Origin of the sequence: Microbispora sitophila, assembly GCF_014892245.1 — a bacterium.
Lineage (GTDB): Bacteria > Actinomycetota > Actinomycetes > Streptosporangiales > Streptosporangiaceae > Microbispora > Microbispora siamensis.
On the sequence record NZ_JADBGC010000012.1, the window covers coordinates 173,015 to 230,685 of the forward strand.

At 73.3% G+C, this 57,671-nt stretch carries 41 protein-coding genes and 1 pseudogene (2 of these 42 running past the window's edge); 7 read left to right on the top strand and 35 right to left on the bottom strand.

The window, feature by feature from the left end:
• The 3 genes in view from IL992_RS23050 to IL992_RS23060 are tightly spaced (at most 2 nt apart) and all read right to left on the bottom strand, a layout consistent with a single transcriptional unit that may run on beyond the window.
• Positions 1–58 carry the 5' portion of an FAD-dependent oxidoreductase gene (locus IL992_RS23050; RefSeq protein WP_193205440.1) on the bottom strand. 1,448 nt of this gene lie to the left of the window's left edge, so only the first 58 of its 1,506 coding nucleotides appear in the window; the start codon lies at positions 56–58; its stop codon lies off the left edge, out of view.
• Positions 55–1,251 (bottom strand): FAD-dependent oxidoreductase, encoded by a 1,197-nt coding sequence (locus IL992_RS23055; RefSeq protein ID WP_193205441.1) that lies wholly within the window; start codon positions 1,249–1,251, stop codon positions 55–57. The genes IL992_RS23050 and IL992_RS23055 overlap by 4 nt, the downstream gene beginning before the upstream one ends.
• 2 nt (positions 1,252–1,253) lie before the next feature.
• Positions 1,254–1,556, bottom strand: a complete 303-nt coding sequence (locus IL992_RS23060; protein WP_193205442.1) for a (2Fe-2S)-binding protein — start codon at positions 1,554–1,556, stop codon at positions 1,254–1,256.
• Positions 1,557–1,750: 194 nt separating this feature from the next.
• On the opposite strand from IL992_RS23060, the gene IL992_RS23065 reads away from it, so the two are divergent.
• Positions 1,751–2,386: a TetR/AcrR family transcriptional regulator gene (locus tag IL992_RS23065; protein WP_193205443.1), complete on the top strand. Its 636-nt coding sequence runs from the start codon at positions 1,751–1,753 to the stop codon at positions 2,384–2,386.
• Between the two features lie 126 nt (positions 2,387–2,512).
• Here IL992_RS23065 and IL992_RS47740 read toward each other — a convergent pair whose 3' ends face one another.
• The 4 genes and pseudogenes from IL992_RS47740 to IL992_RS48470 form a co-directional block, all read right to left on the bottom strand.
• Positions 2,513–2,977 (bottom strand): pyridoxal-phosphate dependent enzyme, encoded by a 465-nt coding sequence (locus tag IL992_RS47740; protein WP_319018755.1) that lies wholly within the window; start codon positions 2,975–2,977, stop codon positions 2,513–2,515.
• A 76-nt stretch (positions 2,978–3,053) separates the two neighbouring features.
• Positions 3,054–3,470: pseudogene (locus tag IL992_RS47745) on the bottom strand (pyridoxal-phosphate dependent enzyme); the annotation flags it as partial.
• Positions 3,471–3,620: 150 nt separating this feature from the next.
• Positions 3,621–11,897 carry a non-ribosomal peptide synthetase/MFS transporter gene (locus IL992_RS23075; protein ID WP_193205444.1) on the bottom strand — a complete coding sequence of 2,759 codons (8,277 nt, stop codon included), beginning with the start codon at positions 11,895–11,897 and terminating at the stop codon, positions 3,621–3,623.
• Positions 11,894–16,663 (bottom strand): non-ribosomal peptide synthetase, encoded by a 4,770-nt coding sequence (locus IL992_RS48470; RefSeq protein WP_319018756.1) that lies wholly within the window; start codon positions 16,661–16,663, stop codon positions 11,894–11,896. The genes IL992_RS23075 and IL992_RS48470 overlap by 4 nt, the downstream gene beginning before the upstream one ends.
• Before the next feature lie 188 nt (positions 16,664–16,851).
• Between IL992_RS48470 and IL992_RS23085 the strand changes: the two genes are divergently transcribed.
• Entirely contained in the window at positions 16,852–17,748 is an 897-nt protein-coding gene (locus IL992_RS23085; protein WP_193205543.1) for an aminoglycoside phosphotransferase family protein, read from the top strand.
• Between the two features lie 54 nt (positions 17,749–17,802).
• Here IL992_RS23085 and IL992_RS23090 read toward each other — a convergent pair whose 3' ends face one another.
• From IL992_RS23090 to IL992_RS23210, 25 genes are all read right to left on the bottom strand, one after another.
• The gene (locus IL992_RS23090) at positions 17,803–18,153 is read right to left on the bottom strand and encodes a hypothetical protein (RefSeq protein ID WP_193205446.1); all 351 of its coding nucleotides are present in this window, start codon (positions 18,151–18,153) and stop codon (positions 17,803–17,805) included.
• Positions 18,154–18,243: 90 nt separating this feature from the next.
• Positions 18,244–19,497 (bottom strand): GNAT family N-acetyltransferase, encoded by a 1,254-nt coding sequence (locus tag IL992_RS23095; RefSeq protein ID WP_193205447.1) that lies wholly within the window; start codon positions 19,495–19,497, stop codon positions 18,244–18,246.
• Between the two features lie 18 nt (positions 19,498–19,515).
• Positions 19,516–20,505 carry an ABC transporter permease gene (locus IL992_RS23100; RefSeq protein ID WP_193205448.1) on the bottom strand — a complete coding sequence of 330 codons (990 nt, stop codon included), beginning with the start codon at positions 20,503–20,505 and terminating at the stop codon, positions 19,516–19,518.
• A 6-nt stretch (positions 20,506–20,511) separates the two neighbouring features.
• Positions 20,512–21,435 carry an ABC transporter permease gene (locus tag IL992_RS23105; protein ID WP_193205449.1) on the bottom strand — a complete coding sequence of 308 codons (924 nt, stop codon included), beginning with the start codon at positions 21,433–21,435 and terminating at the stop codon, positions 20,512–20,514.
• 16 nt (positions 21,436–21,451) lie between these two features.
• Positions 21,452–23,074, bottom strand: coding sequence for a dipeptide ABC transporter ATP-binding protein (locus IL992_RS23110; protein WP_193205450.1), 1,623 nt, complete (start codon positions 23,072–23,074; stop codon positions 21,452–21,454).
• 13 nt (positions 23,075–23,087) lie between these two features.
• On the bottom strand, positions 23,088–24,935 hold the full coding sequence (locus IL992_RS23115; protein WP_319018757.1) for an ABC transporter substrate-binding protein: 1,848 nt from the start codon (positions 24,933–24,935) through the stop codon (positions 23,088–23,090).
• Positions 24,936–24,959: 24 nt separating this feature from the next.
• The gene (locus IL992_RS23120) at positions 24,960–26,123 is read right to left on the bottom strand and encodes an LLM class flavin-dependent oxidoreductase (RefSeq protein WP_193205451.1); all 1,164 of its coding nucleotides are present in this window, start codon (positions 26,121–26,123) and stop codon (positions 24,960–24,962) included.
• 26 nt (positions 26,124–26,149) lie between these two features.
• Positions 26,150–27,388 (bottom strand): acyl-CoA dehydrogenase family protein, encoded by a 1,239-nt coding sequence (locus IL992_RS23125; RefSeq protein WP_193205452.1) that lies wholly within the window; start codon positions 27,386–27,388, stop codon positions 26,150–26,152.
• A 393-nt stretch (positions 27,389–27,781) separates the two neighbouring features.
• Positions 27,782–28,288, bottom strand: coding sequence for a flavin reductase family protein (locus IL992_RS23130; RefSeq protein ID WP_193205453.1), 507 nt, complete (start codon positions 28,286–28,288; stop codon positions 27,782–27,784).
• Positions 28,285–30,057 carry a dipeptide ABC transporter ATP-binding protein gene (locus IL992_RS23135; RefSeq protein WP_193205454.1) on the bottom strand — a complete coding sequence of 591 codons (1,773 nt, stop codon included), beginning with the start codon at positions 30,055–30,057 and terminating at the stop codon, positions 28,285–28,287. Before IL992_RS23135 ends, IL992_RS23130 begins: the two co-directional genes overlap by 4 nt.
• Positions 30,054–30,956: an ABC transporter permease gene (locus IL992_RS23140; RefSeq protein ID WP_193205455.1), complete on the bottom strand. Its 903-nt coding sequence runs from the start codon at positions 30,954–30,956 to the stop codon at positions 30,054–30,056. Before IL992_RS23140 ends, IL992_RS23135 begins: the two co-directional genes overlap by 4 nt.
• 7 nt (positions 30,957–30,963) lie before the next feature.
• Positions 30,964–31,914 carry an ABC transporter permease gene (locus tag IL992_RS23145; RefSeq protein ID WP_193205456.1) on the bottom strand — a complete coding sequence of 317 codons (951 nt, stop codon included), beginning with the start codon at positions 31,912–31,914 and terminating at the stop codon, positions 30,964–30,966.
• A gap of 15 nt (positions 31,915–31,929) precedes the next feature.
• Positions 31,930–33,546: an ABC transporter substrate-binding protein gene (locus tag IL992_RS23150; protein ID WP_193205457.1), complete on the bottom strand. Its 1,617-nt coding sequence runs from the start codon at positions 33,544–33,546 to the stop codon at positions 31,930–31,932.
• A gap of 21 nt (positions 33,547–33,567) precedes the next feature.
• Complete coding sequence (locus tag IL992_RS23155) at positions 33,568–34,632, bottom strand: LLM class flavin-dependent oxidoreductase (RefSeq protein ID WP_193205458.1); 1,065 nt, start codon at positions 34,630–34,632, stop codon at positions 33,568–33,570.
• Between the two features lie 49 nt (positions 34,633–34,681).
• On the bottom strand, positions 34,682–35,959 hold the full coding sequence (locus tag IL992_RS23160; RefSeq protein ID WP_193205459.1) for an NtaA/DmoA family FMN-dependent monooxygenase: 1,278 nt from the start codon (positions 35,957–35,959) through the stop codon (positions 34,682–34,684).
• 15 nt (positions 35,960–35,974) lie between these two features.
• Positions 35,975–37,204 carry an acyl-CoA dehydrogenase family protein gene (locus IL992_RS23165; protein WP_193205460.1) on the bottom strand — a complete coding sequence of 410 codons (1,230 nt, stop codon included), beginning with the start codon at positions 37,202–37,204 and terminating at the stop codon, positions 35,975–35,977.
• Between the two features lie 507 nt (positions 37,205–37,711).
• On the bottom strand, positions 37,712–38,659 hold the full coding sequence (locus IL992_RS23170) for an LLM class flavin-dependent oxidoreductase (RefSeq protein WP_193205461.1): 948 nt from the start codon (positions 38,657–38,659) through the stop codon (positions 37,712–37,714).
• Positions 38,656–39,528, bottom strand: coding sequence for a sulfurtransferase (locus tag IL992_RS23175; RefSeq protein WP_193205462.1), 873 nt, complete (start codon positions 39,526–39,528; stop codon positions 38,656–38,658). Before IL992_RS23175 ends, IL992_RS23170 begins: the two co-directional genes overlap by 4 nt.
• 3 nt (positions 39,529–39,531) lie before the next feature.
• The gene (locus tag IL992_RS23180; RefSeq protein WP_193205463.1) at positions 39,532–39,918 is read right to left on the bottom strand and encodes a TIGR03618 family F420-dependent PPOX class oxidoreductase; all 387 of its coding nucleotides are present in this window, start codon (positions 39,916–39,918) and stop codon (positions 39,532–39,534) included.
• Positions 39,911–40,939, bottom strand: coding sequence for an LLM class flavin-dependent oxidoreductase (locus IL992_RS23185; RefSeq protein ID WP_193205464.1), 1,029 nt, complete (start codon positions 40,937–40,939; stop codon positions 39,911–39,913). Before IL992_RS23185 ends, IL992_RS23180 begins: the two co-directional genes overlap by 8 nt.
• Complete coding sequence (locus IL992_RS23190; protein WP_193205465.1) at positions 40,930–42,576, bottom strand: dipeptide ABC transporter ATP-binding protein; 1,647 nt, start codon at positions 42,574–42,576, stop codon at positions 40,930–40,932. Before IL992_RS23190 ends, IL992_RS23185 begins: the two co-directional genes overlap by 10 nt.
• The gene (locus IL992_RS23195) at positions 42,573–43,394 is read right to left on the bottom strand and encodes an ABC transporter permease (RefSeq protein ID WP_193205466.1); all 822 of its coding nucleotides are present in this window, start codon (positions 43,392–43,394) and stop codon (positions 42,573–42,575) included. The genes IL992_RS23190 and IL992_RS23195 overlap by 4 nt, the downstream gene beginning before the upstream one ends.
• Positions 43,391–44,344, bottom strand: a complete 954-nt coding sequence (locus tag IL992_RS23200) for an ABC transporter permease (protein ID WP_193205467.1) — start codon at positions 44,342–44,344, stop codon at positions 43,391–43,393. The genes IL992_RS23195 and IL992_RS23200 overlap by 4 nt, the downstream gene beginning before the upstream one ends.
• A 34-nt stretch (positions 44,345–44,378) precedes the next feature.
• Positions 44,379–45,950 carry an ABC transporter substrate-binding protein gene (locus IL992_RS23205; RefSeq protein WP_193205468.1) on the bottom strand — a complete coding sequence of 524 codons (1,572 nt, stop codon included), beginning with the start codon at positions 45,948–45,950 and terminating at the stop codon, positions 44,379–44,381.
• A 117-nt stretch (positions 45,951–46,067) separates the two neighbouring features.
• A complete protein-coding gene (locus IL992_RS23210; protein WP_193205469.1) occupies positions 46,068–47,486 on the bottom strand; it encodes an MFS transporter in 1,419 nt (472 codons plus the stop codon).
• 97 nt (positions 47,487–47,583) lie between these two features.
• Here IL992_RS23210 and IL992_RS23215 point away from each other — a divergent pair, with 97 nt between their 5' ends.
• Entirely contained in the window at positions 47,584–48,027 is a 444-nt protein-coding gene (locus IL992_RS23215) for a MarR family winged helix-turn-helix transcriptional regulator (protein ID WP_319018758.1), read from the top strand.
• Here the strand turns inward: IL992_RS23215 and IL992_RS23220 are convergent.
• Entirely contained in the window at positions 47,996–48,187 is a 192-nt protein-coding gene (locus IL992_RS23220) for a hypothetical protein (protein WP_193205470.1), read from the bottom strand. The genes IL992_RS23215 and IL992_RS23220 overlap by 32 nt on opposite strands.
• A gap of 295 nt (positions 48,188–48,482) precedes the next feature.
• Between IL992_RS23220 and IL992_RS23225 the strand changes: the two genes are divergently transcribed.
• The 4 genes from IL992_RS23225 (at position 48,483) to IL992_RS23240 (ending at position 54,122) form a co-directional block, all read left to right on the top strand.
• Complete coding sequence (locus IL992_RS23225; RefSeq protein ID WP_193205471.1) at positions 48,483–49,055, top strand: OsmC family protein; 573 nt, start codon at positions 48,483–48,485, stop codon at positions 49,053–49,055.
• Between the two features lie 56 nt (positions 49,056–49,111).
• Positions 49,112–50,323 (top strand): NAD(P)/FAD-dependent oxidoreductase, encoded by a 1,212-nt coding sequence (locus IL992_RS23230; protein ID WP_193205472.1) that lies wholly within the window; start codon positions 49,112–49,114, stop codon positions 50,321–50,323.
• A 31-nt stretch (positions 50,324–50,354) separates the two neighbouring features.
• Positions 50,355–53,501: an ATP-binding protein gene (locus tag IL992_RS23235; protein ID WP_193205473.1), complete on the top strand. Its 3,147-nt coding sequence runs from the start codon at positions 50,355–50,357 to the stop codon at positions 53,499–53,501.
• A 132-nt stretch (positions 53,502–53,633) separates the two neighbouring features.
• Positions 53,634–54,122 (top strand): hypothetical protein, encoded by a 489-nt coding sequence (locus IL992_RS23240; RefSeq protein ID WP_193205474.1) that lies wholly within the window; start codon positions 53,634–53,636, stop codon positions 54,120–54,122.
• Positions 54,123–54,294: 172 nt separating this feature from the next.
• Here IL992_RS23240 and IL992_RS23245 read toward each other — a convergent pair whose 3' ends face one another.
• Positions 54,295–55,332 carry a hypothetical protein gene (locus IL992_RS23245; RefSeq protein ID WP_193205475.1) on the bottom strand — a complete coding sequence of 346 codons (1,038 nt, stop codon included), beginning with the start codon at positions 55,330–55,332 and terminating at the stop codon, positions 54,295–54,297.
• A gap of 5 nt (positions 55,333–55,337) precedes the next feature.
• Positions 55,338–57,671 carry the 3' portion of a WD40 repeat domain-containing serine/threonine-protein kinase gene (locus tag IL992_RS23250; RefSeq protein ID WP_193205476.1) on the bottom strand. Its footprint extends 1,224 nt past the window's final position, so the window shows 2,334 of its 3,558 coding nt (coding positions 1,225–3,558); its start codon lies off the right edge, out of view; its stop codon occupies positions 55,338–55,340.

The following is a 57,671-nucleotide window of genomic DNA, read 5'->3' on the forward strand; positions in this document are numbered from 1 at the left end:
CGACCCGCCTGGACCTGCCCGGCGACGCCGACGGATGGGTGGTGATGCGCAGGTTCACGCCGCGTTCCCCTCCTCCGCGGCGACCACGAGGGCGCCCTCCTGGATGGGCCGTCCCTCGTGCAGGCGGGTGACCGAGAAGGGACGGAGCAGCTCCGGCATGACGCCTTCGTGGATCCCCCGGGCGAGCAGCGCGCCGGTCGCGGGGGCGCCCATGAAGCCGTAGACCCAGCCGCAGGTCAGGTAGAACCCGCTGACCTCGGGCGCCGGACCGATCACCGGGGACAGGTCGTCCGCCTGGTCGACCAGCCCCGCCCAGTGGCGGAGCAGCCGCACCCCGGCCAGCCGGGGCAGCAGCCGGACGAACTTCGCGGCCATGTCGGCGAGCAGCGTGTAGGTGCCGTTGAGGCTGTCGCTGACGTCGGGGTAGGGCAACTCGGTCCCGCCCACGAACTCGCCTCTGGCCGTCTGGTGGCAGTAACCGAGCAGTTCCAGGCTGGCGAGCGCGGGACGCAGGAACGGCGCCACCGACTCGGTGACGATCATCTCCAGGCGGCAGGTGCGGGTCGGCAGCCGCACCCCGGCCATCTCGGCGATCGTCCCGGCCGCGCCGCCTGCCGCGTTCACCACGACCGGCGTGGAGACGTCCCCGCGGTCGGTGCGGACGCCGCGTACGGCCCCGCCGGCGACCTCGACGCCGGTCACGGTGACACCGGTGTGGATCTCCACGCCGAGACGCGCGGCGGCCCGGGCGTACCCCCATACGACGGCGTCGTGGTGGGCGAACCCGGCGTGGTCCTGATAGACGCCGCCGAGTGCGAGGCCGGGGTTGACCTCGGGCACGATCCGGCGCACCTCCTCGGCCGTGACGAACTGGGAGCGCACGCCCAGCGCGGCCTGCCGTACGGCGTCGGCCCGGCACCGCTCGACCTGCTCGGGCGTGGAGGCCAGCACCAGGTAGCCGCTGCCGGAGAACAGCACGTTGAAGTCCAGTTCGGCGGAGAGCGTGCGCCAGCGGCGCAGCGACTCGTCGAACAGGCCCGTCCACTCGCGGGAGCCGAACGCGGAGCGGATCATCTCGCCGTTGCGTCCGCTGCCGCCGCCTCCGGGATAGCTCCGGTCCAGCACCGCCACGTCCCGGACGCCGAGCTTGGCCAGCTCGTACGCGAGCGCGAGGCCCTGCACGCCCGCGCCGACGATCACGACGTCGTACGCGCGGCGGAGCGGGGAGCGGCAGGCTCCGGGAACCGCCATGGTCAGGCACCCCCCGTCGTTCCGGTTACGGAGCTCGTCTCGGCGGCGCCGGCGAGCACGCCGAGGGGGACGGGACGCAGCGGTGGCCGGGCCGTGGGGCGCCGGGAGACCCGTCCCTCGTCACCGCCCGCCAGCTCCCGCAGCAGTTCCATGACCGGACCCGCGCAGTGCTTGCCCTGGCAGGGGCCCATGAAGACGGCCGTCGCCCGCTTCAGCGTCTCGGGGTGGGTGTAGCCCGCGGCGTACATCGCCCGGATGTCCTCGACGGTCACGTCATGGCACGGACAGATGATCGTCTTGCCCACCGCGGCCTCCAGTCCATGGCTCTGCGGAGCGCCCCGACCTGCGTCAGCGCCCCGGCTCCGTTAGTACCGCATTATTAGAGGAGTGGGTTCATGCCCTTGTCAATAGGGCTTTTCGGGTTCCTTTTGCGCGTCGGCGATCGCTATAGTGCGGTCCGGAGGCGACAGGCAGAGGACCAGCCGAGAAAGGGCAACGGGTGGACGCCGCACTGGAGGTACGGACCGACGGTCAGCGAGGGCGCATCCTCGCCTCGGTCATCGAAGTGGTCGCCGAGATGGGCTACGAGCGGGTCCGGCTGCGGGACGTCGCCAAGCACGCCGGGGTGTCGATCGGCACCCTGCAGCACTACTACGAGACCCGCGACGGGCTGATGCTGGCCGCCTTCGCGCACCACACCGGAAAGATCATCCAAGGACTGGAGGAGATAGCGGCCCGTCATCGCGACCCCTGGGACCGCATCCGCAGCCTGGTGGAATACATCACCCACCCGCGCGGCTTCCGGAACCGCTGCCTCGCGTTCATGGAATACGCCGCCGCGTCCGCACGGGACAAGGAGCTCAGACGCCTCTTCGGGCTCCAGTACGACGGCTGGCGGGCCCCCATGCACGCCGCGATCGAGGAGGGCCTGGCCAACGGGGCCTTCCGGGTCCACTCGACGGTGGAGGAGACCGTCGACCTGATCCTCACCCAGATCGACGGCTTCGAGATCGCCGTGGCCACACAGGTTTCCGGCATGACCAGAGCCCGGATGCACGACTCGCTGCTCCGCGGCATCTCGCTGCAGCTCGGCCTGCCTCCGTGGACGCCCGGCCAGGTGGCCGCGGGCGCCTGACGTGGGCGTTCGCGTCACACCGGTCCGCCGGCCGTTTCCACCCGAGGCCTGCCCACGCGCCTCCGACGATCGTCCGCCGGCGGACGGTGTCCCTCTCGGGTTCACAGGCCGCCGGCGGACGCCCCGTCACCGGCCTCCGACGAGCACGCGCTCCTCCACTTCGCCCGCGTCGGGGTGGACGGCCACGTTGCCGCCGGAGAGGACGGCCACCACGGGCCCGGGCGGCAGCGCCGCCCGGTGGGTGAGGTAGGCGGCGGTGGCCGCGGCGCCGCTGGGCTCGACGTGCTCCCCCGGTTCCCGCCGCAGGAGGCGGGCGGCCGCCACGATGGCGTCCTCGCTCACCGTCACCATGTCGTCCACGTAACGGTGGATGTGCTCCCACGCCAGGGCTCCCAGGACCGGAGCGCGCAGGCCGTCCGCGCAGGTGCGGTAGGTCTGCCGTACCGGCCACGCCGTACGCCGGCCCGAGCGGAAGCTGGCCGCGCCGTCGGCGGCCAGCTCGGGCTCGACGCCGATCACCCGGATCGCCGGATCGGCGGCCTTGGCCGCGACGGCGACCCCGGCCAGCAGGCCGCCGTTGCAGACCGGCACCAGGATCGCCGGCGCTGGGCACGTCGGCGGCGATCTCGGCGCCGACGCTGCCGTGCCCGGCGATGACGTCGAAGTCGTCGGAGCGGACCACGGTGGCCCCGAGCCGGTCGGCCAGGGCCAGACAGGTGACCTCCCGCAGGGCGGGCGGTGCGATCACCACCTCCGCGCCCAGCCCGCGGGCCGCGTTCACCTTCAGCTCCGGCGCGGTGTCCGGCAGCACCACCGTCGCCCGCAGGCCGTGCTCGGCCGCGGCGTACGCGATGGCCTGGGCGTGGTTGCCGGAGGACTGGGCGATGACGTGCCGCACGCCACGCTCGGCCAGCCGCCCGACGGCGTTGGCCGCGCCGCGCACCTTGAACGAGCGGGTGGGCTGCCGGTTCTCCGGCTTGACCCAGAGTCGTTCGCCGGGCAGGCGCAGCAGCGGGGTGCGCCGGACGAACGGCGCGATCCGGGCCGCGGCCGCGGTCACGTCGGCTGCCGTCACCAGGCTCATGCCACCCCCTCGCCTTCGGCTCGGAGCGGCATGCGCCAGGCACTGTGCTGACTGATTCGCTCGCCACGCTCGCTCATGCCACCCCCTCGCCTTCGGCTCGGAGCGGCATGCGCCAGGCACTGTGCTGACTGATTCGCTCGCCACGCTCGCTCATGCCACCCCCTCGCCTTCGGCTCGGAGCGGCATGCGCCCCTCGGCACGCTCGCTTACCGCGTTCAGCAGCTCCGCCTGGACGGCGTCCAGGTCGGCCGCGGCCTCGGGCGGCGGCGCGGCGTCGGGGACACGGTCCTCCAGGTGACGCAGCGGCCGGTAACGCAGCCCCAGCAGGCCCCAGACGGCCAGGAACACGCCGCTGGCCAGCAGCACCAGCGCGGCGCCCCGGCCCGGGCCGGACGCGTACGGCTGGGCCCAGTCGGCCAGCGGGCCCGCGGACAGGAAGCCCAGCGGCTGCATGGCCGTGGCCAGCATGACGTTGACGGCCAGGACGCGGCCCTGCAGCTCCGGGCCCACCTTCACCTGGATGATGGACAGCCAGTGCGCGTTGCCGATGCTCATGCAGGCCAGCCGCAGGAACAGCCCGGCCGCGATCAGCCATACCGCCGGCCACACGCCCATCAGCACCACGCCGATGCCGGACCCGACCACGAAGGCGATCATTCCGGTGGCCCGGCGCCGGGTCCCTCCCCATACCAGCACCACACCGGTGCCCACGGCCGCGCCGAGGCCGCCGAGCGCGGTCACCGTCCCCAGCTCGGCCGGGGAGCCGATGGCCAGCACGACCGGAGTGACCAGCACCCACATCAGCGCGGTGCAGAAGTTGACCACGGCGAAGTAGACCGCCATCACGAGCAGCGGCCGGCGTCGCAGGAGGAACCGCCAGCCGCCGGTCAGCGCCGCGTGGAACGTCTCCTCCTGACGGTGGAACAGCCTGTCGGGGAACCGGACCACCAGCAGGGTGACCACCCCCACGGCGAACGTGGCGACGTCGAGTGCCACCACCGCGGACAGCCCGAACACGCCGATCAGCGCGCCGCCGGCGAGCGGCGCGACCACGTTGCCCACCCCGAAGCCCAGGTTGGCCAGGGCGTTGGCCTGGGTGAGGTACGGCTTGGGCACCAGTTGCGCGACCGCGGCGAGGTAGGCGGGTTGCTGGAAGGCCATGACCACCGAGGTGACGCCGACGATGAGGCACACGTTCCACATCGCCAGGTTGCCGGTGATCAGCAGCAGGACCAGCGCCGCCATGGCGATCCCGGAGACGGCGTCGCAGGCCAGCATGATGCGGCGCCGGTCCACCCTGTCGGCCAGCGCGCCGCCCAGCGGGGTGAGCAGCACGGTCGGGATCTGGGACAGCATCACGATCAGCGCCAGGTCGATGATCCGGCCGCTGTTCTGGTAGGCCCAGACGCCGAGGGCGAAGGAGCTCAGCGCCGTGCCCACGGCCGACACCAGCTGTCCGCTCGCGACGGTGTAGAACGGGCGCAGGCCGGTCCGTACGGGCGGACTCACAGGGTCGGGCAACCGCCCGGACGCCCAGCGCCCGACGCGCTCGGTGATCAGGGCGGCCAGCGGCTCGGCCTGGTGCCGCAGGAAGTAGTGGCCGGCGCGGGGCAGCACGGCGAACTCTGCCCTGGGGGCGAAGGCCGCCCACTCGGCGTACCGCTCCTCGTACAGCTCGGTGGCCCGGTCCCGCTCTCCGACGACGCACAGGACGGGGGCGCGCAGCAGCGGTCCCCCGCCGGCGAGTTCGCGGCCGAACCATTCCCGCGCCTGGTCGGCGTCGTGGCGCATCGCCCGCACCGCCGCCTGTTTGGCGGCCTCGTCCATGTCGTCGAGCAGCCCGCCGGTGGCCCGCAGCGCGTCGCGGAACAGCCGGTCGGAGACCAGGCGGTCGCCGCCGAACAGCCGCCGGGCCAGGCCGGGCAGCCGCGCGCTGGGGAAGCTCGCGGCCGCGATCACGCCGAGGACGGGGACCTCGTCCGCCTCCAGCCTGCGGGCCAGGGCCACCGCGGGCGCGGAGCCCACGCAGTGACCGTAGATCGCCACCGGTCCCGACGCGGTCGCCTTAACCTCCGCGGCCAGGGCCTCTACCAGCTCGGCCAGCGGCACCGGCGGCTCCTCCGGCCGCGCCGGGTCATGGCCGGGCAGTTCCACGGCGAGCACCTCCACGCGCTCGCCGAGGGCCCGGGCGAGCGGCTGGTACACCGCCGCCGACCCGCCGCCGTACGGCACGCAGACCAGGGTGAACTCGCTGGTGCGGCTGCCGCCCAGGCGGTGCAGCAGCCCGCCGTCCCCTTGGCCCGGGGACGGGCGGTCCAGGAACGCGGCCAGCTCGGCGACCGTGGGCCGGGTGAACAGGTCGATGACCCGCAGGCCGCGGCCGATCTCCTTGACCGCGCGCACCGCCGCGAAGGAGTCCCCGCCGAGGGCGAAGAAGTCGTCGTCCGCCCCGACGCGCTCCACGTCGAGCACCTTCGCCCATGCCCGGGCGACGAGCTCCTCGCCGGGCGTGGCGGGCGGCACGAACCCGGCGGCCTCCGCCTGCGGCGCAGGCAGGGCCGCCCGGTCGATCTTGCCGTTCGGGTTCAGCGGAAGCCGGTCGAGCGTCACGAACTGCGCCGGGACCATGTAGTCGGGCAGCCGCTCGCGCAGCGCGGACCTGACCGCCGCGACCTCCGCGGTGGACGGCGTCACCCAGGCGGCGAGCTGCCTCGCCTTCCCCTCCCCGACCGGCAGCACCACGGCGTCGGCGACCTGGGGCAGGGCGCGGAGCGCGGTGGTCACCTCTCCCAGCTCGACCCGGTAGCCGCGCACCTTTACCTGGTCGTCCACCCGGCCGCGGAACTCCACCAGCCCGTCGGCGGTGACCCGCAGCAGGTCGCCGCTGCGGTAGCAGCGTCCCTCCCCGGTCAGCGGGTCCGGCACGAACCGTTCGGCGGTGAGCTCGGGCCTGCCGATGTAGCCGCGGGTGACCCCAGGGCCGCCGACCACCAGTTCGCCGGGCACCCCGACCGGCACCGGTCGCATGCCGCCGTCGACCAGGTGCCCGTAGACCCCCGGCAGGGGCCGGCCCAGCGGCACGATGCCGGTTCTGCGCTCGGTCGGGACCTCGTCGGTCTCGCAGACCATGCAGATCATCGTGGACTCGGTGTGCCCGTAGTGGCTCTGGATGCGCAGCCCCGGGCGGGCGGCCCTGGCCCGTTCTACCAGGTCCCAGGGACACGCCTCGCCCGCGAGGATGAGCAGCCTGCGCGGCAGCACGGCGGCCAGGTCGCCGCCGGAGGCCAGCAGTTCCAGGTGGCTGGGCACGCACTTGACCACGTCGATCCGGTGCCTGCCGAGGTAGTGGGCGAACGCGCCGGGGTCCATCGCGGTCTCCCTCGGCACCAGGTGCACCGCCCCACCCGTGGTCAGGGCGCCGAACACGCAGGTGAGGCCGAAGTCCGCGGCGGGCGTGGAGACCACCGCGTACGACGCGCCGGGCGCGCCGATGCGGGGCAGCATGCCGCTCAGATACCCGGCCACGCTGCGGTGCTCGGCGGCCACCGCCTTCGGCGTGCCGGTGGAGCCCGAGGTGAAGATGACGTGGTGCAGATGCTCGGGCCGCACGTCGACCTCCGGCCGGTCCGACGGCAGGTCGGGCAGCCGGTCGAGCAGGAGAACCCGACGGCCGTCACCGGCCAGCGGGGCGAACTCCTCGGTGGTGACGACCGCCCGCGCGCCCGCGGCGTCGAGCATGGTCGCGACCCTGGCGGCCGGATAGGCCGGGTCCAGGGGGAGGTAGCCGCCGCCCGACTTCTGGATGCCGAACAGGGCGCAGGCCAGGTCGCTTCCCGGCTCGAGCAGGACGCCGACCGGCTCGTCGGCGCGCACTCCCGCGGCGAGCAGCCAGTGGGCGATCCGGTTGGCGGCTGTCTCCAGTTCGGCGTAGGTCAGGCCGCGGTCCGCGCCGACCACGGCGAGCGCGTCGGGAGTGGCGTCCACCCAGCGCTCGATCAGCCGGTGCACGGGTTGGTCACGCACCGGTTGATCAACCACCGGGACGTCCTGCGCCGGCGGCAGCGGCTCCCCGGCCAGGATCGGGCCCGTCACCGGTTCGAGCGGCACCGCGCCCACGGGGGCGTCCGGGTCGGCGAGCATGCCGTCCAGCAGGGCGAGGTACCACCGGGTGAACCGCGCCGCGGTGGCCGCGTCGAACAGGTCGGTGCGGTAGCCGAGCCCGCCGCGCAGCGGCACGCCCGGCCCGTGGTCGACCACATGCCAGTTCAGGTCGAACTTCGTCGTCCGTTCCTCCAGGTCGATCTCCGTCGCGTCCAGGCCGGGCAGCCGCGCGCCGCCGACCCCGGGGATGTAGTTGAGCATCACCTGGAACAGCGGGGTGGCGGCCAGGTTCCGCTCCGGCCGCAGCAGCTCCACCACCCGGTCGAACGGCGCGCCGGCGTGGGCCAGGGCGCCGAGCGTCGCCTCCCTGACCCGGGCCAGCAGTTCGTGGCCCGTCGGGTCGCCGCCGGTGTCGGTCCGCACCACGACCGTGTTGAGGAAGCAGCCCACCACTCCCTCGGTGTCGGGGTGGTCGCGGCCGGAGACCGGCACGCCCACCGCGATGTCGGTGGCGGCCGAGAGCCGGGACAGCAGGGCCTGCAGACCGGCGAGCAGGACGACGAACGGCGTGGCCCGATAGGCGGTGGCCACCGCCCTGACCCGCTCGCTCAGCTTCGCCGAGAGCTCCAGCTCCACCGAGGCGCCGCCGGGATCGGCGACCGCCGGGCGCGGCCTGTCCGTGGGCAGGTCGAGCACCGGCGGCAGGCCGTGCAGCCGCTCGGCCCACCAGTCCAGGTCGGCCGGCTCGGGCAGCGGGGCCACCTCGGCGTACTGCGCCGGCGGCGGCTCCGGCCGCGGGCCCGCGCCGAGCCTGGCGGCGTACAGCGCGGACAGCTCGGACAACAGCAGTCCGCGGGTCCAGGCATCGGTGGCGATGTGATGGAAGGTGAGGGAGAGCACGTGCTCCCGCTCCCCCGCCCTGAGCAGGACCGCCCGCATCGGCGGCTCACGGTCCAGCCTGAACGGGGTGGCCAGGTGCGCGGCCACCGCGGCCTCGACCTCGGACGCCTCGACGTCGGCCGTGGAGACCGGCACCTCCGCGACCGGCCGCATCACCAGGACCGGCTCGGCGCCGGAGTCGTCGATGACGCTGCGCAGCACCTGATGCCGCTCGGCCAGGTCGCGTACCGCGCCCAGCAGCGCCTCCGCGTCGAGCTCTCCGCGCAGCCGCAGTGCCAGCGGCACGTTGTACGCGGTCGAGCCGGGCTCCAGTTGCGCCAGGAACCACAGCCGGGCCTGCACCCCCGACAGCGGCGCCGGGCCGGTCACCCTGTGCCGCCGCGTCCCGGTCTCCCCCGTCGTAGGGGGGAGGTGGGCGGCCAGGTCGGCGAGCACCGGATGCTCGAACAGCAGCCGCACCGGGACCGGCACGCCGAGCCGTTCGCGCAGCCGGCCGGCGGCGCGGGTGGCGGCGAAGGAATGCCCGCCGAGGGCGAAGAAGTCGTCGTCCGCCCACACCTGCGGCAGGTCCAGGATCTCCGCCCAGATCTCCGCGAGCAGGCGCTCCTGCGGCGTGCCCGGCGGCACGCGCACCGCGGGCGCGGCCTCGGGCACCGGCAGGGCCGCGCGGTCGACCTTGCCGTTCGGGGTGAGCGGCAGCGCGTCGAGCACGCCGATCGCCGCCGGCACCATGTAGTCGGGCAGCCGTTCCCGCAGCGCGGCACGCACCTGCGCCGCGTCGACGGTGGCGGGCGTCACCCAGGCGGCCAGGCGCCGCTGCGCCCCCGTGCCGACGGGCTGCACGAAGGCCTCGGCCACCTGCGGAAGCGCCCGGATCGCGGCGGTGACCTCGCCGAGCTCCACCCGGAACCCGCGCACCTTCACCTGGTCGTCGACCCGGCCCAGGAACTCCACCAGCCCGGCCGGGTTCACCCGCACCCGGTCTCCGGTGCGATACCAGCCGTCCGCGAACCGCTGCGCGGTCAGGTCGGGCCGGCCCAGGTAGCCGCGGGCCACGCTCGGCCCGCCGATCCACAGCTCTCCCGGCACGCCGTACGGCAGGGGCCGCCCGGCGGCGTCCACCACCCGGCACTCCACGTTCGGCAGCGGCCGGCCGAGCGCCGCGACGCCGCGGGACGCCTCGGCGGCGTCGCAGGCCAGCACCGAGACCGTCGTCTCGGTGGGCCCGTAGTGGATCTGGACCTCCAGGTCGGGGCGCGCCTGCCGCACCCGTTCGAGCAGGTCGTGCGGCACGGCCTCGCCGGCCAGGACGAGAAGCCGGCGCGGCAGGGCGTCCATGCCCAGCAGCTCCAGCTGGCTGGGCACCATCTTGACCGCGTCGACCGGGTGCGCGGCCATATAGGCGGCGTACGCCGCCGGGTCGGTGGCCGCCTCGTGGTCGATCAGGTGCAGGGTGGCGCCCGAGGTCAGCGCGCACAGCACGTTCGTCAGGCCCAGGTCGGCCGCGGCGGTGGACACGAGCGCGAAGGACGTCAGCCCCTCGGGCAGGCGCTCGGCCACGGCGCCCAGGTAGTGGACGATCTGCCGGTGCTCGACCGCGACTCCCTTGGGCGCGCCCGTCGAGCCGGAGGTGTAGATGACGTACGCGAGGTGTTCCGGCGGAACGCTCACGCCCGGACGCTCGGAGGACTCGCCCGCGGCGGCGGCGATCTCGGCCTCGGTGAGCACGAACCGCGCACCCGCGTCGGCCAGCACCGCCTCCGTCCGCCGGGCCGGGTAGACCGGGTCCAGCGGCAGGTAGGCCGCGCCCGCCTTGAGCACCCCGAGCATGGAGACCACCAGCTCCGGCCGCCGTTCCAGCAGCACCCCGACCGGCTCCTGCGGCCGCACGCCGCGAGCCAGCAGCAGGTTCGCCACCTGGTTGGCCCGCCGATCCAGCTCGGCGTAGCTCAGCGACCCGACTGCGGTCGCGTCCGGGCGGGCCTCGGCCACCCGCTCGACCAGCGCGTGCAGCGGGGTTCCCGTCGGCAGGTCCCTGGCCGGGCCGCGCAGGCCGGGGCCCGCGGGCAGCCGCACCGGCGCGTCAGGGTCGCAGAGCATCCCGTCCAGCACCGCCAGATACCAGTCCGCGAGCCGCCGTACGGTGGCCTCCTCGAACAGGTCGGTGCGGTAGCGCAGCTCACCGGAGAACCGGCGGCCGTCGTCGCAAAGTTCGAGGTTGAGGTCGAACTTGGCCACCGGTGACGCCAGCTGTTCCTCCCGGACCTCGACCCCGGGCAGGCTCACTGGCGGTCCGGCGTCGTACACGTTCAGCATGACCTGGAACAGCGGGGTGACCGCGAGGTTCCGCTCCGGCCGCAGTCGCTCCACGATCCGCTCGAAGGGCGTGCGCGCGTGGGCGAACGCGTCCAGCGCGGCGGCACGCGCTCTGGACAGCAGCTCCGCGCCGGTCGGGTCTCCGGAGGTGTCGACGCGCATCACCAGGGTGTTGACGAAGCAGCCCACCACCGATTCGGCGTCCGGGTGGCGGCGGCCGGCGTGTGGCACGCCCACGGCGATGTCGTCACTGCCGGACAGCCGGGACAGCAGCGCCTGCAGGCCCGCCAGGAAGACCATGAACGGCGTGGTGCCCGCCACCGCCCGCACCTTGGCCGACAGGGCCTCGGGCACCTCGACCGCGACCGCGTCTCCCTCCCAGGTGGAGGTGGCCGGGCGGGGCCGGTCGGCGGGCAGGTCCAGCACCGGCGGCAGCCCGTCCAGGTGGCCGGTCCACCAGTCCAAGTCGGCCTCGGGCTTACCGCCCTCCTCCGACGCCGCCTCCCACGCCGCCACGTCGGCGTACTGCAGGGCCGGGGGTTGCGGCCGCGGCGCCAGGCCGAGCCGGGCGGCGTACAGGGCCGACAGGTCCCGGAGCAGCAGGCGCTCCGACCAGGCGTCGGTGGCGATGTGGTGCAGGGTCAGCGCGAGGACGTGCTCGTCGCCGCCGAGCCGGAACAACGTGGCCCGCATGGGCGGTTCCGCGTCCAGCCGGAAGGGGCGCCATGCCTGCTCGGTCAGCTCCCGCGCGAGCGCCGCGGGCTCCACGTCGGCCACGGCGACGCGCACGCCGCCGACCGGGCGCACCCGCGCGCCGTCGACGACGCCGCGCAGGATCCAGTGCCGCTCGGACAGGTCGGCCACCGCGGCGGTGAGCGCCTCCACGTCCACCGGCCCGGTGAGCCGCAACGCCAGCGGCACGTTGTAGGCGGGAGTGTCCGGTTCGAGCTGGGCCAGGAACCAAAGCCGTTCCTGCGCCGGCGACAGCGGCATCTCCGTGGCGGACGTCGCCGGGATGCCGGTGACGCCGGGCGCTTCCACCGCCGCTTGGGCAGCGGCGAACCGGGACCGGAGCAGATCGGCGATCCGGTCCTGATGAGTTTCGGTCATTTCTCGCTTTCCCCCGTCAGTTCCGCCAGCAGGAGCTCTTCCAGCTCGGCGGCGAAGTCGGCCAGCAGCGGCCGTTCGAACAGCGACCGCACCGGCACGGCCAGCCCGAGCGCCTCCCGGATCCGGCCGACCACCCGCGTCGCGGCGAACGAGTGCCCGCCCAGGGCGAAGAAGTCGTCGTCGGCCCAGACCGCGGTGCGCTCGAGCACCGCGCTCCAGATCGCGGCCACCAGGCGTTCGGCGTCGGTGCCGGGCGCCGGTCTTCCGTCCTCGGGCGACTCGGGCGGCTCGGGCAGGGCGGCGCGGTCCACCTTGCCGTTGGACAGGACCGGCAGGGTCGGCAGCGCGACCCACCGCCTGGGCACCATGTGACCGGGCAGCCGCGACCGGACGTGCCGCTCGACGGCGGCCAGGTCTGTCGTCTCGGGCGCGACGTAGCCGACCAGGTGCGTCTGGGCGCCCACGCCGGCGACGGTCACCGCCCCCCGGGCCACCTCGTGCAGCACCGCCTCGATCTCGCCCAGCTCGATCCGGTATCCGCGCACCTTCACCTGGTGATCCCTGCGGCCGTGGAACTCCAGCGCCCCGTCCGGCCGCCGGCGCACCAGGTCTCCGGTGCGGTAACACCGGCCGCCGGGGACGAACGGGTCGGCGACGAACGCGGCGGCCGTCAGGTCGGGCCGGCCCCGGTAACCCCGGGCCACGCCCGCGCCGCCCAGCAGCAGCTCGCCCACGGCGCCCGGCGGCACCAGCCGCAGCTCGGAGTCGACCACGTACGCTCGCTCCCCCGGCATCGGCAGCCCGATCGGCACCCGGCCGGTCTCCTCAGGGCGGACCCGGTGCAGGGTCGACGTGACGGTGGCCTCGGTCGGGCCGTAGGCGTTCCACAGCTCCCCGACCCGGGCCAGGATCTGCTCGGCCAGCGCAGGCTCCAGGGTCTCCCCGCCGACGACGGCCCGCAGCGCCGGGTCGCCGGCCCAGCCGGCGGCCAGCAGCATCCGGTACGCCGTCGGCACCAGGTCGAGCACCGTGACCCCGCCGGCCGTGATCACCTCGGCCAGCGCGTGCCCGTCCACCGCGGTGGCGCGGTCCACCACGAGGGAGGTGCCGCCCGCCGCCAGCACGCTCCACAGTTCGGACGCCGAGGCGTCGAACGTGAGGGGCGCGACGGCCGGCTGGACGTCGCCCGGGCCCAGCCGCAGCGCCGCGGTCATCCCGCCGACGAGGGCGGCCAGGCTGCCGTGGGTGACCTCGACGCCCTTGGGCGTCCCGGTGGAGCCGGAGGTGTAGAGCACGTACGCCAGGTGGCCGGCCCGCACCTCGGGCAGCCGGGCCGGGCCGTCGTGGGCGGCCGCCAGGTGGTCCGCGTCCAGGGTGGGCAGGCCGGGAACGGCCACGCCGCCCCGGGTGAGCACCACCCGGACCCCCGCGTCCTCGGCGAGCGCGCGCAGGTGGGCGGGCGGATGCTCGGGGTCGAGCGGCAGGTAGGCCGCGCCGGCCCGCCAGACCGCCAGCAGCACCGCGGGCATGAGATGGTCGCGCGGCAGGCAGACCGCGACCACCTCTCCGGGCGCCACCCCGTGCCGGACCAGCCCGGCCGCCGCCCGGGCGGACCAGTCGTGCAGTTCGGCATAGGTGAGGCAGGCGCCGTCCGGCCCGGCCACCGCCGTTCCGGCCGTGTACGCCGCCAGCGCCCTGGGCACCGTCTCCGGGAACGCCACCGGCTCGGGCCCGGCCGCCGCGGCCAGCAGGGCGGCGCGTTCGTCCGGGGTGACCAGCTCGAAGGCCGACAAGGGCCGGTCCGGGTTGGTCAGCGCGCACCGCAGCAGCCACATCAGCCGGTCGAGGTATCCCGCCGCCCCGGCCGGGTCGAAACGAGCCGTGCCGTACTCCAGCTGCAGCTCGGTGCCGTCCGCCGTCCGGTTGACCAGGACGCTCAGCTCGTGCACCGCCGCGCCCGAGCCGAGCTCGGTGAGCAGTTCCAGGGGGCCGAGGCGCACCGGCACCTCGGCGTGCTGCATGGCCAGCAGCACGGGGGCCCTGGGCAGGTCGGCGGGCGGGATCTCCTGGTGGACCAGCGCCCGGGTGGTCGCGGCCGCGGCCTCCCTGACCAGCCCCCGGAAGGTCAACTCGCCGGTCGGGCGCAGCCGTACGGGCACGGTGTCCACCAGGGGGCCGATGACGCCGGTCAGCTCCGGCCGGGCCCGGCGTGCCGAGACCACCCCGACCAGGGTGTCCGGCTCCCCCGCGGCCAGGGCCAGACCGGCGAGGTATACCGCGAAAGGGGTGGCGCCGCAGTCCCTGGCCAGCCCCGCGACACGCATGAGGAAGTCCTCGGGGAGCGGCCGGATCACCCGGTCCGCCGTCAGGTCCGCGGGCGCCCGGTCCGTCACCGGCGCGCCGTCCAGCTCGGCCCGCCAGAACTCCCGCAGCCGCGCCAGGTCCGGCTGGTCGAGCTGACGCACGGCGACGTCGCCGAACTGGACCTCCGGCCCGGCCACCGCCTCGCCCGCTAGCTCGGCGGTCAGCTCGCTCATCAGCACCCCGACCGAGCCGCCGTCGAAGGCGATGTGGTCGGCCACGACCACCAGCTCGGCCTCCCCCTCGTCCAGCCGGCACAGGCTCGCCCTCAGCAGCGGCACCTCACCGGTCAGGTCGAACACGTGCGCCGCCGCCTCCTGGGCGACCTTCTCCGGGTCCTCCCCTGCGGCGTGCTCGGTCAGGGGTACGGGGGCCGGTGGGTGCACCACTGCGTACGGCAGGCCGTCCTCGTCGAGAGCCACCGTGCTGCGCAGCACCTCGTGCCGGCGCACCACCGCGTCGAGTGCCCGTCGCAGCGGCGCCGCGCCGGTCAGGCCGCGTACGCGGAACCGGACCGCCACCGTGGTGACGGGGCTGTCGGGATGGAGCCGGCTCAGCGTCCAGAACTCGCGCTGCATGTCGGTCAGCGGATGCCGCGTCGGGTCGCCGCGGCGGACGGGAGCGGGGTGGTCCTGACCGCTGGACGGCTCGCGCAGCCGGGCGGCCATGCCCGCGGCGGTCGGGTCGGTCAGGAAGGCGGCGAGCGGCACGGTGTGCCCCAGCCGTCGGGACAGCTCGGTGACGACCCTGGCCGCGGCTAGGGAGTGCCCGCCGAGGTCGGTGAAGCGGTCCTGGACGCCGACCTCGGGCAGCCCCAGCACCTCGGCGATCACCTCGGCCACCAGGCGCTCGTCGTCGGTGCGCGGGGCGACCAGCGCCGCGCCGGCCGGGCGGACCGCGCCGAGCCTGGGCAGCGCCGCGCGATCCACCTTGCCCGTGGGGGCGAGCGGAAGCTCCTCGGCGACACCGATCCGGGTCGGCACCAGGTGGTCAGGCAGCCGGGCGCGCAGCCAGTCCCACAGCTCCCGCTCGCTCACTCCGGACGCCGCCACGTGGCCGGCCAGGTAGGCGATCCCGTCGTCGCCGGTCGCGGCCAGCACGACGGCCCTGCGTACCGCGGGATGGCGGCCCAGCGCCGCCTCCACCTCGCCCAGCTCCACCCGGTAGCCGCGGATCTTGACCTGGTCGTCGGCCCGTCCGGCGTAGCGCAACTCGCCGTTCACCCGGCGCACCAGGTCGCCCGTACGGTAGACGCGGCTGCCGTCGGGGCCGGTGCGGAACGCGGACGACTCACGTCCGAGGTATCCGCGGGCCACACCCGGCCCGCCGATCCACAACTCACCGAGTTCCCCGTCGGGGACCTGGTTCCCTCCCTCGTCCCGTACGGTGAGCACCGCGCCGGCCATCGGTTCGCCGAGCGGGGGATCGCCCTCGTAGTCCCGGCCCACCTCGAAGGCGGCGCAGGCCGTGGTGCACTCCGTGGGGCCGTACAGGTTCAGCACCCGGCGCACTCCAGGGTTGGCGTAGATCCGCCGCACCAGGGCTCCGGTCAGCGGCTCGCCTCCGGAGAGCACCGTGCGCACCCCGCTCGGCAGCGGCTCGCGCAGCAACACCGACAGCGCGGAGGGCACCCCGTTCACCGTGGTCACTTCATCCCTCGCCGGCAAGGTGGGCAGCGACAGCAGGGTGTCGGCGAGGATCACCGTCCCGCCGGCGACCAGCGGCACGAAGAGCTGGGTGATCGACGCGTCGAAGCAGACCGAGGAGCCGGCCAGCATGCCGCTCAGCTCCTCGGCGGAGTACGCCGACGCTTCCCAGCGCAGCAGGTTCAGGGTGTTGCGGTGCTCCACGACCACGCCTTTGGGCGTCCCGGTGGAGCCGGAGGTGTAGATGACGTACGCCGCGTCGCTCGGATCCCCCGCCACGCGGGGCGCCGCGGCGCCCGGCACCACGTCGTCCACGAGGACGGTCTCGGCCCCGGTCCGTACGACCGCCCCGCGCAGCCCGGCGGAGGTGAGCACCGCGGCGACGGCCGAGTCCTCCGCCATGAACGTGAGCCGCTCGGCCGGATAGGCGGGGTCGAGCGGCACGTAGGCCGCCCCCGCCTTCCACACCCCCACGAGCGCCGGGACGAGCCACTCGTCGCGCGCCAGGCAAACCCCGACCAGATGCCCCCGCCCGATCCCCCGCGCGGCCAGGGCATGGGCGACGCCGTCGGCCCTGCGATCCAGCTCCGCGTAGGTGAGCCTGCTGGTGCCCGCCACCACGGCGACGCGATCCGGAACACGCCGGCACCGCGTCTCGATGGCTTCGTGGACGCGGCCCGGGACCGAGTGTTCCGGCTCCCTCGGGTCATCCCCCCGCCCTGCGGTCACCGGCGCCCCGTTTCTCACACCAACGGACACTTCGCCCCCTTTTCACACCAATCTCCATTGACAGTGCGAAATCGCTATCTCGTTGTTTGCGGGCAAAAGCGTGCGATATGCGGCTTGAGGACCGCTTGTACTCCACTTGCGGCTCGATCAAGGCGGCGGCATCGCCGCAAAACACGTTGCGTGAGAAGACGGGGACGCGGAACGCTCGCGGTGTGAAGATGCACTCAGGTCAGCTGACGGTGTCGCGGGAGACGGTGCGCGCCTTGGTGGACGAGCAGTTTCCGCAGTGGCGGGGCCTGCCCGTCACCGGTATCGCCGCCCATGGGACGGTCAACGCCATCTTCCGCGTCGGCGATCACTTCACGGCCCGGTTCCCCCTGCAGCCCGGGCCGGTCGACGCGACGCGGCGCTGGCTGGAGTCCGAAGCGGAGGCGGCCCGCGAACTGGCGGGCAGCACCCGCTTTCCCACGCCCGAGCCGGTCGCGCTCGGTGAGCCCGGCGCGGGATATCCGCTTCCGTGGTCGGTGCAGACGTGGCTGCCCGGTGCCGTGGCGACCGACGAGGACCCGGGCGAGTCGGTCGCGTTCGCCCACGATCTCGCCGATCTCATCACCGACCTGCGCGCGATCGGCACGCGTGGCCGTACGTTCGCCGGCACCGGCAGGGGAGGCGACCTCCGGTCCCACGACGCGTGGATGGAGACCTGCTTCGAGCGCAGTGAAGGACTGCTGGACGTTCCCCGGCTGCGCCGGATGTGGAAGGACCTCCGGACCCTGCCCCGCGAAGCGGCCGACGTGATGAACCACGGCGATCTCATCCCCGGCAACGTGCTCGTGTCCGGGGGCCGGCTGGCCGGGATTCTCGACGTCGGCGGCTTCGGGCCCGCTGATCCCGCACTCGATCTCGTGAGCGCCTGGCACCTGCTGGAGGCCGGGCCTCGCCGGGTGCTCCGCCTCGATCTGGAGTGCGACGACCTCGAGTGGGAGCGGGGCAAGGCATGGGCCTTCGCGCAGGCGATGGGGCTCGTCTGGTACTACCTCGAGACCAACCCGGCCATGAGCCGGATGGGCCGGCGCACCCTGGAACGCATCCTGGCGGACGGCGGGCCCGCCTGAGCCCGCGCCCGGCAACCGGACGCCCCACAGCCGGAAGCCCCACAGAAGCAGGGCTCAGCCGCGGGTGACGTCGACGCCGCCGAAGACGCCGTAGTTGCGCACGCGGATGACACGGCCGGAAGGGTTCGGCGTTCCCGGCTCCACGTGGCGGCCGCCGAACAGGCTGAAGCCCTCGACCTCCACCGTGACGTCGGCGGGCACCCGCAGCCGCACGCCGCCCGCGATCGAGATCTTCGTCACCGAGGTGACCGGCGCGATCTCGGCCTCGCTCAGGTCGAGGTCGGCTCCGCCGACGGGAGTGAGGACGACGGTGTCCGCGGGCATCCGCCCCGGCCCGCGGCGCTTGAGGCCGCCGAGGAGGGAGATGCGCCAGTCCGTACGCTGCGATGAAGGCGTGTTCGTCATGACCTTCACGGTACGGATCGGCCGATGTGGCGATAAGTGCCGCGCGTCGTGTCTTGACCCGTGACACCCGTCATATCCGCAGCTCAGCCGTCAGAAGAGGGTGCCGGAGAAGGGCGATGTGTCCGTGTGGAACAGCTCCTCGGCCGTCTCCAGGGCACCGTCGCGGTGGACGGTCACCCGTCCGGCCCTGGCGAGCTGCCACCAGCGGGAACCGCCCAGGTAGAGGGCGGCCAGGGTCGCGACGTCCACGGAGAGATCGGCCCCGGAAGAATCGGCCCCAGCAAAGTCGGCACGGGAGAGATCGGCCCGTTCCTCGGTCCTGGCGGCCCCGCGGGCGCTGATCAGGTAGGTCCCGGTGTTGCCGGGCAGCAGGTCGTCGGTGACGGCCAGGACGATCGAGCCGGGGCCCCGATAGTCGCGCCGCGCCAGTGCGGCGGGCACGTCGACGAGGCGCAGCCACGTCTCGTCGCGCACGGAGACCGTGCGGACGGCGCGCTCGTCGGTCAGCAGCAGCGGCAGCGGGTCGTCCGGGGCGGTGAACGGCAGGATGATCCGGTCGACGAGGTCGAGGCCGAGCAGCCACCGGACCAGCCCGGCGTACGCGTCCGGTGTGGCGGCGACGAGATCGTCGACGACGATCGCCCGGTCCCGGCTGGTGAACCACTCCGCCGTGTCGGCGGGGTGGTAGCGGACGAAGCCGTCCTCCGCTCCGTCCTCCCCGTGCACGGCGACGTAGGCGGGGCCGGGGTCCGCCGCCTGCCGCAGCTCCTGCTGCCGCCACCAGGAGGCGGGCCGGCCGATCGCCCCGGTCCAGGCCGCGGCGGACTCGTAGATCTGGGCGAGCGTCTTCCAGGAGGACGCGGGGTCGGCCAGCCGGACCCGGCCCCCGGGCGGCACGGTCGCGCGGAGCACGGCCTGCCTCCGGAACACCTCCCGGCGGGCGGCCGACCCCGCGATGCCGTACCCGAAGCGCTCGTAGATGACCGCCTCGGAGGCCCGCAGCGTGGCCGCGATCTCACCCCTCGCGGCGGCGTCCGCGAGCTGGCGGCGCATCAGCGCCGTCACGATGCCCCTGCGGGTGTGCGTGGGCAGCACGCCCACGTGCGTGACCGCGGCGTGCGGGACCCGCGCGCCGCCCGGCACGACCAGCGTGCTCGCGTAGGAGTCCGCGGTGCCGACGAGCTCGGTCCCGTCGAAGGCGCCGAGGGTGCGGCCGGGTTCGAAGAACTGCGTGACGTCGGTTCCCGCCGGCACGGGCGGCAGGCCGAGGAGGGCGGTGCGGAACGTCGCCGACGCCCCGAGCAGCTCGTCCTCCCCGCTCAGCACGCGTACGTCGAAAGTCATGTCTTCTCCTTCACGGGGTCAGCGGGCGGCGGGGTCGCGCAGGCGGGTGACGACGTCGACGGCGAACGTCGAGACCACGAAGACGGCGGCGGCGAGGATCGTGGTGCCGATGACGACGGGGAAGTCCCCGCCGACCGCCGCCTCGACGGCGAGCCGTCCGACTCCGTCGAGGCCGAAGATCTGCTCGGTCACGATGGCCCCGCCCATCAGCGCGGCCAGTTCCAGCCCGCCGAGCGTGATGATCGGGTTCAGCGCCGCGCTGAGCGCGTGGCCGAAATGTACCTTCCGCTCGGTGACGCCCTTGGCCCGCGCCGTACGGATGTAGTCGGAGCCGAGCACGTCGAGCATGTTCGCCCGCACGACGCGCTGGAAGATCCCGATCTCGGCGACGGCGATCGTCAGCCAGGGCAGCGCGAGGTGCCTGGCCCATTCGAAGGGATTCTCGGTGATGCCGACGTAGCCGCTGCTCGGGAACCACCTGATGCCGTACGTCGAGAGCGTGAAGTACAGGAAGTAGGACGACAGGATCCCGGTCAGGAACGTCGGGACGGACAGGCCCGCGTATGACAACGCGGACAGGATCCGGTCCACCCAGGAGTCCGGCCTCCTGGCCGCCGCCACGCCGAAGAGGATCGACAGCGTCATCCAGATGACGAGCGCGCCCAGCGCCAGCGACAGCGTCACCGGGATCTTCGACAGGATCAGCTCGGTGACCGGCCGCTGCTGCCGGAACGAGTACCCGAGGGCGGGCGGCCAGTTGAACAGGCCCATCGGCGCGCCCTGGATGTCCGGCCCCCGGTAGAGGTAGTGCCAGAGCTGCAGATACCACGGCTCGTCCAGGCGCAGCGCCCGGGTGATGCCGTCCAGGGTCTCCTGGGTGGCGTTGCGGGGCGCGAGCACCGCGGCGGGGTTGCGGTAGGCGACCCGGGTCATCGCGAACGTGATGACCAGCACGGCCAGCAGGGTCGCGAGGGCGCGGGCCGCGTGGCCCGCGATGTGCCTTCTCATCGCCGGCTACCCCTGGGGATCGAGGACGTTGCGGATGCCGGAGCCGATCGCGTTGAACCCCAGCACGGTGACGAACATGGCGATGCCGGGCCCGAGCAGGAACCACGGCTGCACCTGGTAGAGGGACGACCGCTGCGCCTCCGCGATCATGCTGCCCCAGCTCGCCGTAGGCGCCTGGACGCCGACCCCGAGGAACGACAGGGTCGCCTCGGCGAGGATGTTCACGGGAAGCTGGACGGCCCAGTAGACCGCGACCACCGGAAGCACGTTGGGCAGGATCTCCCGCACGATCAGGCGCCGGCGGCTCACGCCGATCGAGAGCGCGGCCTCCACGAACGGCCGGTTGCGCAGCACGACGACGAGCCCGCGGGTGAGCCGGGCGAAGTAGGTCCAGGCGAACAGCGAAATCACCAGCACGACGAGCAGCACCGGATCGACGACGGGCTCTCCGTCGCCGCCCCGGTTGAGCGCGACCAGGCTGAGCGCGGTCACGACGAACGGGAACGACAGCGCGACGTCGGTGCCCAGGGACAGCAGCCGGTCGGTCCTGCCCGGGAAGAACCCGGCGACCAGGCCGACGGCCGTGCCGGCGACGAGGGCGAGGGTGGTCGCCGGAATCCCCACCAGCAGGGAGACTCGCGCGCCGTACAGTGTCCGGATCAGCACGTCGCGGCCGTTTCCGTCCGCGCCGAGCAGGAAGTGCGCGCTCGGGCCGATCGGCAGCCCGTTCTCGGCCAGGGCCTCCGACCGGAACTGCTGGTCCGGGCCGTGCCCGGTGAGGGCCGCCGCGACCGGGGCGAGCAGCGCCGCCAGCACGACCAGGCCGACCAGGATCAGCCCGGTCCTGGCGGAGCGCTCGGCGAGGATCGCCCGCAGCACCGGGAACCGGCGTACGGCCTCCTCCTCGGCGTACGTCTCCGCGGTGAGCACATCAAGCTGTGTCTCCCTAAACACGGGCCACCCGCCCCGGGATCGAGTCGAGCAGTTCCCGGGTGTATGAATCCCGGGGGTCGTCGAACACCCGGTGGACCGGGCCCTCCTCCACCACCCGGCCCTGGTTGAGCACGACGACCCGCTCGCACAGGTCGGCGACCACCCCCAGGTCGTGGGAGATGAACAGGAACGACGTCCCGAGCTCCGCGCGCAGCCGCCGGATGAGGGCGACGATCTGCGTCTGCGTGGTGATGTCGAGCGCGGAGACCGGCTCGTCGGCCACGACGACCGAGGGCTCAAGAGCGACCGCGCGGGCGATGGCCACGCGCTGCCGCTGCCCGCCCGACAGCTGCGCCGGGAGCCGGTGCAGCACGGACCGGGGCAGTTCCACCCGCGCCACCAGCGCCTCGACTCTGGCGCGGATCTCGGCGGCCGGCAGATCGGTGTTGACGACGAAGGGCTCGGCGAGCGTTGCGGCGACGGTGCGCCGCGGGTTGAGGCTCCCGTAGGGGTCCTGGAACACGACCTGGATGGCCGGGCGGAGGCTCTTCGGGAGCCGCACGTCACCGGGCGCGTTGTAGACCTCGCCGCGCAAGGACACCGATCCCGCGGTCGGCCGGGCCAGGCCCGCCACGATCCTGCCGATCGTGGACTTCCCCGACCCCGACTCCCCCACCATCCCGACGATCTCGCGTTCCCGCAGGTCGAACGACACGTCGGTGAGCGCCGTGAACGACTCCCTGCGGCCGGGCCTGCGGTAGCTCATGTGCAGCGCGCTCGCCCGCAGCAGCGGCGCGCTCCCGGCCCGCGGCTCGGACTGCTCGGGCGCGGGCGGCTCCGGTGACCGTACGAGCGTCCGCCCGTGCCGGGCCGCGCCGAGCAGCTCGCGCGTGTACGCGTGCCGGGGGGCGGCGTAGAGCTCCGCCGCCGGCGCCGCCTCGACCACCTCGCCGTCGCGCATGACGACGACGTCGTCGGCGATGTCGGACACCACGGCCAGGTCGTGGCTGACGAAGATCAGCGCAGTACCGTGCGCCTCCTGGAGCCGCCGCAGCAGTCTCAGGATCGACGCCTGCACGGTGACGTCGAGCGCCGTGGTCGGCTCGTCGGCGATGATCAGCTCCGGGTTCAACGCGATCGCCATGGCGATCATGGCGCGCTGGCGCATGCCCCCGGAGAACTGGTGGGGGTGGTCGTCGATCCGGCGTTCCGGGTCCTTGATGCCCACCTCGCCGAGCAGGTCGAGCACGCGCCGGCGCAGCGCCGCCCGCCCCACCCGCTCGTGGGCCGTGACGGCCTCGCCGATCTGGGCGCCGACGGTCTTGAGCGGGTGCAGGTTGCTCAGCGGGTCCTGGAAGACGAACCCGATGTGCCTGCCTCTGATCGCCCGCAACCGGGCCGGGGACAGCCGGGTGAGGTCCGCGCCGCGGAACAGGGCGCTTCCCCGCACGTCGGCCCGGCTCGGCAGCAGCCCGGTCGCGCCCAGCAGCGAGACGCTCTTGCCGGAGCCTGACTCGCCGACCAGCGCCAGCGTCCTGCCGGGCTCCACGGCGAACGACACGCCGCGGACCGCGGTGGTCGTCCGTCCGCGCCGCCCGAACGCGACGCGCAGATTCTCCACGGAGAACAGGGCCATGACGGCGGGCTCCCTAGCGTGCCGGGGCGACGGCGATGTTGGTGATGTCGGCCTGGGTCGCCAGCGACGACCAGGTCCAGTTGCGCACCCGGTCGGAGGTGATCGCGACCTTGCGCTTCTCGAACAGCGGGATCCACGGGAGGTCGGCGGAGACCAGCTTGTCGGCCTCGGCCCAGATGGGCCCCGGGTCGTCGGAGGGGAACGCCTTCGCCGCCAGCTTGTTCAGCTCCGGGTTGTCGTAGCAGATGGCGTGGACGTTGCCGGTGCCGCAGGGCGCGGCGTCGGAGTCGAGCCAGCCCCCGAGCAGCATCCGCGTGCTCGGCCCCTGCCAGTCGGGCGCGAAGGACGCGCTCAGGAACACGTCCCAGCGGCTCTTCGGGTCCTGCAGGTACGCGCTGGACTGGGCGGGTGGGACGGGGATGAGGTTCAGCTCGATCCCGGCCTTCGCGAGGTCGGCCTTGAGCGTGACGGCGATCGTCTCGAACTGCGCGTTGACGCGGTAGACGGCGTCGAGCTTGAGCCCGTTCGGGTATCCGGCCTCGGCGAGCAACTGCCTGGCCTTCGCGGGGTCGCCGGCGTCGCCCGGCGTCGGGTACGGGTCGAAGTCCTGGTGGCCCAGGATCGTCGAGGTGATGATCTGACCCAGGGGCCTGGCCGCGATCTTGCCGCCCTGCGCCTGCACGAGGTTGGCCTTGTTCACGGCGTACGCCAGGGCCTGCCGCACCTTGAGCTTGCGCAGCGCCTCGGCGCCGGGCGAGGTCGCCTCCGGGCGGGCGTTGATCGTGATGAAGTTGGCCGCCCCGCTGTCGGAGGAGTGCAGGTAGGGGCTGTTTTGCGCCTGGTACTGCTGGATCGTGGACAGCGGCGGCACGTCGAGGTAGAGCGACAGGTCGGCGTCGCCGGACTGGATCTTCTGCACCACCGCGTCCTCGCTGTTGGTGGTGAAGTCCACGACGATCTCGTCGACGTACGCCTTGCGTGCCGGGTCGCCCGCGTGATCGTAGCCGGGGACCTTCTTCAGCACCAGGCTGCGTCCCGGCTCGTACGAGGCGATCTGGTAGGGCCCGCTGGAGGGGTAGTTCTTGCGGAACTCCAGCGAGTCGCCGACGTACTTGGCGGCGACCTCCTCCGGCAGCGGTGACACGAAGTTCATCGACAGGATGCTGAGGAAGTCGTAGTTCTTCGTGTCCGAGCGCAGCACCAGCGTCTTGTCGTCGGGCGCGGAGACGCCCGGGATGTCGTGGCTGTCGATGAACGCCTTCGATTTGGCCGGGTCTCCCGGGGGCACCTTGGCGAACTTCTCGCAGTAGTCGCGGAAGCCGGAGAAGGCGAGCTGGAAGTAGTTGATGGCGGCGACCTGCTTGTTCGGGTCGCAGAACCGCTTGATCGCGTAGACGAAGTCGGCGGCCACGATCTCGCGGGTGGACGAGCCCGAGTATCTGATGCCGTCGCGCAGGTGGAAGGTGTAGGTCTTGCCGTCCTTGCTCACGTCCCACGACTTCGCCAGGTCGGGCACCAGCGTGGTGTCGTCCTTGATGTCCTTGGCGCTGCCCGGGTAGGTGACGAGCTGGCGGGTGAGCGCGCGGATGATCTCCCAGGAGTCGGTGCTGTAACCGGTGAGGGGATCGAGCGCGTCGAGGTCGGACTGCAGCGACGCGATGCGCAGCGTGCCGCCTGCGGCGGGGGCCCCGCCGCCCGCCGCGTCGCTCGCGCCGGCCGTGCCGCCGTTCGTGCCACCGCTTTCCGGTGGAACCGGGCCGGCGCAGGCGGTCAGCAGGGCGGCGCACGCGGACGCGGCGAGCAGGGAGAGGAGCGGCCGGCGTTCGCGGGGCGTCTTCTTCACGGTGCTTGTCTTTCGCACGTTCTCAGCTTTCGCAGGAGTTCTTCACAAAGTCGGGCGGGCGGGGTCGTCCGCGTTCGGGGACGCCAGCAGTCCCCGGGACCGGAGCACGGCGCCGGCGCCCTCGGCGAACCAGTACGCCTCCTCCAGGTGGGGCTGGCCGGAGAGGATGAAGTGGTCCAGGCCGAGCGCGTGATACTCCTCGATGCGGTCGGCGATCTCCTCGTGACTGCCGACCAGGGCGGTGCCCGCGCCGCCGCGCACCAGGCCGTAGCCGGCCCACAGGTTCGGATAGACCTCGAGCCTGCCCGGGTCGCCGCCGTGGAGTTCGTACATGCGCCGCTGGCCCACCGACTCGCTGGTGGCGAAGTCCTTCCGCAGCGCGGCGATCCGCTCGGGGGTGATCCTGGACAGCAGCCGGTCGGCCTCCGCCCACGCCTGCGCCGAGGTGTCCCTGCCGATGACGTGCAGCCGGATGCCGAAGCGCAGCTCGCGCCCCTCGGCCGCGGCGAGTTCGCGCATCCGCTCGAGACGCTCGGCGATCTGGTCGGGCCGTTCGCCCCAGGCGAGGTAGACGTCGGCCTGCCGGGCCGCCACCCGCTCCGCGGCCGGGCTCGCGCCGCCGAAAAAGATCTCCGGCCGTCCCCACGGCCCGGTGTCGACGCGCGCGTCCTCGATCTGGAAGTGCTCGCCCGCGAAGCTGAACGTCTCGCCCGGCGGCAGGCCGGTGACCCCGCGCAGCACCGCGAGGAACTCGTCGGTGCGGGCGTAGCGCTGGTCGTGGTCCAGGTGGTCGCCGAAACGCCGCTGCTCGGCGGAGTCCCCGCCGGTCACGACGTTGAGCAGCAGACGGCCGCCGGAGACGCGCTGGAACGTGGCGGCCTGGTGCGCGGCGAGGGTGGGCGAGACCAGCCCGGGCCGGAACGCGACCAGGAACTTCAGCCGTCTCGTCACCTGGGTCAGCGCGGCCGTGGTGATCCACGCGTCCTCGCACCACAGACCGGTGGGGGTGAGCACGGCCTCGTAGCCGAGCTGCTCCGCCGACCGGGCGATCTGGCCGAGGTAGTCGACGCTCGGCGCCCGGAAGCCGCCGGCGACGGCGCCGAGCGTCTTCTCCGAGCGGTCGCCGGAGCCGACGATGTCGCGGTTGTCGCCGTTGGTGGGCAGATACCAGTGGATGCGGATGGGGCGCTTGGGGTCGTGACTCATTTTCTCCGTCGTTCCGTTCCGCGCCGTCACGAGTAGTAGGTCGGCTCGGGTGACCGGCCGTTGAGGGCGAAGTGACCGATTTCCAGCAGCTTGTAGTGGGCGGGGTCGTGCAGCGTGTGCGTCCGGACGTTGCGCCAGTAGCGGTCCAGCCCGTACGCGCGGGCGGTCGAGCGGGCCCCGGTCAGCTCGAAGATCCGCGAGGTGATCTCGAGTGCCACCTCGGTCGAGTGGACCTTGGACTGGTAAGCGGCCACGGCGGCCCGGCCGCGCTCCTCCTCGGTGAGGTCGCCGCCCCGGTCGATCGCCGCCTGGAGCAGCTCCCCCGCCTTGTCGGCGAGCGCCACCGCCGACTCGGCCAGGACCCACAGCCGGCCGTACCGTTCGACGACGAGGGGATCCTCGCTCGCCGCGGCGGCGGCGGAGGTGAGCCACGGCCGGGACCTGGTCCGGGTGTACTCCAGCGCCTCCTCCAGGGCGCCGAGGGCGGCGCCCAGGTAGAGGTTGCCGTAGGCGAGCTGGCCCTGCGGGACCTGGAGCGTCTCCTGGGGCGTCGGAGGGGTGTCCGGGTGCGTGTAGCCGAGCAGGTCGCCGGCCGTCACGCGCACATCGCGGAGGGTCGTGCCGCCGCTGACCGTCAGCCGCTGGCCGATGTTGTCCCAGTCGCCGTGGAACTCGACGCCCTCGGCCGGCGAGCGGACCGCGAACCGGCCGACGAGCCCCGACACGTCCACGCCGCCGACCACCGCGCCCTCGCCGAACCGCACCCAGACGATCAGCGTGTCCGCCACCGCCGCGCCGCTGGTGAACGGCTTGGAACCGGTCAGCAGGAAGCCGTCGCCGTCCGGGGTGGCCACGACCAGCGGCTCGTACGCGGCCTGGGCGACGGCCGCCACGAACCGGCCCTCCTCGACGATGCCCTTCGCCCAGCGCTCGGCGAGCGCGCGCCCGCCGCCGAGCCCGGCCCGGCTGCCCAGGAAGTGGAAGGCCGCGAGCTGGGCGATCGAGGTGTCGGCCGCGGCGAGGACGCGCACGATCCTGAGGACCTCCTCGTAGGTCGCGCCGCCCCCGCCCAGCTCCTCGGGGAGGTGGACGGCGAGCAGGCCGGACCTGCGCAGCAGGTCGACCTCGGCGACCGGGTCGGCGCCGGCGATGTCGCGTTCGGCGGCGTCGGCGCGCAGCCGGTCGGCCACCTTGAGGGCCGCGTCGCGCCATTCCTCGAGGCGGCCCGAGCCGGAACGCGGGCGTATCTGGTCGATGAGACTCATGGGAGTTCCTTGCGGTCGTGCGTGGGGAGGCGGGGCGGCCGTGCCGTACGCGGACAGCCGGCGCGCTTCGGGGGCACGGTGCGGGTGAAGGCGCGGGTCAGCGCGCGATCACGGCGCTCGCGCGGGGGACGAGCGGCCGGGGCGGTCTCACACCGCGACGAAAGACGGGGCAAGAGGTGCGGGCAGCCGTCGAGGACGGGGGTGCCACGAGGGGGGCGTAGGGAACGCGCCGCCGGGCGCCGTCGCCCGGCGGGGGCGGGAGAGGTCAGGACTGGCGACAGAGGCTGGCGGCGAGCCGAGCGAGGCCGACATAGTGCCGCACAATCAAGACTTTCCCTACAGACATAGTAGGAAATTACCAGAATCCGGCATTCGGCGCAAGAGACCTTGTGGTCAGTCGTGCGGGACGAAACTGCCGAACCGGCCCTGGTGATACAGCAGCGGACCGTCGGCGCCGTGCACCGTCGCCTCGATGACCAGGCCCACCACCAGCACGTGGTCGCCGATGTCGGTCGCCGAGTGCGGCCGGCAGATCAGGTGCGCCGACGCGTCCGCGAGCAGAGGCGCCCCGAACGCTCCGGGACGCCACCGGGTGGGCGGGGCGAACCGGTCGGCGCCCTTGCGCGCGAACCTGGCCGCCAGCTCGCCCTGGTCGCCGGCCAGCACGTTCACCGCGAAGTGATCGGCCGACCGCATCGACGGCCAGGTGCTGGAGCCCTGGTCCACGTAGAAGGAGACCAGCGGCGGCGCGAGGCTGACCGATGAGAACGACGTCGCCGTCAGCCCCGCCGGGACCCCCTCGTTCTGCGCCGTGATGATCACCACCCCGGCCGCGTGCGCCGCCAGCGCCCGCCGGAACAGCCCGCCGTCCACCGCCGGGCCATGCAACGTCTCGGTCATGGGTCCGCCTTTCCCGCGGCCGCCTGGCCGCGTGTGCCTGACTCGTCTGTGAATCTCATCGGGAGCACCGCGTCGAGCAGCGCCCTGGTCACCGGGTGACGGCCCGCGGCGGACAGCTCCCCGGCGCGGAAGGTCTCGAGGAGGACTCCCTGCTCCAGAACCCCGACGCGGTCGCACAGGAACTCGACGATCGCCAGGTTGTGGCCGATGAACAGATAGGTGAGATCGAGCTCTTCCCTCAGGTCCAGCAGCAGGTTGAGGATGTTCGCCTGAGTGGACACGTCCAGCGCCGACGTCGGCTCGTCGAGGATCAGCAGGTCCGGCTCCAGCGCGAGCGCGCGGGCGATGCCGATCCGCTGCCGCTGCCCTCCGGACAGCTCGTGGGGATACCGGTGCAGGTAGGAGGACGGGAGCCCGACGAGGTCGAGTGCCTCGGCGGCCCTGGCCCGGCCCGCGGCGCGTGAGCCGGCCTTGCCGAACCGCAGGAGCGGACGGCTGATCTGCTCGCCGACGGGCACCCGAGGGTTCAGGGAGCTCGTCGCGTCCTGGAACACGAACTGGAACCGCGGCCGCAGCCGCCGCAGCTCCGCCTTCGGCAGCCGCGCGATGTCCCGGCCGTCGAAGACGATCTCACCCGCGTCCGCCCGCAGCAGGCCACCGATCAGCCGCGACAGCGTCGACTTGCCGGAGCCGGACTCCCCGATGAGACCGAAGACCTCGCCCCGCTCGATGTGCAGCGACACGTCGCCGACGGCCCTGAAGCGCCGCTTGCGCTGCCCGGTGCCCAGGCCGCCGACCACGAACTCCTTGCTCACGTTCCGCAGGGTCACCAGCGGGGGCCGGGCGTCCCGGTCATCGTCGCGGGGCCCGGCGGCCGTGACCGCCGTGCCGTCTCCGCCGTCCACGCTCGCCGGGCGGCGGTCCCCGCCCGGGCCGAGGCGACGGGGCAGGCCGCGCTCGGCCAGCCGGAACCGTGCCCCGATCTCCGGGACCGCCCGGATCAGCGACCGGGTGTAGGCATCGCCCGGTGCGGTGAGCACGCGGTCGCGCCGGTCCTGCTCGACGATCCGGCCGTCCTTCATCACCGCAACCCGGTCGGCGGCGTACGAGACCACCCCGAAGTCGTGGGTGATGAGCAGCAGCGAGCCGCCCGTCCCTCCGGTCACGCTCGTGAGCAGGTCGAGGATCTGCTTCTGCACGACCGCGTCGAGCGCGGTGGTCGGCTCGTCCGCGATCAGCAGGGCCGGGCCGGACAGGCTCGCGAGCGCGATCATCACGCGCTGCCGCATTCCCCCGCTGAGCTCATGGGGGTAGGCGGACAGCACCCGGGCCGCGTCGCCGATCCCCACGTTGCGCAGCCACGTCTCGGCGATCTCGTGCCGCTCCCGCTTCGTCGCGGCCGGGCGGTGCAGCCCGATGATCTCCTTCAGCTGGTTGCCGATCCGGAACGACGGGTCGAGGGAGGCGAGGGGATTCTGGAAGATCATGCCGATCTTCGAACCCCGGAACCTGGTGACCGACGACCGGGCGGCGGTGAGCACCTCCTCGCCGTTGAGGGAGATCGACCCCGACGTCACCACGGCGTCGTCCGGCAGCAGGCCCAGGATCGCCGAGGCCGTCAGGCTCTTCCCGGCGCCGGACTCTCCGACGATCGCGAACGTCTCGCCGGGCCGGACGTCGAAGGTGACCTCGTCCACCACACGCTCGGCCGCCGGTCCGCGGCCGAACCGGACCGACAGATCCCGCACGCTCAGCAGTGCGCCGGTCATCGTCCTGCCCTCCTTCTGCGGGGGTCGAAGACGTCGCGCAGGCCGTCCCCGAGCCAGTTGAAGGCCAGGGCCACGACGAGGACCACGAGCCCCGGCAGCAGCGCGGGGTACACGTTCCCGCTGATGATGACCTTGGCGCCCTCGGAGATCATCCGGCCCCAGTCCGCCGTCGGCGGCTGCACGCCGATGCCCAGCGCGCTGAGGCTGGAGGAGAACACGATCATCCCGCCGACGAGGCCGGTGCCGTACACCACGATCTGGGCGAGCACGTTCGGCAGCACCTCGCGGAACAGGATCGAGAAGAACCCCGCGCCGAGCGACCTCGCGGCCTCGACGTACTCGCGGCCGCGCTGGAGCTTCACCTCCGCGAAGACCACCCGGGTGACGTACGGAACGGCGGAGAACACGATCGACAGGACGACCACGGGCGTGCCGGGACCGAGGATCACCGCGAGGACCAGCGCGATGATGATCACCGGGAAGGCGAACATGACGTCCACCGTCCGCATGATCAGGCCGGCGGCCCGGTCGCCCGAGAAGCCGGCGACGAGTGCGAGCACGCTGCCGGCGACGGTCGACGACAGCGACGCCGCGAGCGCGACGACCAGCGAGGTGCGCCCTCCCCAGATCAGCCGGCTGAGGATGTCCCGGCCCAGCTCGTCGGTGCCCAGGAGATGCCCCGGCGCGCCGACCCCCAGGTATTTGACGCCGCCGTCCGCCAGGTCGGGGTCGTACGGCGCCAGCACGGGGGCGAGCAGGCCGACGAGGACGAAGCCGGTGATGACGAGCAGCGCGACCGTCACCTGCGTGTTCACGCGCAGCCGGGAGCGTCGCCGGCGCGGCGCCGTCCCCTTGAGCGGGTTCGGCGACCGGGTGCCGGGAGTTGCCGTGAGAACCATTGCCGGCCTACCTCCTCAGCCGTGGGTTGAGAGCGTCCACCGTGATGTCGGTGAGCAGATTGACCAGGAGATAGCAGAGCGCCACGAGGATCACGCCGCCCTGGATGAGCGGGTAGTCCTTCCCGTTGACCGCGTTCACGAGTTGCGTGCCGATGCCGGGCCAGTTGAACACGCTCTCCACGAAGATCACGCCCGTGATGAGGGTGCCGATCTCCAGGCCGATGATGTTCACCACGGCCGGGAGGATGTTGCGCCCGATGTGCTTGGCGACGAGCCGCCGGCGCGGCACCCCCTGGGAGGCGAACGTGCGGACGTAGTCGCTGTGCGACTCCTGGATGATGCCGAGCCGGGTGAACCTGGCGAGCACGAGCGTCGAGATCAACGCGGCCGACAGGCCCGGCAGCACCAGATGGGCCAGCAGGTCGCCGAAGCCGCCGCCGTTCCTCGACTCCATGCCGCTCGCCGGGAGCCAGCCCAGCCGCAGGGAGAAGATCCAGATGAGGATCAGCCCGAACCAGTAGACCGACAGATTGCTGCCGGTCTGGACGAACAGCATCGCGAAGCGGTCCAGGAAGCCGCGGTGTCCGATCCCGGCGACCACGCCGATGACCACGCCCAGGACGGCGCAGATCACGACGCCGGCCGCGGTCAGGATCAGGGTGTTGGCGAAGTTGGGCAGAAGGATGTCGAAGACCGGCTGGTTCTGCGCGATCGACATCCCGCCGCCCGCCGTGAACAGGTCCTTCACCCACTTCACGTACTGCTGCCACAGGGGGAGGGTGAGGCCGTACGACGCGCGGATGGCCTCGACCTGCTCCGGCGTGTGGTCCCGCGCGAACTGCGCCTCGATGGGGTCCCCGGGTGTAAGCCGGCCGACCAGGAAGGTCAGGGCCGACACCACGAGGAGCACCGGGACGATGTTCAGCGATCGCCACAGGATGTGCTTGACGGTTCCCATCGCCGTGATCGCGCCTCAGCCGGCCAGCCAGACCTTGGTCAGGTCATACCAGTTGGTGGCCGCGTAGACGAAGCCCCGCACGTTCGGTCCCAGGGCGTAATACCGGGTCAGCGACACCGCCGGAATGGCGATCGCGCCTTCGCGGGCCTTCTCGTCGGCCTCCTTCCACAGCTCGATCCGCTTGTCCTGGTCCGTGGCGTACCGCGCCTTGTCCAGGGCCTTGGTGATCTCGGGGAAGTCCGCCGGAACGAGGCCCTTGACCGCGATGTTCGTGTAGTAGACCTGGTAGAGCCATTCGGCGTAGCTGCCGCCGTACTCGTCGATGCTCAGGCCGTCGTCCGGCTCCGGCTTGCCGAAGGCGCGGGCCACGTAGCTCGGGCGGTCGAGGGTGACGACCTTGACGTTCACCCCGATGCCCTTGAGCCGGCTCTGCAGCCACTCGGCCAGGTTCTGGTTGGCGACGTCGGCGACGACGGTGAAGCTCAGCCCGCCCTCGCCGTAGCCGGCCTCCTTCAGCAGGGCCTTGGCCGCCTCGGGGTCGTAGTCGAAGTCACGCGCGTCCGGGTCGTAGGCCTCGTTGCCCGGCGGCTGCAGGGAGTGCAGCGGGATCGCGTTGCCGTTGTAGACCTCCTTCGCGAGCTTGTCGCGGTCGATGCCCTGGATGACCGCCTGCCGTACGCGCTTGTCCTGGAAGGCCTTGTTCTTGAAGTTGAACGTGAAGTAGAGGAAGGCGGCGCCATGCCCCTCCGGCACCTGGAATCCGCGGGACTCCAGCGTGCTCACGTCCTCGGGCTGGACGTAGCTGATGATGTCGGCCTCGCCGCTGAGCAGCGTCGCCAGGCGCGTCTGGTTGTTCGGGATGACGCGGAAGACGAGCTCGTCCAGGTAGGGCTTGGGGCCCCAGTAGTTCGGGTTCCTCTTCAGCACGATCCGGTCCCCGATCGTCCGGGAGACGAACGTGTACGGCCCGGTGCCGCTGGGGTGGTCGGCGAATCCGTCGTTGCCGTACTTCTCCCAGGTCCCCGGATTGCCGATGGTGAGGGTGCTCATCGACTGGGCGAGAATCCTCGGCAACCCGAGGAAGGGTTTGGAGAACTCGAACTCGTAGGTGTGGTCGTCGACGACCCGGCCCTTCACGAGGTCGCCGAACCAGGCCGCGAGCCTGGCCGCGCTCGTCTTGTCGTAGAACTTGTACGCGGGATCGGAGATCCGGCGCACGTTCTTGTCCACGGACTCCGCCGTGAAGTCGGAGCCGTCGTGGAACTTCACGCCGCCGCGCAGAGTGAAGGTCCACTTCTTGCCGCCGTCGGACGCCTTCCAGTCCGTGGCGAGGGCCGGGAGGAGCTTCGTCGGCCCCTTCGAGTCGGACAGGTCCTCCTTGACCAGGCCCTCGAAGATGTTGCTCGACACCCGGTAGGTCTCCCAGTAGCCCTGCCGGTGGGGGTCGAGGGCGAGAGGTTCGAGATAGAGGCCGCTCACGAGCGTGCCGCCCGCCGTGGGCGTCCCGCTTCCCTGCGGCCCTCCCGCGGCGGTTCCGCCGTTCGCGCCGCCGCCGCAGGCCGCCAGAGCCAGTGCGGTCAGGAGTGCGACCGCGCCCACAACAGCCGATCTGGCGTGCTTGACGAATTTCATGACGTTCCTTTCGAGCACCGGCTAGAGCGCGGGCTGGGGCTCCGGGGCCGGGAAGACCGGACGGGCGCCGGCGAGAAGACGGGCGGGCTTCGGCAGGGCCAGACGGTCGCGCAGCGTCGGCCCCTCCGCTGCGCGTACGACCCCCAGCGCGGCGAGGCGCGGGACGATGTCGCCGACGACCACGGCGTCCACGCTCGCGTCCGGCCGCAGGAGGATGCCGTCCACTCCCGGACGGGCGGCCACCGACTCGGCCTGCGCGACGACGTCGGCGACGTCGCGCCCGCGGGTGACGGCCACCTGGACGAACAGCAGCGGACGACGGCCGTCGGCGGCGAACCGGGACGACGGGGCCGTGTCGAGCGCGGCGACGGCCTGGTTGATCAGGTCCGGGCCGGGCGGCTCGGGGGCGTCGCCGGCGAGCACGACCAGGTCGGCCACCTCCCCCGCCGCCGCCACCGCGGGAACGGAGTCCGCGTACCAGGCCAGGACGGGAGAGCCCTGCGCGGTGGACGGCACGGTGAGCGGCCCGGCGACGTCGAACACCCCTCGATGGTCGACGTGCACGATCTGCTCGGCCCGCGCGAAGATGCGGCTCTCGCGGTCGGCGACGATCGACTCCTGCGGCCAGCTCTGCCAGAGCTTCTGCACGGCGACGGCCACGTCGCGGGTGGTGCCGACGCCCAGGGGCGCGCCCTCGGTGAGCCCGGCGCCTCCCCAGGCCGTGTCCCCCGGGGCGTAGCCGTCGCGGACGCCGAGGATCAGTCCGGACCTGCCTCCGGACAGGTGGTCGAGGGAGGCGACCCGGCGCGCCAGGTTGTACGGGTGGTCCCGGTGCGGGGCGGCCGCCGCCAGGAACGCCGTTCCCGGCGCGTGCGTCGCGAGGAACGCGGCGGCGACCGTGGGCTCCACGGTCGCGCCGGCGGGCGCCGAGCCGTCGATCCTGTCGATGCCGGCGACGACGAACGCCGCCCCCGTGCCGTCGAGCAGGGAGGCCTGCCGGGGATCCGCGATCAACGCGGCCAGGTGGTCTCCCCCGAGCCCGATGGCCAGGTAGGTGGAAGTTTCGGTGGTGGTGCTGTCACCCATGTGCGGGTCTTTCTGGTGATGTGCCGATGTGGTCGAGTGCCGGCGGGGCTCAGGCCGAGGCGGCCCGGAAATGCCCGCGGAGAGTGTCGGTCGTGTATTCGTGCCGGAAGAGGCCGCGCTTGCGCAGGAGCGGGACGACTTCGTCGGCGATCACTTCGAGGCCGTCGGCGAGGACGTCGGGCTGGAGGTTGAACCCGTCGACCGCGCCCGACCGATACCAGTCCTCGATGTGGTCCACGAGCTGCTCGGGCGTGCCGACGAACCCGCTGTGCCCCGACCCGGTGTACCTGGTCTGCCGCAGGTACTCGCGTACGGTCGGATCGGTCGCGCGGATCTGCTCGTGGATGGACTGCCGGAAGCCGATGCTGCCTCCCGAGGAGGCGGGATCGACGATCGCGGCGAGGACCTCCTCGGGGAACTTCGCGTCGAGGTCGAGCCGCGAGACGTCGTATCCGATCGCCTGCGAGAGCCACTGGACCGAGTAGGACGCCGGGCCGAGGTCGTGGAGCTCGTCGCTGCGGCGCCTGGCCTCCTCCTCCGTGCTGCCGAGGCTGAGCAGGAGCCCGGGGAGGATCTTGACGGAGTCGGGCGAGCGGCCCGCGTCGGCGGCGTGCCGCTTCACCTCGCGGTAGTGCGTGATCGCCCCCTCCTTGGTGAGCTCGGCGGCGAACACCCCTTCGGCCCGCCTGCCGGCGAGCGCCCGCCCCTTGGGCGAGCCGCCGGCCTGGAGCAGCACCGGGTGGCCCTGCTTGGACGGGGGCACCCGGAGCCGTCCCTCGAGGTCGAAGAACTCGCCGTGGTGGCGTACCTCCTCGCCGGTCCGCGCCGACTCCCACAGCGCGAGGACGAGGTCGACGAACTCCGCCGCCCGGTCGTACCTGTCGTCACGCGCGGGGATCTCCGGGAGGCCGAAGTTGCGGGCGGCCGACGCGTCACGCGTCGTGACGATGTTCCATCCGGCCCGCCCGCCGGACAGGTAGTCGAGGGACAGCAGGCGCTGGGCCAGGTCGAAGGGATCGTTCAGGGTGGTCGATGCGGTGGCGATCAGGCCGACGCGCTCGGTCGCCGCGGCGACGTGACTCCAGTTGACCGTCGGCTCCAGACGGCCGGCGTTGGCGTCGTAGGACGGGTTCCCGAGCGCCGGCGCGTCGGCCAGGAAGACGGCGTCCAGGGTGGCCCGCTCGGCCACCCGGCCGATCGTCTTCCAGTAGTCGCCGTCGACGAAGGAGTCCTTGTTGAGGAGGTCTGACTGCCATGCGGCCGGCAGGTAGCCCAGCACCAGGACGTTGACCCCGAGGATGACGTGACCCGTGCGTACGTCGGACATCGATGACCCTTTCGTCTACTCGCTCTGACCGGCGGAGATCGCGTAGACCTTGGCCGGGTCGGCGTCGTTCACGTGCCAGTCGCCCAGGATGCGTTCCTTGTAGACGCGCGGGTTGTGCGAGGCGAGGGTGCGGGCGTTGCGCCAGTGCCGGTCGAGCAGCAGGTCCTCGGAGACACCGGAGGAGCCCAGGGCGTCGAACACGATGGTCGTGGCCCGCAGCGCCGCCTCGATGATCACCAGTTGGGCGCGCGTGGTGGCGACGTTCCCGTCGAGAAGCGCCCGCTTCACCGCCTTCTCGTCGCCGGCGATGCGGGCGTGGGCGATCTCGTCAAGCGTGGCGGTCGAGGCCGACAGCGCGGCCTGCGCGCCGAACGCGTCGGCGGACACCTTGCCGACGACCTGCAGCAACTGGGGGTCGTCAGCGGCGCTCGGGGCGAGGCCGTGCCCGTAGTTGCGCTTACGCGCCTTCAGCGCCGCGATGCCGTCGCGCAGCGTCGCCTGCGTGATGCCGGCGAGGATCGCCAGCAGCGCGGTCTGGTAGAAGAGCCCCTGGTAGGCGAAACGATCGGTGGCGGGGAAGAGGTGGTCGCTCTCCACCCGGGCCCGCGAGTAGTTCGCGCTGCCGCTCGCCGTGGTCTTCTGGCCGAATCCCCTCCAGTCGTCCACCAGGCTCACACCGGGCTGGTCCGCCTTCACGAGCGCCGTGGTGGGCACCCCGTCGGGGTTGACGGCGAGCACGTCCAGCCAGTCGGCGTACAGGCTGCCGGTCGCGTAGTACTTCGCCCCGGTCAGGAGCCAGTGGTCGTCCTCGGGGACGAGCTTCGTCTGGATGTTGGCGTACGTCCCGTTGTTGGCCTCGGTCCACCCGCCGCCGACGAACTCGCCGTCGAGGAACCTCTCGATCCAGGCGTCCGTCGCCGTCGAACGCGGGGCGTTCAGCCGGTCCTCGGCGAACGCCAGGTGGTTGCGCCACACATGGGCGACGTTCGGGTCGGCGGCGCCGAGCTCACGCAGCAGGTCGAAGGTCTGCCACAGCGACGCGCCGAACCCGCCCAGCTCTCTGGGGATGCGGACGGCGCCGAAGCGCGCGTCGATCAGCCATCTGACCTGCTCGTGCGGGAAGATCCGCCCCTTCTCGCGCTCCAGGTTGCCCTCGGCGATCTTCTCGAAGACCGGGCGGAACCGCTCGCGCAGCTCCTCGATGTCCGCGGTCGCATGCCGAAGCGAAGACGTAGAACCAGACATGTGCCATCTTTCGTGTCGGAGGCCGGGCAGCCGTGTACGGCCCGGGCCTCTCCGGTGTCACGGAGTAGTGGTCGCCCCGATCAGGCGGAAGCCGCAGGGCAGGGCGGAACGGTCGAGGTCGGCCCGGCGGCGTCCGGACGTCGTCGTCGGGACGTGTCGGCGGGCGCGAAGCCTCGTTGGGGGTGGGGAAGCGTGCCGGGAGCCGGATGGGATCGGCCCGGCCGGGACATGCGGCTGCCGGACGCCGCGGTGGTGCGGTGCGGTGACGCGACGGCCGTCAGCGACAGCGGTTGCTGGTCACGCGCATGTAGTCGACCACGCGGCGGACAGTCAGGGCGACAGATCCGGACATACCCATAATTTCCTACATGCTTTGTCGGTTTAGCAACCATGTCTCGCGTATCGAGACGATCTCGACGTCGGGGACCTCGATGCGGCCGGCATGCGAAAGGCCGGCGTGCCCCGCACGGGCACGCCGGCCGCCTCCGCTCACGCCGGCACGATCTCCTACGTCGTGCGGCCCTCCCCGGGCGCCGTCTCGGCGCCGGTGCGGTCGGAGCCGACGAGCTCGGGGTCGAGCTTCGCGGCCCGCTCGCGCACCTGCGGGATGATCTCCCGGGCGAATAACTCCTGCTCACGCACGGTCGGCAGGGCGAGCAGCAGGGTGGTGAAGCCCGCCGCGACGATGCCGGTGAGCTGGTCCACCACCGCGGGGACGCCGCCGGTGACGAACTCCGGGGTCGGCGGCCTGGAGGGATCGACGAGGACCCGGACGTTGCAGGCGCACGTGATCGAGTCGGGGTCGCGCCCGGCGTCCCGCGCCGCCCGGCGTACGGCGCGGCGCATGGCGACGGCCTGGGCCAGGGAGATCCGCCCGAGCGAGGGCAGCCAGCCGTCGGCCAGCTCCCCGGTGAGCGCCAGCGAGCGCGGGCCGTAGGAGCCGAGCCAGATCGGGATGGGCCGCCGGGGAGCCGGCGCGATGACCGCGTCCCGGACCGTGTAGTGGTCGCCCTGGAACGAGACCGGCTCCCCCGTCCACAGCCCGCGGATGATCTCGATCGCCTCGCGCAACGCCGCGACCTTCTGTCCCGGACTGCGCCCGGCGAGCCCGAACGCGGCGAACTCGTGGTCGAAGCCGCCGCCTCCGAGGCCGAGGACGAGCCGCCCGCCCGACAGCCGGTCGACCGTCTCGGCGGTCTTGGCCACGACGGGGGGCTCGCGGTAGGGCAGCCCGAGCACGTTGGTGCCGACCTCGATGGTCCTGGTGCGGGCGGCGATCCAGGACAGCGCGGTCAGCGGCTCCAGGCTGGGGCGCTCGCCGTGCAGGTGGTCGCTCAGGGTGAACAGGTCGTAGCCCAGCTCGTCCGCGCTCTGCGCGAGGTCGAGCGTCTGCCCGGCCGACAGGCCGCCGACGGCCCCTCCCGCGCCGAAGCGCAGCCGGTTGCGCGCACTCATGCCCGTGCCTCCTCCTGGTCGTGGGGCCACGGCCGGTCCCCCCGTACGACGGGCCGCTGCGGGTCCGCCGACCAGGCGGACCAGGAGCCCGGGTAAAGCGCTGCCGCGCCGGCGCCGATGAGCTCGAGCGCCAGCAGGTCATGGCAGGCGGTCACGCCGCTGCCGCAGTAGACGGCCACCTCGGTGTCGCCGTCCACGCCGAGCTCCCGGTAGCGCAGCCGAAGGCGCTCCGGCGGCAGGAAGACGCCGTCCGCCGTCAGGTTCCCCGCCCAGGGAGCGCTGACCGCGCCGGGGATGTGGCCCGCGCGGGGCTCGCCGGGCAGCACGTCGACGCCCGCGTAGCGGCCCGGCGCCCGGGCGTCGAGCACCACCCCGGACCCGGAGAAGGCCATGCGCTCCACCTGAGCGGCGGACAGGAACATCCCCTCCGGCCACGGCAGAGCCTTCCGGGTGACCGGGGGCCGGACCACCTCGCCGCGCTCCAGCGGGGTCCACCCGGTCAGGCCGCCGTCGAGCAGGGCCGCTGGGAAACCGAGGCGGCGCAGCAGCCACACCAGCCGCGCGGCGTAGGAGCCGCCGTTGTCGTCGTAGGCGACGACGACGTCGTCCTCGCCGATGCCGAGGGCGCCGAGCGCGCGGGCGAAGTCCTCGGCGGACGGGATGGGATGCCGGCCCCCGGTCCGGGTGGGCGGGCCGGACAGCGCGGTGTCCACGTCGACCCAGACGGCGCCCGGGAGGTGACCCCGGAGGTAGGCGTCGCGACCGCTGCGGCCGTCCAGATACCAGCGCACGTCCGCCGGCACGGCCTCCGGGTGGCTCCGCACCCATGCGGCGTCGACCAGGGGCGGGACGGAGACGGGTGTGGGCAACACTCAGTCCTTCCTGTGAATGTGGTTCGGTCGCAGCCGCAGCAGCACGCGCTCTCCTTCGGCGGCCCGCGGCGTTGGATCGCCCGTCCACTTCTCGAACGTGGTGCGCGCCAGGCGCAGGGCGCTCTCGCCGTTCTCGACGGCGACGACGACGGCGCGCACCTCGATGTAGCGGCGCGGGTTGGCGGAGTCGAGGAGCAGCAGGCCGACGCGCGGGTCCGCGACGATGTTGCGGTACTTCTGCCGCGTGGTGTTGGTGCCGACCAGCAGGTGGTCCCGGTCGGCGTGCGGCCAGACCAGGCTGCTCTGCGGTTCCCCGCCCGGCATGAGCGTGGTGAACAGCGCGAGCGTGCGGGCCATGGCCAGCTCCCGTACGTCGTCGTCAAGCACGCGCGGCCTCCGGCGCCTCCGCCACCTGCGGGAGGACCTCGGAGGCGATCAGCTCCGTGGCCCGCTGCACCTCGGCGTGGGGAATGCCGCCCAGGTCGACGGCCAGCAGGTGCAGGTCGTGCCCCCACGCCTCGCGCAGCCGCCCCAGCTTGTCCACCACCTCCGCCGGGCTGCCGCACAGAGCGGGCCCGTCCTCCCCCACGTACTCGTCGAACCCCAGGCGCCGGTGCGCGTGCGGCGCGCTGAGGTAGTTGGCGATGTGGTCGCGCCAGAGCGCCCGCGCCTGCTGGGAGGTCCTGGCGACGAAGGCGTGGCTGGCGGCGCCGAGCCGGCCGGGCGCCTCCGTACGGCCCCGCTCGCGCCACAGCGCGCGGTAGGCGTCGAACACGGGCACGAAGTCGGCGGGCGGACGGGCGGTGGTGCCGATCACCATCGGCAGCCCGTTGTCCACCGCGAGATGCACGGACTCCAGCCCGGTCCCGCCGCTGATCCACAGTGGCGGCCGCTCCTGCAGCAGGCGGGGCTGCAGGCGGACCTCGTGCAGCGGGGGCCGGAAGCGGCCCGTCCAGCTCACCCGATCCTCGGTCCACAGCCGCAGGAGCAGCTCGACGTTCTCCCGCTTGCGTGCGGCCTTGCTCTCCGGCTCCTGGCCGAAGACCGCGTACGGCTCGGGAAAGAACGAGCCCCCGGCGATGAGTTCCAGACGGCCGTCGGAGAGCAGGTCGAGCAGGGCGTAGTCCTCGGCGACGAGCACCGGATCCCGGTTGGCCACCAGGGTGGTTCCGGTCGCGAGCCGGATGGAGGAGGTGCGCTCGGCGATCGCGGCCAGGACCACGACGGGCGAAGGGATCACGTCCCGCTCGCCGAAGTGGTGCTCCCCCACGGTGTACCAGGCGAAGCCGAGCTCCTCGGCGGCGACCGCGGCCCGTACGACGTCGCGCAGCCGTTCCCGCTGGGACAGCCGTGCCCCCGTGTGCGGGTCCGGCAGCAGGCTGCCGAAGGTGATGAGACCTAACTCCATTGGGGTTCCTCCGTCTGTGTCCGGAAACCGGGGATCGCGGCGAGCAGCTCCCTGGTGTAGGGGTGCCGCGGGCTGGTGAAGACCTGCTCCGTGTCGCCCTGTTCCACGATCCGGCCGCCGCGCATGACCGCGATGCTGTGGCTGACCTGGCGCACAACGGCCAGGTCGTGGGAGATGAACAGATAGCTCAGGCCACGCTCACGCTGCAGCCTGGCCAGCAGCTCCAGGATCTGGGCCTGCACGGTCACGTCGAGGGCGGAGACCGGTTCGTCGCACACCAGCAGGTCCGGGTTCAGCGAGAGGGCGCGGGCGATGGCGACGCGCTGCCGCTGGCCGCCGGACAGCTCCCCGGCCCGGCGCCGGGCGAGCGAGGTGGGCAGGGCGACGTCGTCCAGCAGCGCGCGTACGGTCGCCGCCCGCCCGGCCGGGTCGCCCACTCCGTAGTTGCGCATCGGCTCGGTCAGCAGGTCCTCGACCGTGAAACGGGGATGAAGCGAGGCGTAGGGGTTCTGGTAGACGAGCTGGACCCGGCGCCGCAGCCGCCGCAGCGCCTCGCCTCGGACGGCGGTGACGTCCTCGCCGGCGAAGCGCACGCTGCCCGCCGTCGGCCGTTCCAGGCCCAGGATCATCCTGGCCGTGGTCGTCTTGCCCGACCCGGACTCGCCGACCAGGCCGAGCGTGGTCCCCTTGGGAATGTCGAAGTCCACGCCCTCCACCGCGTTCCTGGTGCCTCGCCGCCGGAGCGGGCCGCTGCGCACCGGGAAGCTCTTGCCGAGCCCGCGGACGCTGAGCAGCACGGCCGCCTCCGTCGGGGCGGGCGCGGGGCGCCTGCCCGTCAGCGCGGGAACGTCGGCCAGCAACCGCCTGGTGTAGGGATCGCGGGGATCGGTCCTGATCCGCCTGGCCGGACCGGCCTCGACCGCCCTGCCCCCCGACATCACCACGACGTGCTGGGCGCGGTCGGCGACGACGCCCAGGTCGTGGGTGATGAGCAGCATCGCGGCTCCCGTCGTGGCGACGACGTGGTCGAGGTGGTCGAGGATGCGCCGCTGGACCGTGACGTCGAGGGCGGAGGTCGGCTCGTCGGCGATCAGCAGGTGCGGCCGCGCCGCCATGGCGACCGCGATGAGCACCCGCTGCCGCATGCCTCCCGACAGCTCGTGCGGATACTGGCGGGCCGTGGTCGCGGCGTCGCGCAGTCCGGCCTCGGCGAGCAGTTCCACCGCCCGCGCCCGCGCCCGCGCCGGGGTCGCCAGCCGGTGCACCCGCAGCACCGCCGCCACCTGCCTGCCCACGGGCTGGACGGGATCGAGCGCGGTCGCCGGATCCTGCGGGATCAGCGCGATACGGCGCCCGCGAAGGCCCCGCCAGCCCTTCTCGGAGAGTCCGGTCAGCTCTTCGCCCTGGAAGCGGACGCTGCCCGACTCGATCACGCCTCCTTCCGGAAGCAGCCCGACGAGCGCGTGCGCGGCGGTGGTCTTGCCCGAACCGGACTCGCCCACCACGGCGGTGATCTGGCCGGGGTGAACGTCCAGGTCGAGCCCGTCCAGTGCGGTGGCCCGGCCCGCGGGCGTACGGTAGGACACGCGCAGGCCCCTGACGACCAGCAGTGGATCCTGCTGGGACGGTTCTGTCACGGCGTGCTCCTGTCGGTCTCCAGGACGCGCGACAGCCGGTTGGCGGCCAGCACGACCACGGCGACGGTGAGGCCGGGCAGCGTGGTCAGCCACCACGCGGACGCGAGGTAGTCGCGTCCTCCCGCGATCAGCGCCCCCCACTCCGGCGCGGGGGGCGGCTGGCCGTAGCCGAGGAAGCTCAGGGACGAGACGGCGAGCACGACCAGCCCGAAGTCCAGCGCGGCCAGCGCGAGCACCGGCCCCGCGGCCGACGGCAGCACGTAGCGCAGCAGGATCCGCCACCAGCGGGCGCCGCACAGCACGGCCGCCTCCACGTAGGCGGCCGTACGCACGCGCAGGACCTCGGCGCGCATCACCCGCGCGAAGCCCGCGACACTCACCGCTCCGACCGCGATCGCGATGTTGAGCGTGCCGAACCCCAGCGCGCTGATGATCAGCAGGGACAGCAGCACGGGCGGGATGGACAGCGCCACCTCCACGACGCGCATGATCGCGGTCTCCGCCCAGCCGCCGAAGAACCCGGCGAACAGGCCGAGGGCGCCTCCCGCCAGCAGGGCGACGCCGATCGCGGAAACCGCCGCGCGCAGCGACGGAGACGCACCGTGGACGACCCGCGCGTACACGTCACGGCCGAGCTGGTCGGTGCCGAAGAGGTGGTCGGCGCTCGGCGGCAGCAGCCGCTGCGTGGTGATCCCTTCGATGGGGCCGCGCCCGGTGAACAGGCCTGGCACCAGCGTCCAGCCGAGCACGACCAGCAGCACCAGGATCGACAGCACCGCTCCCGGATGCGCGGCGGAGTAACGGGCCACGCGGGTCATGCCTCCGCCCGCCTTCCCGTGATGCGGATCCGCGGGTCGAGCACCGGGTAGAGGAGGTCGACCGCCAGGTTGACGGCGGCGAACGCGACCGAGGCGACCACCACGACGCCCTGCACCACAGGGAGGTCCTGGGTCGCGACCGCGAACTGGGTGACCCGCCCGACACCCGGGCGGGAGAAGACGGTCTCGACCACGACCGCGCCGCCGATCAGGTTGCCGGCGAGCAGGCCGACCACGGTCACCGCCGGGAGGGCGGCGTTGCGTAGCCCGTGCCCGAGCAGCAGCCTGGCGGGGCCCGCGCCGGTGGCCCGGATCGTGTCCGCGTACGGCTCGCGCAGCGTGGCGTGCAGGCTCTTGCCCAGCATCTGGGCCACCATCGCGGTGCCGGGGACGGCCAGCGTGAAGGCGGGCAGCACGGCGGAGGCGAGCCCGGAGCCGCCGAGCGACGGGAACAGCGGCCAGCGCAGGGACAGCAGTTGGATGAGCGCCAGGCCGACCCAGAACGACGGCAGCGAGATGCTCAGCGAGGGCACCGAGCGCAGCGCCTGCCGCGCGAAGCGCGACCCGGGGAGGTTGCCGAGGACGCCGAGCGCCGTCCCCGCCGAGAGCGACAGGGCCAGGGCGATCGTGCCGATCTGCAGCGTGGGGGGCAGCGCCTCGGCGATCATTTCGGAGACCGGGCGGCCCGTCTGGATCGACCGGCCGAAGTCGCCGCGCACGGCGGCGCCCAGCGCGGACAGGTACTGCCCCCAGACGGGGCGGTCAAGGCCGAGCTCGGCCCGCACCCGGGCGACCTCCTCGGCGGAGACGGCCTCGAAGCCGTTGCGCCCGCTCAGCATGAGCGCGACCGGGTCTCCGGGGAGCAGCCGCAGGACGACGAAGGCGACGGTGAACGCGGCCCAGACGACCAGCAGTGCCTGCAGCAGCCGCCCGGCCAGGTAGCGGACCATCACGCGCCGCCTTGCGGCGTCGCGAATGCGCCGGTCACGACGCGAGCCGGGCGTCGTGCAGGTCGAGCCGGGTCGACGCGTCGGTCTCCAGGTCCTTCACCGCGTCCGAGACGCCGTGGACCAGAGCGTTCTCGTACAGTGGGACGGTGTCGGCGTGGTCGAGGATCCACTCGGCCGCCTTGGCGACGGCCTCACGGCGCTTCCCCTCGTCCGTGGCCGCCGCCTGCTGCTCCAGGTAGTCGTCCAGCTTGCTCGGCGGCAGGTGCCAGAGGTTGGAGCCCTTCGAGTAGAAGATGTTGCGCAGCACGTCGGGATCGGCGCGGGTGACGGCGACCGCGGTGATGTCGAACTTCCCGGCCTGCTGCTGCTCGACGTACTTGGTCGGCGGCACCGCGTTCAGCTTCACGTCCACGCCGACCTTGCGCAGTTGCTGCTGGACGTACTCGTCCACCGGCGGCATCGGAGCGGGGATCAGCCAGTTCAGGGTCAGCGGCTTGCCGTCCTTCACCCTGATCCCGTCCGGGCCCGGCCGCCAGCCGGCCTCGTCGAGCAGTTCGGCCGCCCGGGCCGGGTCGTAGCGCAGCTTGTCGCTCTGGTCGACGTACAGGGGCGTGATACTGGCCAGGACCCCGGTGGCGGGCGTGAACCTCGGGCCGAGGACGGTGTCGACGAGGTCGGCGCGGTCGACGGCGAGCAGCAACGCCTGCCGCACCCGCTGGTCGGCCAGGACGCCGGCGTGGTTGAGCGACAGCGGCGGCACCAGACCGGGAACCCGCGTGACGAGCAGGTGGAATCCGTCCTTGGCGAAGGAGTCCTGGTCGGCGGGCTGCACGTTCTCCGCGACCTGGACCTGCCCGGAGCGCAGGGCGGTGGTCCTGGCGCCGGCCTCGGGGACGAACACGAACCTGACCTCGGCGAGACTCGCCTCGCCCCGCACCGTGGCGAGCGAGGACGGCCACGAGTAGCCGGTACGCCGCTTGAGCACGACCTCCTGGTTGGAGGTGTAGTGGTCCAGCACGTAGGGCCCGGAGCCGACGAAATGGCCGCGGCAGCGGTCGGCGAGCGGTGTCCCGGCGGTCACCGGGGACAGGATGCCGAGCCCCGCCCCCGACGTGGCCTGCAGGAACTGCGCGTTCGGCGAGTCGAAGTCCACGTGCAGGCGATGGGCGTCGACCACCGTGGTGCCCTGGTAGCCGCGCAGGTAACTCGCCGCGCCGTTGGCCGGGAGCGTGGCCAGGCGATCGAAGCTGGCCTTGACCGCCTCGGCGTCCAGCGGGGTGCCGTCGCTGAAGGTGACGCCCTCGCGCAGGGTGAACGTGAACTGGCGGGCGTCGTCGGAGGCCGAGAACTCCGAGGCCAGCCAGGGCACGATCTTCCCGGTACGCGGGTCCTGGTCGGTCAGTGTGTCGACGAGCGACCTGCTGATGTCGAGCGCGACGAGCTGGCCGGTCTGCTGCGGATCCAGGCAGGCGGGGTCGGCCGGCATCGCCACGACCAGCGTGGCGCCCGCGCTGGAGGCGTTCGTTCCGGTTTCCGCCGCGCAGGCGGCGAGCAGCCCGTTCAGGGCGAGAAGGGCGAGGGCGAGGGGTTTGCGACGAGGGGACATCCGGTGGCTCTTTCCGCAAGAAGCGGGACGGCCGCGACGGCGGCGGCGACTCCCGAGAAAGTTCGCAGTACGTATAGTTCGCACTGCGGCCAAGTTAGCAAGCCGCGGCGATAACCGTCAAACAGACTCGGGAATAGGGGAAATTGTCCGCCGTACGGCCAGGGGCGACACCGCGACCCCTGCGACCGCCACCACCGCACCCAGCCAGAACAGCAGGGAGAAGGCGGAGTCGGGCACGGCGGCGGTGCGGCCGGAGGTGGTGGACGCGATCACGGCGGCGGCGAGCTGACTGCCGATGACACTTCCCACGGTGCGGGCGATGTTGTTGATGCCGTTGGCGGTCCCGGTCCGGGCCAGGGGCACGATGTCGGCGATCAGCTTGGGCAGCGCCCCCATGACGAGCCCGGAGCCCGCCCCCACGACCGCGTAGAACACCGAATGCTGCCAGTACGAGGTGTGGCCGAGCGCCATCAGCGCCGCTCCCACGGCGAACAGCGCGAACCCGCACGCCAGCGGCCCTCGCGGACCGAGGGACGCCGAGATGCGGCCGACGGCCGCACCGGCCGGGACGATGGCCAGCATGCCCGGGAGCATCAGGAGACCGGCCACGGTGACCGAGGCGCCGAAGCCGGCGCCGTCCGTTCCGGGCCGCTGCTGGGCGAACAGGGGCATCCCCAGGTAGAAGAAGTACGACCCGGCCCCGAACACCAGGGCGGCGGCATGCGTGGCCAGCATCGGCCGGTCGGTCAGCTCGCCGACGTCGATGAGCGCGTGGGCCCTGCCGCGTTCGACCGCGACGAGCGCGGCCGCGAGCAGCGCACCGAGGACGAACAGGCCGAGCACCCGCGCCGACGTCCAGCCCCAGGAGGGGCCCTGCGTGAGCGCGAGCAGCACCGCGACGAGACCGAGGCCCAGCAGCGCGGCTCCGAGCAGGTCGAGCCTGCCGGAGGCGTCGGGGCGGCGGGCGGGCACGTACCGCCAGACCATCACCAGGCTGAGCAGCGCCAGCAGCGCACCGAGAACGAACAGATACCGCCAGGACAGGTGGTCGGCCAGCAGCCCGCCGACGACCAGGCCGGCCCCGCCGCCCGCTCCGACGATGCCGGAGACCAGCCCCATCGCAAACGGCAGGCGTTCCCGCGGCAGCGCCTCACGGAGGATCGCCATGGACAGCGGGACCACCGCCAGCGCCGCGCCCTGGACGACGCGTGCGGCGATGAGCTGGCCGATGTTCTGGGCCGCCGCCGCGCCGGCCATGCCCGCCGCGTACGCGATGAGCACCCCCAGCATCACTCGCCGCCTGCCGTGCATGTCCCCCAGCCGGCCCAGGAGCGGGGTCAGCACCGCGCTGGAGAGCAGGAAGGCGCTGAGGATCCAGGCCGACCAGGCGGGCGTCGTCCGCAGTTCCCTGGCGAGCAGGCCCAGGGCGGGGACCACCACCGTCTGCATCAGGGCGTATCCGAAAACCGCAGTGCCGAGCGCGACCAGCAAACCGGTGCCTTTCGCGGCGGGGCTCGTCGTGTCACCCGTGCTCACGAAGCCTCCTTAGTTCGTAGTGCAAACAGTTCGTAGCACGCACAAATTAGTTGGCAGTACGAACCGATGTCAACTACGCTCGGACCGGGAGGTACGGGTGACCAGGACGACGACCGCAGAGGCCGGTACGGAATTGACGTTCGCCACCGCGCTGGTGCGCATGTCCCACGTGGTGCAGTACGTCTTCGCCGATGTGAGCCGGGAGCACGGCGTCACCCCACAGCAGGCGCAGTTGCTGTGCATGCTGACCGGCGGCCCCATCGGCATGACCGAGCTCAGCCGCCTCCTCCACCTGGAGAAGTCCAGCCTCACCGGGCTCGTGGACCGGGTGGAACGGCGCGGGCTCGTGACACGGGTCAGCCATCCTCGCGACCGCCGCGCCTGCCAGATCTCCCTCACGCCCGAGGGCGCGCGGCTCGGCGAGAAGGTGCACGAGGAGATCTGCGCGCGGCTGGACGTCCTGGGTGAGGCGATGCCGGAGGCCGACAGACGCCGGATCGCCTCGGCCCTCACGGGCGTGGTCGCGCGCTACGCCACCTGAGCGTCCGGCGGGGCGCCAGGGCCGCGGAGGGGGTGGCGGCGTCGAGAGTGACGTCACCGCTCCAGTCGAGGAAGGACCCCTGGGGAAGGTGGTCCGGCCCCAGGAAGAAGCCGCGCGTGATGCCGGTGACATGCACGACGGCTCCGTTGTCGGCGCCCACCACGACCCTCCTCGATGTCGTCGGCCGGCAGCTCGACCGTGGTCGCGGCCGGATCGTCCCGCTGGATGGACCAGGTGGGATCCACTGGTTCGACAGGTAGACGGTGCCGCCGTTCCTGAGGCGCACACCGAGCGAGACGCCGACCCAGGACGGGAAGGAGCCGGGAAGGTTCCTCCGCGGCTCGGGGAAGGGCGCGAGAAGGCGGGCTTCCTAGCGTTCCCCCCGTCGCCACTGACCGGATGACATCGCCGCGGCACCCCGCCGGGCGGCCGTGACGGGCGGCAGAGGAGGAACCATGACCACCACGCACACCCGCGCACCCCGCAACGGCGTGGACACCCCTGTGCTCTTCGCGACCCTGAACGCCGTCAAGGGCAAGCCGGAGCTGGCGAAGTTCCAGTTCCGGGCCACCAACACCTGGATCAGCGGCACGCACAACCGCACGACGATCCGGGGCTTCTACGGCGCCGGTCGGGAGGACACGACCCGGACCGAGGACTTCACCTACGACGCCGACCACCCCAAGGTCCTGGTCGGCGGCGGCAACGCCCCGACCCCGATGGAGTTCCTGCTGCACGCCATCGCCGCGTGCCTCACCTCCGGCGTGGCGAACATCGCCGCCGCCCGCGGTGTGACGCTGCACGAGGTGAGCTCCACCGTCGAGGGCGACATCGACCTGCTGGGCATCCTGGGCCTGTCCGACCAGGTGCGCAACGGCTACCAGGGCATCCGGGTCACGTTCCGGATCTCCGGCGACGCCCCCGGCGACGTGCTGCGCGGGCTGGTCGAGCAGTCCCGGGCCCGCTCGGCGGTCTACGACGTGCTGACCAACGGCACGCGAGTCGACATCGACGTGGCCACCGCCTGAGGGGCGGGCGCAGGCGCGCCGGCCGCCGCGTCCGCGAGGCGAGGAAGGAGAGACCGTTGGAACACTTCGACGTGGCCGTCGTCGGCGCCCGTGCCGGCGGGGCCGCGGCCGCGATGCTGCTGGCCCGGCAGGGACTGCGAGTGCTGCTGGTCGACCGCGACCGATACGGCGCGGACACCCTGTCGACCCACGCCCTGATGCGCGGCGGCGTGCTGTTGCTGTCGCGCTGGGGCCTGCTCGACCGGATCGTCGCCGCGGGCACTCCCCCGGTGCGGCAGACCCGGTTCCACTACGACACCGAGACCGCCATCGTCAGCATCAAGCCCCGGCTGGGGGTGGAGGCGCTCTACGCGCCCCGGCGGAGTCTGCTCGACGCCGTGCTCGTGGACGCGGCGAGGGCAGCCGGCGCCGAGGTGCGGTTCGGGGTCACCGTCACCGGCCTGCTCCGGGATGACTCGGGGCGCGTGGCCGGGGTGCTCGGCCGCGACCGCGAGGGTGCGAGTGTGACCGTCCGGGCCCGGCTGACGGTCGGCGCGGACGGCCGGCGCTCCACCGTCGCCCGCGCGGCCGGCGCCCGCACCCTGCGTACGGGCACCGGCGCCGGCGCGGTCGTGTACGGATACTGGACGGGCCTCGAGACGAGCGGATACGAGTGGTTCTACCGGCCCGGCCATACGGCGGGGATGATCCCGACCAACGACGGGCAGGTCTGCGTCTTCGCCGGGATGCCGGCCGCCGTGTTCGCCGCCGGAGCGGGCGGCGACGGGGTAGGCGGCAGGGTGAACGGCAAGGCGAACGGCGGCCGCATGAGCTCCGGCAGGGCGGGCGGCGGCCTTCACGGCCGGTATCACCGGATGCTCGCCGACGCGACGAACGGAGCGGGCGGTCGCCTGGCCGCCGCCGAGCCTCCCCGCCGGTTGCGTACGTGGGTGGGGCGGCCGGGTTTCATCCGTGAGGCGCAGGGACCCGGTTGGGCGCTGGTCGGCGACGCGGGGTCCTTCGTGGATCCGCTGAGCTCGCACGGCATCACCGACGCCCTGCGGGACGCGGAATGGCTGGCGCTGGCGGTGGCGTCGGCGGGCGAACCGGGTTCGGTGCCCGGCGCGTTCGCCGCCGGCCGGGACCGCGTCATGGGCCCCATCCATGACGCGGCGGACCGGATCGCCGCCTACGACTGGGACATGCCCCGGGTGCGCCGTCACCTGATGGAGCTCAACTCGGCGATGAGCGCGGAGGTGGAATCGATCGGTGCCACCGGCGCCGGTTGACGAGTACCTTCATGTCCGGAGGTGGCGGGGCATGCGGGTACACATCACCCTGCTGGGCCGGTTCGCCGTTCAGGTGGACGACAGCGTGCTCCCGGCCGACGTGTGGAGCCGCCGCCAGGCGGCCGGGCTCGTCAAGCTGCTCGCCCTGGCGCCGCGACACCGGTTGCACCGGGAAGAGGTGATCGACGCGCTCTGGCCGGACGTCCCTCCCGACCAGGCCGCGCCCCGGCTGCACAAGGCCGCGCACTACGCCCGGCGGGCCCTCGGTCACGCGGACGGTGTCGTCCTGCGCAGCGAGAGCGTCAGCCTGTTCCCCGGCGTCCCGGTGGTCGTCGACGCGGTCCGTTTCGCCGAGGCGGCCACCGCCGCGCTCGCCGACGGCGGAGCCGCCGCGGCCGTCGCCGCCGCGAAGGCGTACTCCGGTCCCCTGCTGCCCGGCGACCCGTACGAACGCTGGGCGCAGGGCCACCGCGACCGGCTGCGTCTGCTGTACACGCGCCTGCTCAGGCAGGCGGAGCAGTGGGCCGAGCTCGCCGAGCTCGAACCGGCCGACGAGGAGGCCCACCTCGCCCTGATCCGGCGCTACGCCGAGCAGGGCGACCGCCGGGCCGCCCTCCGGCAGTACGAGCGGCTCGACCGGGCCCTCGGGAGAGAGCTCGGCGTCGCGCCCGGCCCCGAGGCGGTGGCACTGCGCGAGGCGCTGCTCGCCGATCCGGCCGGACGTGCGGGGTCCACCGGCCCCGCCGTCCTGGTGGGCCGCGACGCGCAGACCCGCCGGCTCGAGGAGGCCATGGCGGAGGTGGGACGGGGCCGGGGCCGCACGATGTTTCTGGCGGGCGCCCCGGGAGTCGGCAAGTCGTTCCTCGCCCAGTGGGCCGCGGGCCGGGCCGCGGACGGCGGCTGGCGCACCGGCGTCGGCGCGGCCTCGACGGTGGAGGGCGCCTGGCCGTACGCCCCGGTGCTCGAAGCGGTCGCGGACCTCTGCCGGCGCCACCCCAGCCTGCTGGACGGGCTCGACGACCGCTGCCGGGAGAGCATCGAACTGGCGCTTTCCGGCCGCGACCTCGACTGGCGCGGCGACGGCGGCCATCAGCGTCTCTACGTCGCGGTGATGGAGCTCATGCGGCTCGCGTCCGCGGGCGACGGCGCCCTGCTCGTCGTCGACGACGTGCACGAGGCGGACGAGGCCAGTTTGCGCCTGCTGCACTACCTGGCGAGGGGCTGCGCGAGTGAACGCGTGCTGCTGCTGCTCTGCCACCGGCGTCAGCCGCTCACGGACACCTTCGAGCAGGTGCGGTCGAGCCTGCTGGCCCGGGGAGCGGCCGTGGAACTGCCGGTGGAGCCGCTCGGCCGGGAGGAGACCGACGCACTGGTCCGCGCCTCCCGGCCTGACCTGGGACCCGAGACGAGCAGGCGGATCTGGGACATCTCGGGAGGTCTGCCGTTCGCCGTCGTCGAGGCCGCGCGAATGGCCGACGACGGGAACGCGCCCGGCGCCGTTCCCGGCGCCGTCGTGCTCGGTCTGCTCGACCCCCGGGGGCGGGCCGCGCTCGAACGGGTGGCCATCGCCGGCTCCGCGTTCGACACCGACGAGTTCATCGCGCTGTCCGGCACGACCGAGGACGAGGCGTTCGACTGCCTGGACGCGGCGCTGGCGGCGCTGGTCGTCGAGCGGACGGCGAGCGGATATCGGTTCCGCCACCCGCTGATCCGGGAGGCGCTGCTCGACGGCATCCCGCCTCACCGGCAGCGCCGGCTGCACCGCCTCTGCGCCGAGCGACTCGCCGCCCTGACCGCCTCCCCCGCCCGGATCGGTCACCACCTGCTCGCCGCGGGGGACGCCGAGGCGGCTGTGCCGTACGTGCTCCGCGCCGCGCAGACCGAGGCGGCGGTGGGCGCGTTCCGCGAGGCCCTGGCCCTCGTCGACTCTATCCGGCACGTGGCGGGCGAGGCCGACCGCCCGCGAGCCCTCGCGCTGCGCGCCGACCTGCTCGCCGCCGTCGGCGACGCGGCGGCCGCCGCGGCCTACCGGGAGGCGATCGAGGCCGCCCCGCCGCACCAGCGCACGCTGCCGCGGGCGCGGCTGGCCCAGATGCTGGTCCTGGCCGGCGACCTGGACACGGCCGGGGCGATGCTGGAGGAGCTGGACCTCGACGGCGGGCCGGCCGACTCGACGATCCTGCTCGCACGGGGCCAGCTCGCGTATTTCAGAGGTGACCTGGAACAGGCGCGGAAGGTGTCGGAGCGGGCGCGGAGCCTGGTCACAGGCGGCGAGCTGGACCGGCAGGTCCTCGACCTGGTCACGCTGCGGGGCCTGGTCGCGCACAACCGGGGAGAGTGGTATCAGCAGCTCCGCACGGAGTTACGCAGGACCCGCGACGAGCCGTCGCTGGCCACCGCGATCTTCGACTCCCATCTCTGCGTGGCCGAGTACCTGCTCTACGGGCCGACGCCGTACCGGGAGGTGATCGAGCTCGCGGCGGCGCTGCGGGAGACGGCGACGCGGGCGGGCGCGATGCGGGCCGTGGCGTTCGCGACCGCCCTGATCGGCGAGGCCGCCCTGCTGAGCGACGATCTCGACCTGGCCGAGCGGGAGCTGCGCGAGTCGGCCGACCTGCATCGCGAGATCGGCGCGCTCGTCGGCGAGTCGCACTCCCTGCAACGGCTGGCCGAGCTGCGCCTGGCCCGCGGCGACCGGGCGTCCGCGAGCCGCCTGCTCAACCGGGCCCTGCCGCTGGCGCGGTGGTCGAACCTGGCGATGCACCTGATGCAGCGCATCTACGGCACCATGATCATCGCCGCCGACGGCCCTCGGGAGGCACGCGCGATCGTGGACCGCGCCTGGGCCGCCCTCGGCGCGGACGACATCTGCTTCTTCTGCCACGTCATGCTCGCCGTGCCGTCGGCGATCGCCTGTGCCGACGTCGGCGACCTCGACGACGCGCGATTCCATCTGGCCGCCGCCGAACGCTCCGCGGAGCTGTGGGAGGGCACCTCCTGGCAGGCGGCGATCCTCGAGGCCCGGGCGCATCTGGCCCGCGCCGAAGGGGACAGCCAGGGGCAGGCGCGCCTGCTGGCGCGGGCGGCGGACCTCTTCGCCGACGCCGGGCATCCGCGGGACGCGGCACGCTGCCGCACTCCCCTCGTGGCACCGCCTGACACGACTGACGCCGACTGACATCCCCTGACGCCGCCTGTCGCCGGGGAAGGAGTTCGCCCGGCGCGGAGAAGGATCGGGGAAGGGCGGCCCCGTAGCGTCCGCGACGTCGCCGGCATCGACCACGTGCCGGCCAATCGTCCGGAGGAAACCATGAAAATCCACGCAATCCGCCGTTCCGCGATCGCCGCGGCGCTGCTCGTCAGCGGCGTGCTCGGCCCGGCCGGCACACCCGCACAGGCGGCGACCCAGATCACGGCCTCGCTGGCGATCACCAGATCCGCCGAACTCGGCCTGTTCGACGTGCGCGTCCTGGTCAAGGTGCCGATGAACCTGTACGACGCCAACGGATACCTCAACAACGGAGCGCGGATCGAGTTGCGGTTCTACGGAGAGGACCCGGTCTCCGACGACTTCCTCGTGGGTCCGATCACCTACGTGCGGTCGGCGACCGGATTGTCGGCCACCGAGCAGGGCATCCGCCTGTCGGCTTCCTGGCAGGAGGCCCCCGGAAGCTGGCTGAACGAGGATGACGGCTTGGCCGAGGGCGTCACCGACGAGATCTACGTCCGCGCCAGGTTCGTCGACGGCGACGGCGCCACCATCCAGGCCAGGTCCAACACCGTGAAGGGCATCTTCTGACCGGCCCGCCCCTCGGTCTCACGCCGTGGGCGAGAGCACGGCGAGCCCGGCTCCCGGGCCACGAGCCGCTCCGGCCCTTGTGTGAGTGAGGGCGTAGCCGCGCGGCACCTGAGATACCGGGCGGCGGGCGCTCGCGGCGTCCTGGTCGCGACACGCTGCCGGCATGGGCGGCTCAGGTCGCGGTGAGCCTGCGGACCGGCGATCTGCACGACCGGCGCTGCGACGGCGCCTGCGAGTCGAAGCGGACCTGCCAGTCGCCCGTCGACGGCACCTTCTTCCGCAGGGTGAACCTGCCGTCCGAACCCGTCGTCGCCGACCCCTGCACGGCGTCGGCACCCGAGCCCGACGGGTCGAACCAGAGACGGACGCGCTGCTGGGGTAGCGGGTCCCACCGGGCGGGCCCCCCGGCGGGCTCGACCCGGACGAGCAGTGTGCCGGTGTGGGTCGCCTTCCTGCCTCGCCTGCCGCTCTTGGGGCTCGCCGAATAAGTGATCGTGGTCCGGGCCCCGGCGGCTCGCACTGTCGAACGGACCTCGGCGCTCCTCGCGGCGGTGAAGCGCACGCGGTCCTCGGCGGCCCCGCGGAACTCCGCCGACCAGAAGCCGGACTCGGTCGCCGTCACCGTCACGTCGAACCGGCCCGACCTGCCGGTGACGACCCTCGCCACCTCCCTGCGGGCGAGCATGTCCTCGGGCCGGAACAGCAGGACGACCGTCCGGCCGGGAAGACCGCCCCAGTCGTCCTTCCCGGTCACCGTCTCCAGGCGGCCGGAGACGGTCAGCCGATCCCCCTCGTCGACCGGATCCGGGGACAGCTCGAAGCCGTCGATCCTCGACCGCCGCAGCCCCTCCTCGGCCTGGACCTCGAACTCCCGCTCCTCGGTGACGCCGCCGGCGCCGACCACGACGCGCCAGGTCCCCGCCGCCGCGTCCCGGCCGAACGCGTGCCCGGCCCGCCACCGCTCCTCGAAGGTCGTGCGCTCCTCACGCTCGAAGCGCAGTCCGGTGCGGGACCCGTCCGGGGCCACCAGGTCGCCCTTCACCTCGGCGGACGGGCCGCTGGTGACCACCGCGAAGGTCGCCACGACCGGGTCCTCGCCGCCGATCGGGACGGGGTCGGGATCGACCTCGACCGACTCGATCTCCACGAGAGCGGTGCCGGCGGCGGGCCGTCGCAGGAGCCGCGCGAGCAGGTGGTGGATGATCGTCATGTCGCTCAGCACACCTTCCGGTAGGGCGCCTCCGGCACGAGGCGCCGCCAGTCGTCATCTCCCAGGCCGCCGCCCGCCCGCGCGCACACCTCGGCCGCGGCCCGTTCCGGCTCGATCGTGTAGCGCCGCAGCGTCCCGTCCTGCCCGGCGCTGTAGAGGTAGCGCCCGTCCGCTCCGAAGGCGAGCGCGAGCACCCGGCCGGTGTGGACGGCGTACGGCAGGCCCAGCGGCGACCGCGTGCCGGCGTCCCACAGGCGGACCTCCCCGCTCGTGCCGCCGGTGGCGATCAGCCGCCCGTCGGGCGAGTAGGCGAGCGCCACGACGTCGTCGAACCGTCCCTCCTCGGGCGCGAGCGTCCCCGTACGCCGCAGCGTGCGAGCGTCCCACAGGCCCACGCCGGCCTCGTGGAAGCCGGTGGCGATCACCGAGCCGCCGGGGCTGAACGCGATCGACCGCACCCCGTCGAGGACGGGCCCGAAGGGGCGGCCGGTGACCGTCCCGGTGACCAGGTCGACCAGGGCGGCGTCCCGCCCGCCGATCGCGAGGACCCGGCCGTCCGGGCTGACCGCCATGACGTCCCATCCGCTGCGGCGCGGGGCGGGAATCTCCGCGCCGCGGGCGAGGTCCCACACCCGGACCGGCTCGTAGTCTTCGCCGACGGGCGCCACGGCGAGGACCCCGCCTCCGACCGCCAGCCCGCCCACCGAGCCGGCGCCCACGACCGGGACGCGGCGGAGCGGGCGGCCGTCCGGCACGCTCCAGAGGCTCACCGTCATGGCCTCGCCCGGCACCTCGCCCGCGGGAACGGAGGCGAGCGTGTGGACGTCGGGAAAGGCGAGCGCACCGGCCGGTGTGCCGCCGAGCGGCGGCCCGAGGCCGACGCCCCGGGCCGGATCCCACAGGAGCGGCCCTTTCCCAGGCGGCGAGACGGCGAGCGTCCGTGCACCCGGCGCGAAGGCGGCGGCGACCGCCGACGGGGACACCACCGTGGAGCGGGCCCCCGCCCCGGCGTCCACCGTGGCGACCCTGCCGCCGCTCAGCAGGTAGCGCAGCACCGGGCCACCCGCCGCGCCGGTGGCGACCCTGATGTCCGGCATGCCGGTGGTGTCCCCGGGCGTGGAGTAGGCCAGCAGTCCTCCGCGGTCCGCGCTCCACAGGCCGGCGCCGGTGCGGTCGAAGGTCAGGACGAGCCTGCCGCCGTCGCCGTACGCGAGCCAGACGGCGGAGGCGCCCTCCAGGACGGGGCCGCGGCGGCGGCCGGTGGACAGGTCCCAGAAGCCGACGTCCTCGCCGCGGCCGACCGCGATCGTGTGGCCGTCGGGGCTGAAGGCGACGGCGTCCCCCCGGCCGCCCGCGGGGGCGGGAAGACGCCGCGGGCCGTGCGGACGCCCCGCGACCGGCTCGTACAACCGGTATCGGCCGTCGTCCAGCAGCACGGCGGCGTGCCGCGCGGAGACCACCACTCCCTCCGCCCGCTCGTCGCGCACGTCGAGGAGTTCGACACCGCGAAGGGCGTCCCAGACCTGGCCCCGATGGCCGGGCGCGAGCACGGCGAGGCGCCGGCCGTCCGGGCCGAACGTCATCTCCAGTGCGCCGTTCCCGAACCCTGGCCCGAGCGGACGGCCGGTGGACAGGTCCCACACGCGCAGACGGCCGCCGCCGGAGACCGCGAGGCGGCGGCCGTCGGGGCTGAGCGCGACGGCGTCGGCGGCCGGTCCGATGCCCCGGGCGCCCCCGGCCACGCGGTGCGCGGCCACCTCCCACAGGACCGCTCGGCCGGCGTCGGCGACGGCGAGCAGCCGGCCGTCCCCGCTCAGGTCGAACCTGGCTCCTGCGGTGACGGGCGGGGGCGGGTCGATCCGCCGCAGCGGCTGGGCGAGCGAGCTGTAGAGGGCCGCCCGCGCCTCGGGCACCCCGGCCAGCCGCCAGGCGGCCACGCTCAGCGCCATCGCCCGGGTGGGATCGGACGAGCGCGAGGTCTCGGCCAGGGCGGCGAGCCGCCGGGCCACGGCCACGTCCCGCTGCCGCTCGGCGGACGACTTCTGGTCGAGGGCCACCCCGGCCGAGGCCGCCGTGACGGCCACGAGCACGGCGAGCACGGCGGTGAGGCGGCGGCGACGCCGGGCCCGGACCCGGGCGAGGGCCCGGGACGCATCGAGGAACGCCTTCTCCAGCGTGTTCAGCGTGACGTGATGGCGCGCGGTCGCCGCCCAGCCGAGCGCCGTCTCCAGCGCCGTCCCCTGGTAGAGGTCGCCGGGACGCCGCCCGTGCAGGTCCCACATCCGGGCGGCCTCGGTCAGCGGCCGCTGCACCCGCAGGCCCGCCCGATCCGCGTCGAC

Excerpts from the sequence above, each read along its gene's own strand:
- IL992_RS23055 (WP_193205441.1), bottom strand. The coding sequence starts at position 1,251 with ATGGCGGTTCCCGGAGCCTGCCGCTCCCCGCTCCGCCGCGCGTACGAC.
- IL992_RS23075 (WP_193205444.1), bottom strand. The coding sequence starts at position 11,897 with ATGACCGAAACTCATCAGGACCGGATCGCCGATCTGCTCCGGTCCCGG.
- IL992_RS23085 (WP_193205543.1), top strand. The coding sequence starts at position 16,852 with ATGCACTCAGGTCAGCTGACGGTGTCGCGGGAGACGGTGCGCGCCTTG.
- IL992_RS23090 (WP_193205446.1), bottom strand. The coding sequence starts at position 18,153 with ATGACGAACACGCCTTCATCGCAGCGTACGGACTGGCGCATCTCCCTC.
- IL992_RS23095 (WP_193205447.1), bottom strand. The coding sequence starts at position 19,497 with ATGACTTTCGACGTACGCGTGCTGAGCGGGGAGGACGAGCTGCTCGGG.
- IL992_RS23100 (WP_193205448.1), bottom strand. The coding sequence starts at position 20,505 with ATGAGAAGGCACATCGCGGGCCACGCGGCCCGCGCCCTCGCGACCCTG.
- IL992_RS23110 (WP_193205450.1), bottom strand. The coding sequence starts at position 23,074 with ATGGCCCTGTTCTCCGTGGAGAATCTGCGCGTCGCGTTCGGGCGGCGC.
- IL992_RS23120 (WP_193205451.1), bottom strand. The coding sequence starts at position 26,123 with ATGAGTCACGACCCCAAGCGCCCCATCCGCATCCACTGGTATCTGCCC.
- IL992_RS23125 (WP_193205452.1), bottom strand. The coding sequence starts at position 27,388 with ATGAGTCTCATCGACCAGATACGCCCGCGTTCCGGCTCGGGCCGCCTC.
- IL992_RS23130 (WP_193205453.1), bottom strand. The coding sequence starts at position 28,288 with ATGACCGAGACGTTGCATGGCCCGGCGGTGGACGGCGGGCTGTTCCGG.
- IL992_RS23135 (WP_193205454.1), bottom strand. The coding sequence starts at position 30,057 with ATGACCGGCGCACTGCTGAGCGTGCGGGATCTGTCGGTCCGGTTCGGC.
- IL992_RS23140 (WP_193205455.1), bottom strand. The coding sequence starts at position 30,956 with ATGGTTCTCACGGCAACTCCCGGCACCCGGTCGCCGAACCCGCTCAAG.
- IL992_RS23145 (WP_193205456.1), bottom strand. The coding sequence starts at position 31,914 with ATGGGAACCGTCAAGCACATCCTGTGGCGATCGCTGAACATCGTCCCG.
- IL992_RS23150 (WP_193205457.1), bottom strand. The coding sequence starts at position 33,546 with ATGAAATTCGTCAAGCACGCCAGATCGGCTGTTGTGGGCGCGGTCGCA.
- IL992_RS23155 (WP_193205458.1), bottom strand. The coding sequence starts at position 34,632 with ATGGGTGACAGCACCACCACCGAAACTTCCACCTACCTGGCCATCGGG.
- IL992_RS23160 (WP_193205459.1), bottom strand. The coding sequence starts at position 35,959 with ATGTCCGACGTACGCACGGGTCACGTCATCCTCGGGGTCAACGTCCTG.
- IL992_RS23165 (WP_193205460.1), bottom strand. The coding sequence starts at position 37,204 with ATGTCTGGTTCTACGTCTTCGCTTCGGCATGCGACCGCGGACATCGAG.
- IL992_RS23170 (WP_193205461.1), bottom strand. The coding sequence starts at position 38,659 with ATGAGTGCGCGCAACCGGCTGCGCTTCGGCGCGGGAGGGGCCGTCGGC.
- IL992_RS23185 (WP_193205464.1), bottom strand. The coding sequence starts at position 40,939 with ATGGAGTTAGGTCTCATCACCTTCGGCAGCCTGCTGCCGGACCCGCAC.
- IL992_RS23195 (WP_193205466.1), bottom strand. The coding sequence starts at position 43,394 with ATGACCCGCGTGGCCCGTTACTCCGCCGCGCATCCGGGAGCGGTGCTG.
- IL992_RS23200 (WP_193205467.1), bottom strand. The coding sequence starts at position 44,344 with ATGGTCCGCTACCTGGCCGGGCGGCTGCTGCAGGCACTGCTGGTCGTC.
- IL992_RS23205 (WP_193205468.1), bottom strand. The coding sequence starts at position 45,950 with ATGTCCCCTCGTCGCAAACCCCTCGCCCTCGCCCTTCTCGCCCTGAAC.
- IL992_RS23225 (WP_193205471.1), top strand. The coding sequence starts at position 48,483 with ATGACCACCACGCACACCCGCGCACCCCGCAACGGCGTGGACACCCCT.
- IL992_RS23235 (WP_193205473.1), top strand. The coding sequence starts at position 50,355 with ATGCGGGTACACATCACCCTGCTGGGCCGGTTCGCCGTTCAGGTGGAC.
- IL992_RS23240 (WP_193205474.1), top strand. The coding sequence starts at position 53,634 with ATGAAAATCCACGCAATCCGCCGTTCCGCGATCGCCGCGGCGCTGCTC.
- IL992_RS23245 (WP_193205475.1), bottom strand. The coding sequence starts at position 55,332 with ATGACGATCATCCACCACCTGCTCGCGCGGCTCCTGCGACGGCCCGCC.